General features: G+C 58.9%; 47 protein-coding genes and 1 pseudogene. 33 read left to right on the forward strand and 15 right to left on the reverse strand.

Annotated features, from left to right (window positions below):
* The first annotated feature begins 137 nt into the window (after nucleotides 1-137).
* The 9 genes from M9827_RS20275 to M9827_RS20315 all read left to right on the forward strand — a co-directional run bounded on the left by M9827_RS20275 (nucleotide 138) and on the right by M9827_RS20315 (nucleotide 11,011).
* Complete coding sequence (locus M9827_RS20275; RefSeq protein ID WP_007949952.1) at nucleotides 138-653, forward strand: Hcp family type VI secretion system effector; 516 nt, start codon at nucleotides 138-140, stop codon at nucleotides 651-653.
* A gap of 131 nt (nucleotides 654-784) precedes the next feature.
* Nucleotides 785-2,827 carry a type VI secretion system Vgr family protein gene (locus tag M9827_RS20280; RefSeq protein WP_250606827.1) on the forward strand — a complete coding sequence of 681 codons (2,043 nt, stop codon included), beginning with the start codon at nucleotides 785-787 and terminating at the stop codon, nucleotides 2,825-2,827.
* Entirely contained in the window at nucleotides 2,817-3,554 is a 738-nt protein-coding gene (locus M9827_RS20285; RefSeq protein ID WP_250606828.1) for a DUF4123 domain-containing protein, read from the forward strand. Before M9827_RS20280 ends, M9827_RS20285 begins: the two co-directional genes overlap by 11 nt.
* Nucleotides 3,554-8,239: an RHS repeat-associated core domain-containing protein gene (locus M9827_RS20290; RefSeq protein ID WP_250606829.1), complete on the forward strand. Its 4,686-nt coding sequence runs from the start codon at nucleotides 3,554-3,556 to the stop codon at nucleotides 8,237-8,239. Before M9827_RS20285 ends, M9827_RS20290 begins: the two co-directional genes overlap by 1 nt.
* Nucleotides 8,236-8,580, forward strand: coding sequence for a hypothetical protein (locus tag M9827_RS20295; protein WP_250606830.1), 345 nt, complete (start codon nucleotides 8,236-8,238; stop codon nucleotides 8,578-8,580). Before M9827_RS20290 ends, M9827_RS20295 begins: the two co-directional genes overlap by 4 nt.
* Nucleotides 8,581-8,889: 309 nt before the next feature.
* Complete coding sequence (locus tag M9827_RS20300; RefSeq protein WP_250606831.1) at nucleotides 8,890-9,273, forward strand: SMI1/KNR4 family protein; 384 nt, start codon at nucleotides 8,890-8,892, stop codon at nucleotides 9,271-9,273.
* Between the two features lie 214 nt (nucleotides 9,274-9,487).
* Entirely contained in the window at nucleotides 9,488-9,949 is a 462-nt protein-coding gene (locus M9827_RS20305) for an SMI1/KNR4 family protein (protein WP_250606832.1), read from the forward strand.
* A gap of 135 nt (nucleotides 9,950-10,084) precedes the next feature.
* On the forward strand, nucleotides 10,085-10,381 hold the full coding sequence (locus tag M9827_RS20310; protein ID WP_250606833.1) for a hypothetical protein: 297 nt from the start codon (nucleotides 10,085-10,087) through the stop codon (nucleotides 10,379-10,381).
* A gap of 159 nt (nucleotides 10,382-10,540) precedes the next feature.
* Nucleotides 10,541-11,011 carry a hypothetical protein gene (locus tag M9827_RS20315; RefSeq protein ID WP_250606834.1) on the forward strand — a complete coding sequence of 157 codons (471 nt, stop codon included), beginning with the start codon at nucleotides 10,541-10,543 and terminating at the stop codon, nucleotides 11,009-11,011.
* A gap of 153 nt (nucleotides 11,012-11,164) precedes the next feature.
* On the opposite strand, the gene M9827_RS20320 is transcribed toward M9827_RS20315, so the two are convergent.
* A complete protein-coding gene (locus M9827_RS20320) occupies nucleotides 11,165-12,139 on the reverse strand; it encodes a tetratricopeptide repeat protein (protein WP_250606835.1) in 975 nt (324 codons plus the stop codon).
* A 51-nt stretch (nucleotides 12,140-12,190) separates the two neighbouring features.
* Nucleotides 12,191-13,009 carry a VanW family protein gene (locus M9827_RS20325; protein WP_250606836.1) on the reverse strand — a complete coding sequence of 273 codons (819 nt, stop codon included), beginning with the start codon at nucleotides 13,007-13,009 and terminating at the stop codon, nucleotides 12,191-12,193.
* Nucleotides 13,010-13,233: 224 nt separating this feature from the next.
* Between M9827_RS20325 and M9827_RS20330 the strand changes: the two genes are divergently transcribed.
* The gene (locus M9827_RS20330; RefSeq protein ID WP_250606837.1) at nucleotides 13,234-14,061 is read left to right on the forward strand and encodes a glycosyltransferase family 2 protein; all 828 of its coding nucleotides are present in this window, start codon (nucleotides 13,234-13,236) and stop codon (nucleotides 14,059-14,061) included.
* 329 nt (nucleotides 14,062-14,390) lie between these two features.
* Here the strand turns inward: M9827_RS20330 and M9827_RS20335 are convergent, their stop codons facing one another.
* The 7 genes from M9827_RS20335 to M9827_RS20365 all read right to left on the reverse strand — a co-directional run bounded on the left by M9827_RS20335 (nucleotide 14,391) and on the right by M9827_RS20365 (nucleotide 21,752).
* A complete protein-coding gene (locus M9827_RS20335) occupies nucleotides 14,391-14,975 on the reverse strand; it encodes a hypothetical protein (RefSeq protein ID WP_250606878.1) in 585 nt (194 codons plus the stop codon).
* Between the two features lie 85 nt (nucleotides 14,976-15,060).
* On the reverse strand, nucleotides 15,061-15,258 hold the full coding sequence (locus M9827_RS20340; RefSeq protein WP_250606838.1) for a hypothetical protein: 198 nt from the start codon (nucleotides 15,256-15,258) through the stop codon (nucleotides 15,061-15,063).
* Nucleotides 15,259-15,268: 10 nt separating this feature from the next.
* The gene (locus M9827_RS20345) at nucleotides 15,269-15,511 is read right to left on the reverse strand and encodes a hypothetical protein (protein WP_250606839.1); all 243 of its coding nucleotides are present in this window, start codon (nucleotides 15,509-15,511) and stop codon (nucleotides 15,269-15,271) included.
* A 167-nt stretch (nucleotides 15,512-15,678) separates the two neighbouring features.
* Nucleotides 15,679-16,746 (reverse strand): lipocalin-like domain-containing protein, encoded by a 1,068-nt coding sequence (locus M9827_RS20350; RefSeq protein WP_250606840.1) that lies wholly within the window; start codon nucleotides 16,744-16,746, stop codon nucleotides 15,679-15,681.
* Nucleotides 16,736-19,207, reverse strand: coding sequence for an ABC transporter permease (locus M9827_RS20355; protein WP_250606841.1), 2,472 nt, complete (start codon nucleotides 19,205-19,207; stop codon nucleotides 16,736-16,738). Before M9827_RS20355 ends, M9827_RS20350 begins: the two co-directional genes overlap by 11 nt.
* Complete coding sequence (locus tag M9827_RS20360; RefSeq protein ID WP_250606842.1) at nucleotides 19,204-19,857, reverse strand: ABC transporter ATP-binding protein; 654 nt, start codon at nucleotides 19,855-19,857, stop codon at nucleotides 19,204-19,206. Before M9827_RS20360 ends, M9827_RS20355 begins: the two co-directional genes overlap by 4 nt.
* A gap of 197 nt (nucleotides 19,858-20,054) precedes the next feature.
* Nucleotides 20,055-21,752 (reverse strand): sulfatase-like hydrolase/transferase, encoded by a 1,698-nt coding sequence (locus M9827_RS20365; RefSeq protein ID WP_250606843.1) that lies wholly within the window; start codon nucleotides 21,750-21,752, stop codon nucleotides 20,055-20,057.
* A gap of 389 nt (nucleotides 21,753-22,141) precedes the next feature.
* Here M9827_RS20365 and M9827_RS20370 point away from each other — a divergent pair, with 389 nt between their 5' ends.
* The 17 genes from M9827_RS20370 (at nucleotide 22,142) to M9827_RS20450 (ending at nucleotide 40,900) form a co-directional block, all read left to right on the forward strand.
* Nucleotides 22,142-23,494 carry a UDP-glucose dehydrogenase family protein gene (locus tag M9827_RS20370; RefSeq protein WP_250606844.1) on the forward strand — a complete coding sequence of 451 codons (1,353 nt, stop codon included), beginning with the start codon at nucleotides 22,142-22,144 and terminating at the stop codon, nucleotides 23,492-23,494.
* Nucleotides 23,491-24,528 (forward strand): NAD-dependent epimerase/dehydratase family protein, encoded by a 1,038-nt coding sequence (locus M9827_RS20375; protein WP_250606845.1) that lies wholly within the window; start codon nucleotides 23,491-23,493, stop codon nucleotides 24,526-24,528. Before M9827_RS20370 ends, M9827_RS20375 begins: the two co-directional genes overlap by 4 nt.
* Before the next feature lie 18 nt (nucleotides 24,529-24,546).
* Nucleotides 24,547-25,293: a sugar transferase gene (locus M9827_RS20380; RefSeq protein ID WP_250606846.1), complete on the forward strand. Its 747-nt coding sequence runs from the start codon at nucleotides 24,547-24,549 to the stop codon at nucleotides 25,291-25,293.
* Nucleotides 25,293-25,940, forward strand: coding sequence for a CpsD/CapB family tyrosine-protein kinase (locus M9827_RS20385; protein WP_250606847.1), 648 nt, complete (start codon nucleotides 25,293-25,295; stop codon nucleotides 25,938-25,940). Before M9827_RS20380 ends, M9827_RS20385 begins: the two co-directional genes overlap by 1 nt.
* Nucleotides 25,941-25,961: 21 nt before the next feature.
* Nucleotides 25,962-26,987 (forward strand): polysaccharide biosynthesis/export family protein, encoded by a 1,026-nt coding sequence (locus tag M9827_RS20390; protein ID WP_064120077.1) that lies wholly within the window; start codon nucleotides 25,962-25,964, stop codon nucleotides 26,985-26,987.
* A 16-nt stretch (nucleotides 26,988-27,003) separates the two neighbouring features.
* A complete protein-coding gene (locus M9827_RS20395; protein WP_250606848.1) occupies nucleotides 27,004-28,596 on the forward strand; it encodes a GumC family protein in 1,593 nt (530 codons plus the stop codon).
* A complete protein-coding gene (locus M9827_RS20400) occupies nucleotides 28,593-29,684 on the forward strand; it encodes a glycosyltransferase family 4 protein (RefSeq protein WP_250606849.1) in 1,092 nt (363 codons plus the stop codon). Before M9827_RS20395 ends, M9827_RS20400 begins: the two co-directional genes overlap by 4 nt.
* The gene (locus tag M9827_RS20405; RefSeq protein ID WP_250606850.1) at nucleotides 29,681-31,051 is read left to right on the forward strand and encodes an O-antigen ligase family protein; all 1,371 of its coding nucleotides are present in this window, start codon (nucleotides 29,681-29,683) and stop codon (nucleotides 31,049-31,051) included. The genes M9827_RS20400 and M9827_RS20405 overlap by 4 nt, the downstream gene beginning before the upstream one ends.
* On the forward strand, nucleotides 31,048-32,016 hold the full coding sequence (locus M9827_RS20410) for a glycosyltransferase (RefSeq protein WP_250606851.1): 969 nt from the start codon (nucleotides 31,048-31,050) through the stop codon (nucleotides 32,014-32,016). The genes M9827_RS20405 and M9827_RS20410 overlap by 4 nt, the downstream gene beginning before the upstream one ends.
* Complete coding sequence (locus tag M9827_RS20415; RefSeq protein ID WP_250606852.1) at nucleotides 32,009-33,145, forward strand: glycosyltransferase; 1,137 nt, start codon at nucleotides 32,009-32,011, stop codon at nucleotides 33,143-33,145. Before M9827_RS20410 ends, M9827_RS20415 begins: the two co-directional genes overlap by 8 nt.
* Nucleotides 33,146-33,158: 13 nt before the next feature.
* Complete coding sequence (locus M9827_RS20420) at nucleotides 33,159-34,160, forward strand: polysaccharide deacetylase family protein (RefSeq protein WP_250606853.1); 1,002 nt, start codon at nucleotides 33,159-33,161, stop codon at nucleotides 34,158-34,160.
* Nucleotides 34,157-35,464, forward strand: coding sequence for a lipopolysaccharide biosynthesis protein (locus M9827_RS20425; RefSeq protein WP_250606854.1), 1,308 nt, complete (start codon nucleotides 34,157-34,159; stop codon nucleotides 35,462-35,464). Before M9827_RS20420 ends, M9827_RS20425 begins: the two co-directional genes overlap by 4 nt.
* The gene (locus tag M9827_RS20430) at nucleotides 35,461-37,383 is read left to right on the forward strand and encodes a hypothetical protein (RefSeq protein WP_250606855.1); all 1,923 of its coding nucleotides are present in this window, start codon (nucleotides 35,461-35,463) and stop codon (nucleotides 37,381-37,383) included. The genes M9827_RS20425 and M9827_RS20430 overlap by 4 nt, the downstream gene beginning before the upstream one ends.
* Nucleotides 37,384-37,451: 68 nt before the next feature.
* Complete coding sequence (locus M9827_RS20435; RefSeq protein ID WP_250606879.1) at nucleotides 37,452-38,141, forward strand: GNAT family N-acetyltransferase; 690 nt, start codon at nucleotides 37,452-37,454, stop codon at nucleotides 38,139-38,141.
* 4 nt (nucleotides 38,142-38,145) lie between these two features.
* A complete protein-coding gene (locus M9827_RS20440) occupies nucleotides 38,146-39,330 on the forward strand; it encodes a GNAT family N-acetyltransferase (RefSeq protein WP_250606856.1) in 1,185 nt (394 codons plus the stop codon).
* On the forward strand, nucleotides 39,302-40,093 hold the full coding sequence (locus tag M9827_RS20445; protein ID WP_250606857.1) for a ChbG/HpnK family deacetylase: 792 nt from the start codon (nucleotides 39,302-39,304) through the stop codon (nucleotides 40,091-40,093). Before M9827_RS20440 ends, M9827_RS20445 begins: the two co-directional genes overlap by 29 nt.
* 114 nt (nucleotides 40,094-40,207) lie before the next feature.
* On the forward strand, nucleotides 40,208-40,900 hold the full coding sequence (locus M9827_RS20450; protein WP_250606858.1) for a GNAT family N-acetyltransferase: 693 nt from the start codon (nucleotides 40,208-40,210) through the stop codon (nucleotides 40,898-40,900).
* Nucleotides 40,901-41,053: 153 nt separating this feature from the next.
* On the opposite strand, the gene M9827_RS20455 is transcribed toward M9827_RS20450, so the two are convergent.
* Entirely contained in the window at nucleotides 41,054-41,851 is a 798-nt protein-coding gene (locus M9827_RS20455; protein WP_250606859.1) for a class I SAM-dependent methyltransferase, read from the reverse strand.
* 319 nt (nucleotides 41,852-42,170) lie between these two features.
* Here M9827_RS20455 and M9827_RS20460 point away from each other — a divergent pair.
* Both M9827_RS20460 and M9827_RS20465 read left to right on the forward strand, forming a co-directional pair.
* Nucleotides 42,171-42,347: pseudogene (locus M9827_RS20460) on the forward strand (helix-turn-helix domain-containing transcriptional regulator); the annotation flags it as partial.
* Between the two features lie 63 nt (nucleotides 42,348-42,410).
* The gene (locus M9827_RS20465; protein WP_250606860.1) at nucleotides 42,411-42,758 is read left to right on the forward strand and encodes a hypothetical protein; all 348 of its coding nucleotides are present in this window, start codon (nucleotides 42,411-42,413) and stop codon (nucleotides 42,756-42,758) included.
* A 115-nt stretch (nucleotides 42,759-42,873) separates the two neighbouring features.
* Here M9827_RS20465 and M9827_RS20470 read toward each other — a convergent pair whose 3' ends face one another.
* The 5 genes from M9827_RS20470 to M9827_RS20490 form a co-directional block, all read right to left on the reverse strand.
* On the reverse strand, nucleotides 42,874-44,304 hold the full coding sequence (locus M9827_RS20470; RefSeq protein WP_250606861.1) for a sigma-54-dependent transcriptional regulator: 1,431 nt from the start codon (nucleotides 44,302-44,304) through the stop codon (nucleotides 42,874-42,876).
* Entirely contained in the window at nucleotides 44,273-45,766 is a 1,494-nt protein-coding gene (locus tag M9827_RS20475) for a sensor histidine kinase (RefSeq protein ID WP_250606862.1), read from the reverse strand. Before M9827_RS20475 ends, M9827_RS20470 begins: the two co-directional genes overlap by 32 nt.
* Before the next feature lie 94 nt (nucleotides 45,767-45,860).
* The gene (locus M9827_RS20480; protein WP_250606863.1) at nucleotides 45,861-46,964 is read right to left on the reverse strand and encodes an SCO family protein; all 1,104 of its coding nucleotides are present in this window, start codon (nucleotides 46,962-46,964) and stop codon (nucleotides 45,861-45,863) included.
* A complete protein-coding gene (locus tag M9827_RS20485) occupies nucleotides 46,961-49,768 on the reverse strand; it encodes a multicopper oxidase domain-containing protein (protein WP_250606864.1) in 2,808 nt (935 codons plus the stop codon). The genes M9827_RS20480 and M9827_RS20485 overlap by 4 nt, the downstream gene beginning before the upstream one ends.
* Before the next feature lie 277 nt (nucleotides 49,769-50,045).
* Nucleotides 50,046-51,494, reverse strand: coding sequence for an ATP-binding protein (locus M9827_RS20490; RefSeq protein WP_250606865.1), 1,449 nt, complete (start codon nucleotides 51,492-51,494; stop codon nucleotides 50,046-50,048).
* Between the two features lie 422 nt (nucleotides 51,495-51,916).
* Here M9827_RS20490 and M9827_RS20495 point away from each other — a divergent pair, with 422 nt between their 5' ends.
* From M9827_RS20495 to M9827_RS20510, 4 genes are all read left to right on the forward strand, one after another.
* The gene (locus M9827_RS20495) at nucleotides 51,917-53,263 is read left to right on the forward strand and encodes a hypothetical protein (protein ID WP_250606866.1); all 1,347 of its coding nucleotides are present in this window, start codon (nucleotides 51,917-51,919) and stop codon (nucleotides 53,261-53,263) included.
* A 35-nt stretch (nucleotides 53,264-53,298) separates the two neighbouring features.
* Entirely contained in the window at nucleotides 53,299-55,527 is a 2,229-nt protein-coding gene (locus M9827_RS20500; protein ID WP_250606867.1) for an Ig-like domain-containing protein, read from the forward strand.
* 72 nt (nucleotides 55,528-55,599) lie between these two features.
* On the forward strand, nucleotides 55,600-56,064 hold the full coding sequence (locus M9827_RS20505) for a curlin (RefSeq protein WP_128616044.1): 465 nt from the start codon (nucleotides 55,600-55,602) through the stop codon (nucleotides 56,062-56,064).
* A 27-nt stretch (nucleotides 56,065-56,091) separates the two neighbouring features.
* Complete coding sequence (locus M9827_RS20510; protein WP_250606868.1) at nucleotides 56,092-57,543, forward strand: curlin; 1,452 nt, start codon at nucleotides 56,092-56,094, stop codon at nucleotides 57,541-57,543.
* Nucleotides 57,544-57,671: the final 128 nt, after the last annotated feature.

A 57,671-nucleotide genomic window follows, 5' to 3' on the forward strand; every position in this document is an offset into this window, starting at 1 on the left:
GCAGCTGAAAAATCAGACAAACACCCCGGCCCGCATGGCCGGCATAATTGTTGGCACGCTCCTTGATAACAGTCAGGCACCCACCGGGCGATTTCGCCTCCCGGGCACCTTAAATTATTCCGCAAGGAGAGCACCCCATGGCAACACCAGCGTACATGTCGGTTACCGGCGAAAAACAAGGCCTGATCACTGCAGGCGCTTTCACCGCTGACTCCGTAGGCAACACCTACCAGGAAGGCCACGAAGACCAGGTTATGGTTCAGGCTTTCACCCACGACGTGATCATCCCGCGTGACCCACAATCCGGTCAGCCAACCGGTCAGCGCGTTCACAAGCCAGTTGTGATCACCAAGGTCTACGACAAGGCTTCGCCTCTGCTGCAAGCGGCTCTGACCTCCGGCGAGCGTATGAGCGAAATCGTTATCCAGTGGTACCGCACTTCTGCTCAAGGTACTCAAGAGCACTACTACACCACCAAACTGGAAGACGCGATCATCGTCGCCATCAACAACAAAATGCACAACTGCCAGGATCCAGGCAACGCGCATTTCACCCACCTGGAAGAAGTGCAGTTCACCTACCGCAAAATCACCTGGACCCACGAAGTATCCGGTACTTCGGGTTCCGATGACTGGCGTGCTCCAGTCGTTTAATTACGGCTGATCGTTACAAGCATCGGCCAGCTCTGCTGGTCGATGTTGTTTACGCCCCTCCAGAATTTCGCGTACGTTGAGCCGCTTTGCGGTCGTCGACGAACGCCGCTGTACAGCACGAGGAACAAGGGATGTTCGCGCCGGCCAATGAAACCCACTTTGCCCTGACCATCGAAGGGCTATCCGCCGATTTTCAGGTATTCACCCTGACCGGCCGGGAAGCCATCAGCCAGCCTTTTGTCTTCGAGGTGGAGCTGGTCAGTGAGCAGCCGTCGCTGGACCTCGAAACCCTGCTGCACAAACCGGCCTTCCTGCAACTGTCGCCCGACGGCAGCGGCATCCACGGCCAGATCTATCGCGCCGCGCAAGGTGACTCGGGCAAACGCCTGACCCGTTATTCAGTGACCCTGCGCCCACAACTGGCGTACCTGGCGCATCGCGTCAATCAACGCATCTTCCAGAACCTCACGGTGCCGAAAATCATCGGCATGGTCCTTGAAGAGCACGGCATCCAAAGCAACGCCTACGAATTCAAGACCGGTTCGATCTATCCCGAGCGCATCTACTGCGTGCAATACGATGAATCGGACCTGCATTTCATCCAGCGCCTGTGCGAGGAAGAAGGTATTCACTACCACTTCGAACACACGGCGACGGCGCACAAACTGGTGTTCGGCGATGACCAGACGGTATTCCCGAAACTCAAGCCTGTGGCCTATCAGCAAGACTCCGGCATGGTCGCCAGCGACCCGGTGATCAAGCGCTTCGACCTGCGCCTGGAAACCCGCACCAGCCGCACCACCCGCCGCGATTACGATTTCGAAAAACCGCGCATCACCCTCGAAAGCGAACAGCGCGGCGACGCCCTGCCCGACCTTGAAGACTACGATTATCCGGGTCGTTTCATCGACCGCGAGCGCGGCAAGCACCTGGCCAAACGCGCCCTCGAACGCCATCGCAGCGACTTCCAGCTCGCCGAAGGCAAAAGTGATCAGCCGCTGCTGGTCAGCGGCCACTTCCTCGCACTGACCGCGCACCCTAAAGCCAAGTGGAACGACCTCTGGCTGCTCACCGAAGTTCTGCACGAAGGCAAGCAGCCGCAAGTGCTGGAAGAGTCGGTGACCAGTGACACCACCGCACTGAAAGACGATTTCCACCAGGGCTACCGCAACCGCTTTCAGGCCACCCCGTGGGACGTGCCGAACCGCCCGCCTCTGCGCCACCCGAAACCGCGCATCCTCGGCAGCCAGAGCGCCGTGGTCACCGGCCCCAAAGGCGAAGAGATCCACTGCGACCAGTACGGCCGCGTCAAAGTCCAGTTCCACTGGGACCGCGAAGGCCAGGCCGACGACAAGACCAGCTGCTGGCTACGCGTCTCCAGCGCCTGGGCTGGCGCTCAGTACGGCGGCATCGCCATCCCGCGCATCGGCATGGAAGTGCTGGTCACCTTCCTTGAAGGCGACCCCGATCAACCGCTGATCAGCGGCTGCCTGTACCACAAGGAAAACACCGTTCCCTATCCACTGCCGGCAAACAAGACCCGCAGCACCTTCAAAACCCTCAGCTCCATGGGCGGTGGCGGCTACAACGAACTGCGCATCGAAGACAAAAAGGGTCAGGAGCAGATCTACCTGCACGCCCAGCGCGACTGGGACGAAAACGTCGAGCACGACCAGAAAATCCGCGTCGGCAACGAACGCCACGACACCGTCGAAAAGAACAGCTACAGCGAATTCAAAGCCGAAGAACACCACACCGTCTACGCCGACCGCAAAGTCGAAACCCGCGCCAACGACCACCTCACCGTCGGTGTGAACCAACACATCAAGATCGGCACCGGCCAGTTCATCGACGCCAGCCAGGAAATTCACCTCAGCAGCGGCATGAAAGTGGTGATGGAAGCAGGCGCCGAGCTGACCCTGATCGGCGGCGGCAGCTTCATCAAGATTGATGCTGGTGGCGTGACGATGAGTGGGCCGGTGATCAATATGAACTCGGGGGGTAGTCCGGGGAGTGGCACGGGCGCCGCCCCGCTGATGCCCGGCATACTGAAACAGGCCGACGCCGACAAGGCCGGCCAGGTCCTCACCCCGGCCCAGATCAACACCCTCAAACGTAACGCGCCATTCTGCGAAGAATGCGAAAAATGCAAGGCAGGTGCCTGTGCCATCTGATCGAATTACGCCCAAGGATTGGCTGGCGCAACAGCCGTTGCAGACTGACGAGCGCTTGTATCTGGTCATTAGCGCGGCGAGTGATTCCGACGCGCTGAAAAACCTGTACCTCACCGAACCCACCGCCCAGCTCATCCCGATCTGGGGCGGCACGCCCTACTCCACCTGGCAACCGGTGATGCCCTACGTCACCGAACTCAAAGCCAACTCGGCATTCCTGCCATGGATCGCCGAAACCGACGCACTCGATTGGGGCTGGCTGGCGGTGTCGCGCTCGGAGCCGAACGACGTGTTCGAGCACCTGCGCAGTCTGACGCAGGTGAAGATGCCGGACGGGACCGAGGTGTTTTTCCGGTTCTGGGATGGGCGGCATATCTACCCGATTCTGCATGGGCTTGGGGAGAAGGCTGGGGAAGTGATGCCGATGTTTGAGCGGTATCTGATTAATGGGCAGTCGCTGGAGGTTGGGACGCGGGTTGTGCCGAAGGTGAAGGATTGGCCGTGGTGGGAGGTGCCGAAGCCGTTACTGGATGGCTTAGCCAAGGAAAACCCGACGACGCTGATCAGTAACTTGATGCAGTGGCTGGAAGAAGACCGACCAGACATTTATACCGCTTGGCCCGAGAACAACCTGAAGCTGAAGATCAGCCGTTTCGTGCGCCGTCCGGACGCACCGAAAAACCTTAAAGAAGCACTGTTAAATCACCTGATTCTGGAGCAAGGCTGATGGATCGCGTTGCCTTTGTTGACAACCAACTGAACACCTTCAAGGACAGTCTGAAGCTGTATCGGGAACAAACCAAAACCTGGTATGCAAGGGCTGCCGACAAGGCCAGTCGAGCCGCTGATCTGCCCTCCTTGCTGGGTATGGAGCGAGTGATCAAAGTTGGCGACACCAGCAAAGCGGTGAGCATGACCGACGGTAATTTCACTTCGAACGTGGCTCAGTGCCCGCTCAAGGGACCGTTGCTGATCGAGAGTAAATTCGAGTCGGTGTACGACATTCCGGTAGGCGATATCGAAGTCGAAATCGTCGCTGTGGAAGGTGGTGCCGTCAGCAAGGTCAAACTCGACGCACAAGGCAAAGCCGCCTGGACCGGTGGCGTCCCGGGCAAGTTCTACGAGATCCGCGTTCATAACGAAGTGACGCCGGCGCAGATCGATGCGCTGTTCAGCTCCTACAGCGGCGTGACAGCTGACCTGGAAGGTTTTCTGCGTAAGGAGTGGGCAGGTTTCAAACCGCAATGGTCGAACCTTTCCACCTCGGGCACTGCAATGGCGATTGGCACCGGCATTCTTGAAGGTGGCTGGGAGGCCATCAAGGGTGTGTGGGATGGCATCAATCAGGTGCTCGACATCCTGCAGGATCCGGGCAAATTTGCGAAAGATCTTGGCGCCGGTGCGGATGAACTGATCAAAGTTGCCAAAAGCTCGCCGGACGTCATGAAAAAGGCCATGTTGCTGGCCAGTGACGAAGCTGCTTTGTTCCTGTTGGTACGCAGCGCCGTGATCTGGCTGGCGGGCTTGCCGCCGATGAAGATGGCGGGCGACATAGCGAAAACCACCACGGCAATGGTCGTTGGTATCGCCATCGATATCGTGATTGGTGTGGTATTGACCATCGCGGCTGAAGGTACCGGGGTTATCTACCTCGCCGCCCGTCTGAAGAAGTACGGTGAGCTTGTCCTCAACGCCGTCATCGGCTTTGTAAAGTCGCTGTTCAAGATCATCAATGGCTTTATGGAATACGTCGCGAAATACACCGCTGTTGCGGCGCGTGGTGTGACGGCCAAAGTTAGAAACGGTATTTCCGAGTTGCGTTTTGATGGGAAGAAAAACGCCAAACTCGCTGAAGGCAAAATAGCTGACGACGCTTCCAAACAGGCGAAGACACCTGCCGACAAAAGTGCAGAGCCCGCCGCCGATACTTGCACTAACGGTTGCCCGGTTTCAATGGTGACCGGTGAAGAACTTTTGACGCTGACCGATGGTCAACTCGACGGCCTGTTGCCCTTTGAATGGACACGTCTCTACAGAACCAGCGCGGTGGAAATCGACTGCGGCTTGGGTTATGGCTGGAGCCATGCCTTGGCTCATCGCATCGAAATCAATGGCGATGAAGTCATCTGGACCGACCACGAAAACCGCGCAACGCCTTTCCCTGTGCCAAGTGAGCAACGTCCAGCCATCACCAATAGCCTTTCAAAAGCCGCCATTTTCCTCGGTGACGATCCATCGGAACTGATTCTCGCCCAAGCCGGCAAGCGTCCATCGTTCTACCACTTCCGCTTTAACAGCAAAGGCGCCACCCTGATTGCCATTAGCGACAGCTATGGCAATCGACTGCACGTCACACGCGATATCCATGGTCGTATCAAACGCCTCGACAACGGCGCCGGTCGCGCATTGCTTCTACGTTACGACCGCAAACACATTATCGCGGTCGACTATCAGCAGTTCCTGCCCGCGGACAATCTGGAGGACGCCTGGAATACGGTCCAGACGCTGGTCACCTACACCTACGACGCCCAGCATCGTCTGATCGAAGCAAAGAACGCAGCCGGCGAAGCCGAACATTATCGCTACAACGAACAGCAGGTCATTCTCGAGCGGCAACTGGCGGGCGGCGCTGCGTTCTACTGGGAGTGGGAGAACGAAGGCAAACTGTCTCGTTGCACTCATCACTGGGCCAACTTCTCGCAGATGGAAGCGCACTACGCCTGGGATGACAAAGGCAGCGTGACCGTCACCAATGCCGACGGCAGCGAAGAGGTGTACACCCACGATGATCAGGCACGACTGATCAGCAAGATCGACCCGGACGGTGCCGAGCATCTCAAGGCCTACAACGACAAAGGCCGATTGATTGCGGAAAAAGACCCGTTGGGCGCCGTCACCGAGTACCGCTACGACGACAACGGCTTGATGACTGCCGTCATCCCGCCGGAAGACGAAGCCACCACCTACGAATACGTCAACGGTTTCGTCAGCGATGTTCATCGCGGCAAAGCGAGTTGGAAGTACCAACGCAACCGTCAGGGCGATATCACCCAGCAAATCGATCCGGACGGCAATACCACGCTATACAGCTACGACGGCCAAGGGCGTCTGCTAGAGATTCGCCACCCGGACGGCAGCCGTCATCAACTCGGCTGGAACAACCTCGGCCAGTTGCTGGAAGAGCGCCTGCCCGATGGCGGCCAGCGCAAGTATCGCTACGATGCTTTGGGTCGGCAGATCACCCGCCAGGAAGAGTCCGGCGCCGTTACCCAATACCAGTGGGACGCCGCTAATCGTCTCGCCCAAGTCACACTGCCGGGCGGCGCTACCCGTGCGTTTACCTATAACGCTTACGGTAATGTCACCGCTGAACGCGATGAACTCGGCCGCATCACTCGGTACGAATACGCCGACAACCTGCATCTGGTCAGCCGCCGCATCAATCCGGACGGCAGCCAACTTCGCTATCGCTATGACAACTCTCGTCTGCTGCTGACTGAAATCGAAAACGAGCGCGGCGAGCAATACCACCTCGACTACTACGCAAACGGCCTGATCCAGCAGGAAACAGGCTTCGACGGTCGTCGCACGGCTTACGAGTATGACCTCAACGGGCAACTGCTGAAGAAAACCGAGTTCGGCGACGATGGCAGCGAACTGGTCACTGAGTATCAGCGCGATGCTGCTGGCCGGCTGCTGGTGAAAACCCTGGCCGATGGCGAAGAAATCCACTACAGCTACGACGCCCTCGGTCGCCTCGTAAACGTCGATGACGGCCACTGGCCGCTCGCCTACAAATACGACCTGCAAGACCGCCTCATCGAAGAACACCAAGGTTGGGGCACCCTGCGCTATGAGTACGACAGCGTCGGCCAGCTCAAACACTGCCGCCTCCCTGACGGCAGCAAACTCGATTACCGTCACCAACCCGGCGGGCAACTCAGCAACATCGACCTCAATGGCTCGCGCCTGACCTCTCACCAGTTCAGTGCTGGGCGCGAACAAAAACGTCAGCAAGGTTTGCTGCTCAGCCAATACCAGTACGACGAACAAGGCCGCCTGCAAGCCCACACTGTTGGCCAGCGAGACAAGAACCTGTTCCAGCGTCGTTATAATTACGATGCCAACGGCAACCTCGCAGGCATTGATGACAGCCGCAAAGGCAATCGCAGCTACCACTACGACCCGCTCGATCGACTCATCAGCGTGCGCGGTGCTACTCCGGAAAGCTTCGCCCATGACCCGGCGGGCAACCTGCTGGGCCAAAGCAATGAAGGCACAGCAAACCTCGCCAACGTCAAAGGCAACCGCCTGCTGATGCAGGGTGATCGTCACTACGAGTACGACGCGTACGGCAACCTGAGTCGCGAACGCCGTGGCACAGGACAGAAACTCGTCACCGAGTATCGTTACGACTGCCAGCACCGCTTGATCGGCGTTAGCCTGCCGGGTGGCAGCACTGCAACCTACAAGTACGATGCCTTCGGTCGACGTATAGAAAAAACCGTCGATGGCCACATCACCGAATTCCTGTGGCAAGGCGAACGCCTGATTGCCGAAAGCGCCGAGAACCGTTACCGCAGCTACATCTACGAACCGGGCAGCTTCCGTCCACTGGCGATGCTCGATGGCGAAGGCCCGCGCAAGGCTACGCCGTTTTACTATCAACTCGACCACCTCGGCACACCGCAGGAGCTCACCGACTACAGCGGTGAAATCATGTGGTCGGCGAAGTACCGAGCCTACGGTAATCTCGCCGCGCTGGACGTCAGCGAGATCGATAACCCGTTGCGGTTCCAGGGTCAGTATTTCGATGCCGAAACGGGGTTACATTACAACCGGCACCGCTACTACAATCCTAGCAATGGACGGTTTCTGACACCTGACCCAATCAAGCTTGCGGGTGGATTGAATAGCTACCAGTACGTGCCTAACCCTACGGGGTGGGTGGATCCTCTGGGGCTAAATAGCACTCACTGCCCCAAAAAGGTTGACACAAGCGATTACCAAACACGTAAAGACTTAAGAACAGATGTCTATGATGCAAAACGTCCAGAAGGCAGGCATGCAACAAAGCACACAAATGCACAATCAGCGGAACAAGCGAGATCGCTCAGCCTAGGTCAAGGGAGTCGCGATGGAAAACCAGAAGCCTCCTATTTACCGGATATCGCGAATAACGTCAGCGGATTTGAGAAGCAAGCAGCCTACTCGGCGGTACGCGATGGAAACGTGTTTGATCATGGAGGTTCAAGATATATGTTTTATAGATCAGAGACCCCCGTTGGCTACAACAATGGAGAGCTAACAAATTGGGTTAGGATTGAACTTTCAAAAGCTGGCGAACCTGTCATACACAGTTTTCCAGCCTCACCCGAACAAGTTAAAAAATATATGGGCAATGTAAAATGAGACCCAAACTAAAGTACGAACTTCAACCAATTCGAGTGCCAAGCGGCTGGACAATAACAATCAACAACTTTTTCGAGGTTGAGTTAACCCCGGAAACTAACGACTGGTTCACCTGTTCAGTACTATTAGGGGGCGTAAGGCGTAGTAGTGGGCACTGCTTCGATTCTAGAGTAGAACCAGAGGGAGACCCAGACGGAGAGTTTGTAATTGATTTCCTAAAAATCGAATATGATCAAAAAGGAAAGCCTGTTAAAAACTCCGAAGTTTTTCTTGGCGAATTCAGAACTAAAAGCAAGATTGAATTCATTAAGCAGATTGAATCATTCATGATCGATACATGAAGTACAGATAGAAGCAAAAGGACGAAAAAAGGACCAAAAAAGGGGACAGATTTATTTTCTACACGCTAAAAATAAATTTTCCCCACTTCTTATCCATAAACCGTTTAAGCCCTGGTATTAAGACGCCGTCGGCGCAGCTTGATCAAAGAGTCAGAAACATTAAAGTTAAAGTCGCGCAGCTATAAATGGGGCAGATGTATTGTCCACACATGATCCAAAAGTAATTGAAACAAATCTATCCCCTTTTCGCTATGGAGGCCTGATATAAAATTTGACTGGAGTTCTTTTGGGATTGAACAGGGATCCTCCGTGGATACCAATACGATTTTCCAAGTGGAAAAACTACTTAGCGTAAGTTTTCCAAAGTCATATTTGGACTTGGTCACATATTCCGATGAGGCATCTCCAGAGATATCTTCAGTTCCATATGGCAACGAAGTGACTTGCATAAGCGAATTCTTTTCTTTCTCGCCTGATGTGGCCCCGTATACCATCTCATGGTACTCAGGGGCGGGAACCCCCTCAGGGCTTCCCAAACAAATGATCCCTATAGCAAGGGATGCGGGTGGTTATCTGATTTGCCTAAATTTCAACACACCCTCGGTTGCTGTTGAAATATTTGATCAAAACTCAAGTAAAACCGACTTCGCCGCTAACAATTTTGATGATTTTGTTAATTTGTGGACTGAGTAAAACAACGCGCAAAAATAGTCAGCTTAGGATCGTGTCACCTATCGGAGGTAGTTTATCCTCAATGGAGGATTCTTCAGTCCTCTACTGATCATGATTACAAAGCATGATGGTTAGACAAAAGGGACAGATTTATTTTCTACAAACTAAAAATAAATCCGCCTCCTTTTCTCAAATTTAGGAAAGCATATTGAAAAGAACGAGCCAAAGACTTTGAGTGAGCAGAACCTTGCATAAATACCAAGACTTGATAACGAAACTCGATAACTCCGACGAAGAAACATTTTGGCTCGGCCGCGCCACTGCCGAGCAAGTTAAAAAACTCGAGAATATTCTAGGCATAAAGCTACCTGAAGATTTCGTTGACTTCTTGAGTGTATGCGGTGGTGGTGGTGGTGCAGCAGACTCAGAAATATGCGGAGTTGAAAACAATGATGCAACTCTAGATAATGGCGGAACTGTAAATTACAGCACCATGTACTGCCGTTCGGAGTTTGAGCTACCTAGTCACTTTGCCGTCATTTATTTAAAAGACGACGAAGTTTGCTGGGCAATTGATTGCGGTCCCACGGGAAATGGACAGGTCATTAGCTACGATCTATTTAAGCGCAAACCGTCTAAGAAAATAGCGGAAAACTTCTATTCATTCTTTGAGGAATACGTCAAACTCAGAACTTAACTTTCAACCGTGAAAGAAGGGGGGGAATACAAAAAATGGACTAAAAAGAGACAGATTTATTTTCTACCCACTGAAAATAAATCTGTCTCTTTTCTTCATTCGACGTACTTCCGAAAAAAAATGAGAACTTTTTATGTGATTGCTAATAAAGATATGGAGCCAAACCTCCTGCATAGCTCAAACTGGCCAAAGGTTATAGGCTATTCCTTCGCAGATAACTATTTTTATTTATCCGAAGGCAAAGGCAACGGCTTTGCCGCGAACGACATGCCTGAATCGAAAGCTAAAAGACCAGAATGGCTTGAAATATTCACAGATCTAGATGTGACTTGGTTCCTCAACATGATTGACAACACTAGCTTCACCAGCGAAACGGATTTCCGTGAAAAATTAACAGCACACATTGGCAACGTAGATACAATATTATTTTGACTAACTCGAGTTCGGAAAACGGAAAAAAGGGGACAGATTTATTTTCTACAAACTGAAGAAAATAAATCTGTCCCCTTTTCTTATTGGCTCTGAAAAAATCGACCACGGCGCCGACATGAACAAGCTTCTAAGCCAATTTGACGACTGGGAACAACTTCAATGACAACCAACTTTGAAATAGCTTTGAAAAAGAATGAACTCCCTGACTACTTCAGAGGTAATGGCCAATATTTCACAAGAGACCCCGACTGGGGAACCCAGTTGCATATCATAAATTGGCAAGGACTATGCGGCTATTTAAAATCGCTAGAAAGCTCGATCGAAATATTGAGGAATGCATTTAGCGTATACTTAAACTCGGTTGAGTTTACAAAAAATGACGCCAGCGACCTGCTTGAAAACATTGGCTGCTATTACTACCTAAGAAATAAACATCCTTTCTTGTCAAAAGATGGATTTGATCTTGTACGCGACGCTGCTGATAGTGAGAAACAGAAAATTTCACATATCATGACCTTTCTGAGAAAAACAATCGAAGCCAACAATGATGTTCAAGACCTTGAACTCTATAATCGCCGCATGAGAAAACTCATTGATGACGGCGGCCCAACCAATATAGAGAGCCTCTAATTCTTTCGACGGAACCCACTGTAAAAAGGTGACCAAAAAGGGGACAGATTTATTTTCTACAAACTGAAAATAAATCTGTCCCCTTTTCTAGTATAAAGAGTGGGCGACCCCATAATCGCCCTCTTTCAAATCAATATGTTCTCCCCGTTTAAATCAAAGCTTTTGCAGCTCTTCTTTAGCTCCCGGAGCACCGCGATCAATTGCTTTGAGCATCCAGTACTCGGCCTTGGATTTGCTTTTTGGCAAACCGCCACGTCCTTGCGCGTACATTTTCCCAAGCGCCAACTGCGCGTTGCCAAAATCTGCATCCGCAGACTTGCGGTAAAGCTTGGCCGCTTCACGTTGGTTTTTTACGGTGCCTCGCCCCTGTTCAAGCATTTGCGCCATTTCATACTGCGCGTACTTATTGCCGAGCGCAGCCGACTTGCCAAACCAGGAAAATGCCAGAGCTTCATCCTTGTCCACACCTCGTCCAGCGGCGATCATTTCTGCGAGGTGAAGCTGTCCGTAATCGTCACCGGTTTCAGCCAGTTTGCGATACCACTGAGCGGCAACAACATCGTCCTGTGTAACTCCGTCACCCTTCTCATAGAGGCTTGCCAGCAGCATGTAGGCTGAGGGATATCCGCCTTCGGCGGATTGGTGGTAGTACGCTAATGCTTTGTCCATGTCCTTGAGATTTTTGATCGATCGGCCACCGCGATGGTAAATCTGCGCCAAACTGAACTGGGCCTTGGCGTTCCCCTGCTCCGCAGCTTTCAAATCCCAGTAAACACTTGCGTCTTCACCCTCAACGCTTCGATCCCAACGAAGTTCCTCAGCCAATCCGACTTGCGCTTCAGCATTACCTTGCTCTGCAGCTTTGCGAAACCACACTTCCGGCATGCCCGGTGACCACTGCTCAACCACCCCGCAGAGGTTCTCTTGAATGGCTTTGCCAAACTGCGTCTGTGCGTCAAGATCACCTGCGATCGCTTGTTCATGCAGCCGCTCAGAATTTGGCGCACACTTCCCTGCCTTCATGCCGTCGTAGTAATCACGCGGCGCTTGTGCCCACGTATTACAGGCGATGAACATTGAAAAAAGTGCAGTGCTTGCCGTACCGACAGTTTTGAAACGCTTGATCATTTGTTACTTCCTTGTAGCTTAAAAAATCCAACGAAAACCTTGCGCAAAATACTAGCTCGCTTCGAACATCTGCTCGTCCACGTCATACTTAACCACCACCCGATTCCGATACAACCTCACCCTCTCCACCAACTCCCCAACCTGCCCCTTCTCCCGCACCTCCCGCCAAATCTCATTCTCCCGATACACCCGCGCACCCTCCCGCACAAACCGATGCGCCTCTTGAAACACGTGATAGCGATATTCCCTCACCCGATCACACAACAACTCCCCTTCGAGTTGCGTCTCGCCGACGTTCAACTTCAGTTGAAAGTGCCGATCCGTCGGGTTGTGCAGCACCAGATCAACGTAGTTATAGAAAATCGCTGCCCCTGACCCGAACGGCAGTACCCGCCCCTCATCCGGAAACGGGTCGAAGCTGTGGTTGGAGCGTTCGACCACCACCAGCGGTGAATGAATGGCCATCCAGTGAATCAGGTTGCTCAGTTGGCAAATGCCACCGCCTACCCCGCGTCGTGCCTCGCCGAAGGACAGTTCCATGCCTTCAACGTAGCCGCGCTTCACAGTCGGGCGGCCGACGAGACGGCAGAAGGAGAAGTGTTCGCCGGGGGCGATGATGACGCCGTCGATGGCGGCGACGGCGAGTTTGAGGTTGATGACTTTGTTGTGTTGCAGGGCGAGGTCGGAGTCGCCGAGTTTGCGGATGAGTTTCGAGGTGTGTTTGAGGTAGCGATAAGGCAGGCGCTCGGCCGTGGCGACGGGGCGTGCATAGCGTTTGCTGGAACAGCGCCAGGCGATCTGGCGGAAAAGTCTTTTTTGCCACACGCGCAGCCAGTACAAGGCCGGGTGGTAGAGGGAAAGTGGTTTCATCCGTGACACAACGGCGTCCGCCGTTTCTTCCTTGAATCGTGAGAGGGGCGCGCATTTTATCCGCTTATGACCGGCAGCACCCCATGCATTTCATAAGACCAGCAGCCTCTCTTCGGCACACATTTACCGTCACATACGTAAATTAAGGTTCGACTAAGGTTGCCTCGCTACGATCGCAGCCACGAAACCCTGTCGCCCTTGAATCGCAGATGAGTCCTCCCGACATGAAAGCGTTTGATTTACCAGCCCAGCCAGCGTCGAATTTCAGCCTTGTCTTGGTAAATTACAAAACCCCGGACATCACCCGTATGTGCCTTGAGCTCTTGCGTGAGCATGTCCAGGAACAACGCATTCCGGTGTGGGTGGTGGATAACGATTCGGCGGATGCCAGTCTTGATTACTTGCGCTCGCTCGACTGGATCAACTTGATCGAGCGCCCTTCCCCGGGCAAGGAAGTCGGCCATATTGCGCATGGCAAGGCACTGGATCTGGCGCTGGAAAAAGTCGACACCGATTATCTGTTTCTGTTGCACACCGACACCTTTGTCTATGACAAAGAAGTGTTTGCCATGATGATGCGCGAATGCACGAAAACCGCGAACATGGCCGCAGTCGGTTGTGTCGAGCAACTCAATCGCGGGATTGTGCGTGACACCTGGCGTTTAACTTCGCGGTTCTGCAAGCACTATGTTCGCAAAGCAAAAGTGCGTCTTGGTCTGCGTTCGAAAATGCCAAGGCCGTACAAGGAAACTCATCTTAAAAGTTTTTGCACTTTGTGGAATGCGCGTTTGATGAAGTCACATGGCCTGCACTTCTGTATGGATGACCGCGTGCCCGGTTATACGCTGCAAGATCGAATGAGCGGTTTGGGCTATGGCATCAAGTTCCTGTCGCCACGCAAGATTTTCAGTTATCTGGATCACATCCAGTCAGGAACCGTCGCCGCAGCAGGCACCTACGGGAAAAATCACCGCAGGACAAAAATGTATCAGGCCACGCTGAAGCGCTTTCAAGGGCAGCAAGAGAAAGCTGAAGCGCACGCCTCGGTTTAATTCACGGCAAACAAAAAGGGCGACTATAAAGTCGCCCTTTTTGTTTGCCGAAATTGTATACATCCACTCCGAAGAGGTGTTCGCCCAGTGTAATGGCCTGGCAATCCATGCACCGGTAAAGAGCCCTGACACTGGGCGAACGGGTGGATTTTAATAGAACCTGGCGCTTATGTCCTCATTCTTGAATATGAAATTTATGTACGGAAACGTTAATAGATATTTATCGACGATTCCTTTCATGAAACTTTCAATGAGGTTAAACCACACTAATAGTATGACTACTCTCATACAAAAACTGTACAAGAGCAGTCAGCATGTAGAGTTAAAGCTCAACTTTCGTGTTGACTGGTCACTTTTAAGATATCGGTGTAAGTGACAATAACGCTCTGCCCTTCTTTCAGATCTTTCAGCCTGGCTTGAATTTCAGGCTTTTTCACGTCGAGAACTTTCGACACGCCCGCCGGGTTTTGCAGGGTCACCTGATTTGTTTTCAAATCAATTTTGGTGATTTTCAATTGCACCTGAACCTGACGATACGCCTCGCCGCCGGGGTTATCGCTGCCCGGGGCCTTACGCAACTCACCGGTACGTTCGGTGGTGCCAGGCAGACCTTTATCCACATCGGTATCGAGGTAAGCGGCGACGGAGCGCTGCACTTCGACTTTAACCAGATCGCCGACCTTCAGATTTGCGAGGTTTTTTGCCTTGTCGCTGAGCTGAACGTGGACCTGACGACCTTCGGCGCCTTCAAGCACGACCTGATGGTTGGCGGCATCGACGGAGAGCACTTTTGTGGTGACCTGATCCGCTTCGATGGTGGCGGACAGCGGAATATCAGCGGCAAATGCCCCGAAGCTGGTGGCGGACAATACGGTTGCGAGGGTGATGACTTTGGCCAGTGCGTCGAGCTTCATAATCAATACTTTCCCTGTGATGAATGGCAGCGCCCGACGCCGAAGCGACTTCGGCGACGAGCGTGCCACTGAGCATAGACGCTGTTCAGGGCTTGGCTTTGGTTTGTGACGGCGAGGTTTGTTGCCTGGCGGTGTCCTGCGCGGTGGATTCGCCACTGGGCGTGCCTTTGCCCGTCTGTTCACGCTGTTTCGGGTCGGTGGAGCGCAGGGCGTCGTTATCGCGTTCGGTCTCGCCCGCTGGACGGGGTTCGTCGGGGTGTTCGCTGGAGCTGACGGGTTTCATGGGGTTTTCCTCAGGCTTCGGGGTCGTCGAGTTCACGGGCGACGTTGATCGCGGGTGAACCCTTGTGCAGGTCATCGGCTTTGGCGCGCAGGATCTGCCATTGCTCCAGGTCGATGGCGCCCTGGCCGAGCAGGTCGTCGGCAATACGTTGCAGATCGAAGTAATGCGCATCGGGGGATTGCTGCCAGTAGGTCTGGTCGTCGAACAGGCGCTGCCAGGTGGTCATGTCCGGGGGTTGCAGGTCGTCGCTCATGGCTAATCCTCGGCAGATTTTTCTGTAGAGGACAGCACACCAACCCAAGTTCAAACCGATCCTTTGCAGGAGCTGCCGAAGGCTGCGATCTTTTGATCTTGTTTTTTAAAAGCAAAATCAAAAGATCGCAGCCTTCGGCAGCTCCTACGGGGATTCGTGGGTACTTTTCAGTACCCGGTCATTTCCAGATAACCTTGGCCGGGATGGCTGCCGCTGATGTGCACCGGGCCTTCCCAGTACGGAATGCGCAGGTTCATCCAGGCATTGGGATTGAGCGCGTCGAGGGTGATGTCGAGGTGTTTGTCGGGGATGCTGATCGACCATTTGACCGGCATCGCCCGGCCGGCGACCTTGGCCGTGGTTTGCGGGGTGAGCCGGATCTGCGAGCTGCTCAGGGTTTGCGTCTGACCGTCGGCAGCGATCCACGTGCCAGTGAGATACGGCGCGCCGTCCTTCTGGCGCATGCGGTAGAGCATCACGTGTTCGCCGCTGTCCAGGTGCAGGGAAAACCAGTCCCAACCGGTTTGATTGGCGGTCAGCGGCTGGCTGCTCCATTCGCGGTCGAGCCATGCCGGGCCGCTGACGGTGTAGGTCTGGCCGTCGATCTGCAACGTTCCGCTGGCCTGAAAAAACGGCTGACTGTAGTAGTACGACGCCTGACCTTCTTCGGATTTCTGGCTGAAGCCCTTGTCGCCCTGCAATACCAATGGACGACTGGAGGTGAGGTGCAATTGATAGGCGAAGTCCTTGTCGCGAGCGCTGAGTTGCATATCGCTCAAGGGATCCTGCGCCTGACTGGCAAACCGCCAGTCATCAATCCACGCCTCGAACGGCGCCAGCCGCACGCCCGCCTGCCCCACCCCGCCTCGGGCGTAACGTTCGGCGGCGTGATGCACCGTGCTGGAAGTCACCGCCGCATGCCCCAGCCAGATTGTCTGATCAGCCCACCCGGCCTGCTCCGCCACGGGTTTCAGCGCGCTGCGGAACAGCGTCCACTGCACGCCGAACTCGTTGCCCTGCTGATCCTCAAGATTGGCGGTGACGTACCACCACTCGATGCGAAAACCCGCGTGGGCAGCGTGATCTGCCGGGAAGCTGAACACCCGCCCCGGCACCACCGGCGTAAACGCCAACGCCTGATCGCCCATTCCGGCGAAGCCCTTCTGCTCCGGTGCCGATTGATCGCAACCGCCGAGCAGCAGCAAAACCGTGAGCAAAACGAGGTTAATCCTCATGGGCAAACGTCCTCAACAGGTCCGCCGGTTGCGTGCGGTACAGCGAATACAGCGGCCATGCCGACGCCAGTAACGTCGCCAGCAGTGCCAGCCCCATCAGTTGCAGCAGTTGCCACGGAAACACCCGCAAGGGCAACCGCCAGCCAAACGCCTGAACGTTGATCACCGCGTCCAGACACCACGCCAATGCGATTCCCAGCGGCAACGCCAACACTAATGTCAGCACCGCCAACAGCCAGGTCTGACCGAGATTGAGCAGCATCAATTGCCGCCGCGTGACGCCCAACGCCCACAGCGGTGCGAGTTGGCCGAGGCGACTCTGGCTTTGTGTCAGCAGGCTGATGAACAGCGCCACACCCGCCACCGCCAGGGTCAGACTGTTCAACGCCGCCGTCGCCGCAAAGGTGCGTTCAAAGACCTGCACCGACCAGCCCTTGAGCCGCGCCTGATCGACAATGCGGCTGTCATCCAGTTGAAAGCGCGCCTGCAAGGTGTTCAACAAGGTCGGGATGTTCGCCGGATCGATGCGCAGATTGAAACGGTTCGGCGTCAGTTGCGGCCAGCCGCGCAACAGGTGGTGGATGCTAACCAGCAAGTGCCCCTTGGGATTGCCGTAGTCGGCGTAGATGCCAACGATGCGCGGCGACCAAGTGCCGTTGGGTGTCGGAATCGCCAAGTGGTCACCCACGTGCAATTTCAGGCGCCGGGCGATTTGCTCGCTGAGCATCACCGCATCGTCCGTGGCCAGATGCGCCCACGGGTCGCCGGCAATCGCATCGAGCAGCGGCCAGTGCTGACGATAATGGGCGTGATCGATGATGCCGAACACCTCCGCCGGCCAGCCCTGCAACGTCACCGCGACCTGCCAGTTGGGCAGGATCGCCGCGATGTTCGGCTGCTGCTTCAGCCAGCTGTACATTTCCCGCGACTGTGCCGGATTGCTCGGGTTGATATACAGCTCGGCGCTCAGGCGTTGTTCGAGCCAGTCATCGAAGGTCTGGCGAAAACCGGCGGTCATGCTGCCGGCACCGATGTTGGCGGCGAGCGCCAGAAGCAATGCCATCAGCGCCAGGCTGAGTGCCGGCAATTGCTGACGGCAGTCGGCGAGAAACCATTGCCCCAGCACCGAACGACTGCGCCCGAGCAACTGATTCAACAGCGCGCTGAGCAACACCGGCAGCGCCAATGCGGCGCCGATGAGCAACCCGGCCATCAGGACAAAACCGCTGGCCAGACTGTCACCCCAGATCAACGCCACCAAGGCCAGCAAACCCAGCAGCGCTGCCAGCCAACCCTGCCGGCGCAACCAGCGCGCGTATTGCTGATGCCAGGCTTGCGGATCCGCCACGGCCAACAACGGCAAACGGGCGGCGCGCAGCAGACTGTTGGACCCGGCGAGCAAGGCGCCGAGCAGGCTCAAGCCGATGCCGCTGAACCACCACCAGGGACTGAGGCGCAACTGCCCCGCCACTTCCGCGCCATACAAACCGCGCAGGCTGGCGGCGACATCCGGCAGCAAGACACTCGCCAGCCAATAGCCGCTGAGCACACCGAACAATCCGCCGATCAGCGCCAGCACACCCAGTTCAACGATCAGGCACACGATCAACATCCGCGCGCTGACCCCGCAAGCGCGCAATGTACGCAGCAGTCCGCGCCGTTGCTCAAGAGCCAGGCCAATCGCGGCGTGGACGATGAACAAGCCCACCACGAATGACAAAAAACCCAAGGCATCGAGATTCAGGTGAAAGCTCTCGGTCAGTCGCGCCAGATTGTTTTCCTCGCCACTGCTTTTGAGCTGCAACTGACCTTTGAACGCGGCGGGCAACTCGGCGTGAAAATCCTTGGGCAGCAATAGCCGCGACAATTGTCCGGGTTGTTCCAGCAGGGTTTGCGCGACGCCGATGTCGACCAGCAATACGCCGGGGGCCATGTCCTTTTGCGCGAGCAACGGTGGCAGTTTTAAGCCGTTGAGTGTTTGCGGTGTGTCGCCTTCACGCAGGTTCAGCGCCTGCAGGGTTTCCGGTGAAACCCACGTACTGCCCGGTGGCGTGAAGAACTCGACGACACGCTCAATCGGCAGCGCCTGTCCGGCCACCGCAGAATCGGCCGGTAATGACACCGGCTCGATGCCCATCAGTTGCAAGCGCTGCTCTTCATGGTCCTTGAGCAACAACCGGCCCTGCAGCAACGGTGACACCGGCCAGCCTTGTCGGCGCAGATCAACGAACCATTGCTGCGCGAACGTCGCACCGTTCGGCGTACTGAGACTGGCCTGGGGTTCGCCGCCGATCAACTGACTGGCCCGCGCGTAGCTGTCACGCGCCTGACTGTTCAACGCTTCGACGCCGGTGAGCAGACTGGTGGCCAGCCACAAGCCGGTCAGCACGCTGAAGAACTGCACCGGATGACGCCGCCAATGGCTGAGCAGCGCATGCAGGGTCTGCCGGAAAACGCTCACGTCAGCCGCCCGCTGGACAACACCACTCGCTGCGCCAGGCGCGCCGCGACGCGCGGGCTGTGAGTGACCATCAACAAGGTGGTCGGGGTGTCATCAAGCAATTCCAGCAACAGGCGCAGCACTTCATCACTGGTCGCTTCGTCGAGGCTGCCGGTGGGTTCGTCGGCCAGCAGCAATTTCGGCTGCGAGGCCAATGCCCGGCCCAAGGCGACCCGCTGCTGCTGGCCACCGGAAAGTTGCTCGGGATAACGCTTGAGCAAATCACCCAGGCCCAGACGCTGCACCAGATGCGCCTGCCAACGCGGCTCATGGCGCCCGGCCAGGCGTGCCTGAAACGCCAGGTTGTCCTCGACGCGCAAACTGCCGATCAGGTTGAACTGCTGGAAAACCAGACCGATTTCCGTCCGCCGCCAGTTCGCCAGTTGCGCTTCGTTCATGTTTTCCAGCCGATGCTCGCCGCTGCGAATGCTGCCGCTGTCGACTTTGTCGAGGCCGGCCACCAGGTGCAGCAAAGTGCTTTTGCCGCTGCCGGATTCGCCCATCAGCGCCAGACTGCTGCCGGACTCCAGCGTCAGGTCGACGCCTTGCAGCACCGGCAATGAACCTTGCGGGGTGAGATAGCTTTTGAAGACGTTTTCAACACGAAGCATGCCGCCACCTGATCGGTCAGTGTGGGGCAAGGATAGCGGATGGCGATGACAGACTTGAATCTCGCGTTGAAGTAAACGGCCTCATCGCTGGCAAGCCAGCTCCCACAGGAATTGAGGTTGTTCACGATATTGAATTCACTCTAGAACACTGTGGGAGCTGGCTTGCCAGCGATCAGGCCAGTAAACCAGCCCAACACTTATTGACCGGCCGCCACACGCGTCGGCGCCTGCGCTGGCGTGACAATACTGCCCAGATCAATGTACTTCCACTCAGGCTTGGCCCCCAACCGCGCATTGAAGCGGTAGTTGAAGGTGAACTCATCCGCCGTCGCGACACTCAGTGGCTTGCCATAAACAGCCTCGATCCCCGCCAGGTCATAGCCCATCACCTGCAGCAGTGTCGGGAAGATGTTGTAGTGGCTGGAGCGATCCTTGTTCGCCGCAAGGTACGCAGACCAGTCCAGCGTCTTCAACCCGCTGCCCTGAATCACCACCAGCGGCACCAGCCCTTCCTCCTCCACCGGATCGCCACCGCAATGGGTGTTCAAGCCCGGATTTCCGCGTTCGTGCAGATCCTGGCCATGATCAGACGTGTAGATCAGCAGCGCATTGTTCAGATTGCCTTGGGCGAACACCCGCGCGAAAAACTCGCCGACGTTCCACAACAGCGTGTTCTTGTAGGCATTGCGGTACAGCACCCAGTCATCCGGCTGACCATTGAAGCCGTTGCGCTCGCCGGTATCGGCCACCTCGGTGAACTGCCCGCGCGGCAGGGTCGGGCGGTAGGCCATGAACGCATCCGGGTATTTGTCATGCACCGGAAAGTGCGCGCCGACCTTGTTGATCACCACCAGCTCCGGCTTGTCGTCGTTGAGCAGTTCGATCAGCTTCGCCGCTGCTGCCATGTCGCGATCGCGCACGCTGGTCTGGTCGAATTGCACGAACTGGTCGATGTCCTTCTTCTCGGTGTCAGTCATCAGGTTCTGTAGATTGCCAGCGGTGCGCTGGGCATCGATGTATACCGTGCGCAGCCCGGCCTTTTTCGCGTACTGCCAGATCGACGGCAACGTCGTATTGATGCGCATATAGTCGGCGCGGGTGCCGCCGTAGCGCAGGGTCACGTTGGTGTCGGCGCTGCAATTGGCGATGGACGCGGCGTAGCCGTAATTGAAGATGTCGACACCGGCATGCGCCTGCTTGAGGTTGCTGTGCACACCGAACGGCGCGTTGATATCCAGATAGTTGCCGGAAATGCTTTCGTCGATGATCAGCACGATGTCATGGCCGACCGCTTGCGAAGTGCGCGCCAGTGTCACCGGTTCACGCGGGCCGACGGTGTTGTGCAGCGCTTCGTAGGCAAACAGGTTGAGGTAGGCCAGCGGCGTGTACATGATCGGCAAACCCCGGGCGCCCTCACCCGCACGCAAAAACAACACCGCACTGAGCAGCAACACGCCGCACAGCGGCGCCGCCACACGCAACGCGTTGGGAATCGCCAGGCCATGGCGGGGTTTCAGACCGATGCCGAACAACAACAGTAAACCGCTAAGCACGCCATGCAGGATGGCGTCCCGGTACTGGTACGCCGCTTCCTGGATGAAACCGCCGGAATACACCAGCGAGACGAAGCTGCTGTAGCTCAGGTAATCCGCCGTGACCCGGGTGTAGACATCGAAAAACACCGCAGAGGCGAACATCACCAATGCGAATGCATGCCGGATGAGAGTCTGCCGTATATACGCTGTTAGATATAACGCTAAAGTAAGCGCCAAAAACATCGCGCCAAAAAGAAGTACAGCAAAACCGAGGCCGATAGCATTTAACCGCTCTATGTAATATTGGGCATAAAGCAGTAAATAAATAATTAAAAGCAATTCTTTCGCATATCTGAACATGGCGATACCGGTCGTGCAAAACGGCTGGAAGTCAAAGGTTTGTCAGTCAGAACCTGACACTAGCACCCGGCTATCAAAGCGCAAGAATTGACTGCTTTTTGGATAAAGCGTCAAAAAAACGGTGACTCAAATCTGACACACCTGCGCCGCCAGAAGCCTTTAAATTAGAGGCTTACGACCGCTTATCGCTTATTTTGAATCTGAACAAATCTGCAAAGAAGCAACAATCTCAATGGTAGCAATGACTTGATGGCCAATCGCCAAAAAATGCTCAAGTGTTATACAGATGCAACATGTCATTTTGCTGACACGCTTTGCAAACCCTGCGCTATACCCCATTTACAGTTTTCTTCCGAACTTCTTCTTTTCGCTCTATCGAGGGTGCGCAGATGGACGTGAGCGTATTTGGCACGGGCTATGTTGGATTAATACAAGCCGCCGCACTTGCAGATGTAGGTCATCGCGTTTTATGCGTAGATATTGACCCAAACAAGATTAAACAACTGCAACAAGCGGTGCCGCCAATTAGCGAGCCAGGTTTGTCCAGTACTCTTGAAGAGAACATCAAGGCCGGCCGTCTGCTGTTCAGCACCCAAGCCAGTGATGCGGTCGAGCATGCCGAGCTGATCTTCATCGCCGTCGGCACCCCCGCCGATGAGGACGGCTCTGCCGATCTCAGCCACGTGCTCAACGTCGCCCGGCAAATCGCCTCGCACATGGAGGCCGACCGCACGCTGATCATCAAATCCACGGTGCCGGTGGGCACGGCGGATCAGGTGCTGGCGACCGCCAACAGCGAATTGCAGCGCCGCGACAAGACCGGGCTGACCGTACGGGTGGTCTCCAACCCGGAATTCCTCAAGGAAGGCAGCGCCCTCGCCGACTGCATGCGCCCGGACCGGATCATCGTCGGCACTCGCGACGACGCCGCCCGCGAACAAATGAGCGAGCTGTACGCGCCATTCTGCCGCAACCACGAAAAACTGATGTTCATGGACAACCGCAGCGCCGAACTGACCAAGTACGCCGCCAACGCGATGCTCGCCACGCGCATCAGTTTCATGAACGAACTGGCCAATCTCACCGAGCTGCTGGGTGCCGACATTGAAGCGGTGCGCAAAGGCATCGGTTCTGATCCGCGCATCGGTTACCACTTCATCTATCCGGGCTGCGGCTTCGGTGGCTCTTGCTTTCCCAAGGATCTGCGCGCGCTGCTGCACACCGCCGAACACAACGGCATGCCGTTGAAACTGCTGCGTAGCGTCACCGACGTCAACGACCTGCAGCGGCACATCCTCTTCAGCAAACTCAAAGCACAATTTCCGCAAGGTCTGGCCGGCAAATCCATCGCGATCTGGGGCCTGGCCTTCAAGCCCAATACCGACGACATGCGTGAAGCACCGAGCCGCTATCTGATGGATGCACTGTGGGCCGAAGGCGCCAGCGTGCAGGCCTACGACCCGGAAGCGATGTCCGAATGCCGTCGCCTCTATGGTTACCGCAACGATCTGCACCTGTGCGCCACTCGCGACGACACCCTGGAAGACGCCGATGCGCTGGTGATCTGCACCGAGTGGAAAAACTTCCGCGTGGTCGATTTCGAACTGCTCGCCGATAAGCTGCGCTCCAAGGTGATCATCGACGGTCGCAATCTGTACAACCCGGAACAAGTGGCGGCCGCCGGCTTGCACTACAGCGGCATCGGTCTGCGTCACATCGCTCCCGAAGGACTGCGGCCGTGAAAGTCCTGGTCACCGGTGCGGCCGGTTTCATTGGTGCCCATTGCGTGTTGCGGTTAATGCGTGACGGGCATTCGGTGGTCGGTCTGGACAATTTCAACGCCTACTACGACCCGCAACTCAAGCGCGACCGCGTGCAGTGGGTGCGCGAGCAGGCCGGCGATTTCCAGGTCGCCACGGTTGACCTGGCCGATGCCGCGGCCATCGACGCGCTGTTTGTCCGCGAACGCCCGCAAGTGGTGATCCACCTCGCCGCGCAAGCCGGGGTGCGTTACTCGCTGGACAATCCCAAGGCGTATCTGGACAGCAACCTCAACGGTTTCCTGAATATTCTCGAGAGCTGCCGGCATCACCCGGTCGAGCACCTGATCTACGCGTCATCGAGTTCGGTGTACGGCGCTAATCAGCACACGCCCTACTCCGTGAAAGACGGCGTCAATCACCCGCTGTCGCTGTACGCCGCAACCAAGAAAGCCAACGAGCTGATGGCGCACAGTTACAGCCACCTGTTCGGCATTCCCTGCACCGGCCTGCGTTTTTTCACTGTGTACGGGCCATGGGGGCGGCCGGACATGTCGCCGATCCAGTTTGCCCGGGCGATCAGCGAAGGCGAGCCGCTGAAGCTGTTCAATTATGGCGAGCACCAGCGCGATTTCACCTACATCGACGACATCATCGAAAGCATCGCCCGCCTCACCGAACGCCCACCGCACGCCGACCCGCACTGGGATCGCGAGCAGCCCGACCCGGCCAGCAGCATGGCGCCGTGGCGCCTGTTCAACATCGGCGGGCAGCACCCGGTGGCGCTGAAAACCTATCTGGCGCTGATGGAAAAACACCTTGGCCAGAAAGCCATTGTCGAGCTGCTGCCGCTGCAACCGGGCGACGTGCTCAACACCTGCGCCGAGGCCAGCGATCTGGCCCAGGCCACCGGATTTCAGCCCCGGATCGAGTTGGATGAGGGACTGGGACGTTTCATCGCCTGGTTCCGCGACTACTACCCCACTGCCTATCGCCCACGCGCCGCTCGCGGCTGAATTAATGCGGAGGACTCCATGACTGGACATGAGAAAGGTGTGCCGATCCAGGAAATGCGCCGTGACAAGCGCGTTGACCCCGAGCACCGAATGCGTCTCGACGCGGCGATCCATCGCCAGGGTCGCGGTTGGTTCACCGGCCGCGATGGCGGTCGTCCTTGGCAACTGTCACGCACCAACCGCGTGGTCGCCTGCCTTGGCGCGTTGCTGATCCTCGTGCTGATCTCGCCGCTGTTGCTGGGGCTGGCACTGGCCATCAAGTTCAGCAGCCCCGGGCCGGTGATGTTCGTGCAGAAACGCACCGGCTATCGCGGCCGCAAGTTCGGCATGTACAAATTTCGCACCATGGTGGCCAACGCCGAAGAATTGAAAGAGTCGCTGCGTCACCTGAACAAACACGGTGCCGACGCCATCGACTTCAAGATTGACCGGGACCCGCGCATCACCCGCATTGGCGGTTTCCTGCGGCGCACCAGCCTCGATGAATTGCCCAACCTGATCAACGTAGTGACCGGCGACATGCGCCTGGTCGGCCCGCGTCCGACCTCGTTCAACGCCTACCGCTACAAGGACAACCACCTTGCCCGTCTGGCGATCTACCCCGGCATGACCGGCCTGTGGCAGATCTCCGGACGCAGCAATATCGACTTCGACCAGCGCGTTGAGTTGGACCTCAGCTACATCGCCGAGCAGAGCCTTCTGCTTGATCTGAAGATTCTGTTGAAAACCCCCTTCAAAGTATTCAGCGGCCACGGAGCAAGCTAATGGACGGTTCAACCAACAAAAGCCTGAGCATCGCCAACCCCAGCGAATCGAACCTGACCTCGACCGTGCTGGATCTCGATCTGCGGATCCTGTTCCTGACCGCCGCCAACCCCGGCGCCGGCACCACCACCAGTGCGCTGGCGCTGGCCAGCCAACTGGCGCAAATGAGCAGCGGCCAGGTGCTGCTGGTCGACGCCAGCCAGTCGGCGAGCAACCTCACGCAGCAACTGAACCTGAGCAAGGAACGCGGCCTGCGCGACTTGCTGTTCAACCCGGACAACCCGCCGCTGTTGCAGGACTGCGTGGTGCAGGTGTCGAGCCTGCCCTTCCACGTGCTGCCCAATGGCCGGCCAATCCGCACCATGGAACACCTGACCGCCGAGCGCCTGAGCCCGTTGCTCGATCAATTGGGCAGTCAGTACCGCTTCGTGGTGATCGACGGCGACGCGGTGTATTCCGCCGCCGACACCCTGGTCATCAGCACTCAGGTCGATGGCGTGGTGTTTGTCGTGCGCGCTGAGGACACCCGTTGGGAAGTCGCCCAGGCCGCTGTGCAACGCCTGACCCAGGCCGGGGCAAAAGTGGTTGGCAGCGTGTTCAACCGACGCAAGTACTACATGCCCAAATGGCTTTACCAAAACCTCTAAGCGAACGCGAAGGATGACGCCATGAACGCCAAGATTCTTGTGCTGCTGATGCTGCCGCTTGCAGGCTGCTCGAGCACCTCCGAAACCCAGAACATGCCGGTGAATATCCTCACCGCCACCCCGGCCAACGCCCAGGCGACTGATATGCCGAAGATCGAGCAGACTCTGCGCCCGCAGGATGTGCTCGACGTGATCTTCCATATCAGCACCAGCGGCTCGGACGCCTACCGCGTGCAATCGGGTGACCAGATCGGTCTGAACTTCACCGCCGCCAGCCAGCTCAACGGCAATCAGCTGGTGCTGCCCGACGGCACCATCGAACTGCCGGGCGCCAACACCTCGGTGAAAATCGCCGGGCTGACCAGTGATCAGGCGCGCGAAGAAATCCAGCGTGCCTATCAACGCAAGCAGCTGTTCCAGCCAAACCGCAATCAGTTGACCGTGCAGATCATCAGCCCGCTGACCAACGAGCAGAATCTGAAAAGCGCGCTGAACCACCCGGCCACCGGCATGAGCCGTGAGATCACTGTCGGCACCGACGGCTACGCGAGTTTCCCGGAAATCGGCGCCGTGCCGCTGCAAGGCATGACCGTCAATCAACTGGAAACCTTCCTCAACAAGAAGTACGCGCAACTGCCCGGCCGCATGACCGTGGACGTACTGCTGAAATCCACCGCCGGCAACGAGATCTACGTGCTCGGCGAAGTCGGCCAGCCGGGTTCCTACCCGATCCGCCGGCCGGTATCGGTGCTTGAAGCACTGACCCTGGCCCGTGGTACCAACGTCAAGGCTCGCCTGGATTCGGTGGTGATCATGCGCCGCAACGGCAATCAGGTGCAGGCAGTGCGCTACGACGTCGAGAAGGCCTTGTCCGGCGATGCTTCGCAGATCGCGTATCTGCAACCGGACGACATGCTCTACGTGCCGAAAACCAAACTGGCCAGCGCCGGCGAACTCGCCCGCCAATTGGCTGACGTGGTGCTGTTCCAGGGCGTCGGGTTCAGCTTCGGCTACCGCGTCGACAACAAAGACAGCAACAACAACTGACTCTCAGGTGACCGACATGAATCCAAAGGAAAACTACCTGCATGAGTTCTTCAGGATCTTCTTCGCCAACAAGCAACTGGTGAAACGGGTCTTCCTGATCTTTGCAGTCATCGCCCTGCTCCTGCCGCTGGTGCTCAAACAGAGCTTCGATATCACCGCGCAGGTGATCGTGCAGTCGAAAAAACTCTCCCAGGGTGACGCCACCACGTCGCTCACGGTGGACAACGCCACGTTCATTCCGCCGTCGCTGGCGGATATGGAAACGGAAAGCAACATCCTCCGTTCGCCGGCACTGATCCGCCAGACCATCAGCGAACTGCGCGATAAAGGTGAATACACACCTTCGCCGGGCATCTTCAGCAAACTGGTGGCCGAGCCGTTCAAGCGCTACATCAGCTCGCCGCTGCGTCAGTACGTGATCAACCCGGTGCGCAACGTGCTCGGACTGGAAACCGATCCGGTGCGTGACACCGCGCTCGACGCCTTCACCCAGCAAGCCATCGACAGCCTGAAAATCGAGACGTTGCCCGGTTCCAACGTGATATCGATCGTCTACAGCTTCCCCGATCCGCACCAAGGCACGACGTTTGTCGCAGCCTTGCTGCAGAACTATCTTGTCAGCCGTCAGGCCTTGCAGTCGATCGACCTCCCGCAGTCCTTCTACGAGTCGAAGAAGCACCTCTATCAAGTGCGCCTCGATGGCCTGGAAGGTAACCGTCAGGCATTGCTGGAAAGCGTCGGCTCGTCGGATCCGAAAGAAGAAATCACCTTCCGCCTCAACGCGATCAACACCGAAGAGCAAGCCCTGAACCTGTATCAGGATCGCCTGTTGCAGAGCCAGCGCTGGCTCGAATACCTGAAAACCGCGATGGCGGCGGCCACCAACAGCAAGCTCAACGACTACACCTTCCCATTCACCTTCACCACCACCGTCGACAACGTGGCGTTCGAGGATCGGGAAATCAAACAGATGGGCGAGCAACTGACCACTCAGGTCAGCCGCTACATGAATGACCTGGCGGTGTTCCAGCCCGGCAGCGAACCGATGCTGCTGACCCGCGAGCAGATCGCCCGCACCCGTCAGCAGTTCCTCAAAGTGGTGAGCAACCGCATCCAGGAACGCACCGCCGATCTGGCCGTGGTCAAGCAGGTGATCGAGCAGAAAACCGCGCGCATTGCCGAGTTCAAGAACCGCATCCACGAGTTGCAGCAGACCCAAAGCAAGCTGCGGCAGATGGACACCGAAATCGATGCGCTGCATGCCGCGTTCTCGACCTACGCCCAGCGTTTCGCCGAAAGCAGCACCACCGGCGTGCTCAACGACGATCTGTCCAATGCCCGGGTGCTCAGCCCGCCGTTCGAACCGACCGAAGCGGCGTTCCCGAAACCGGGCCTGATCATTCCGTTCGGTTTGTTCACCGGGTTGCTGCTGGCGATTGCTCTGGTCTACGTACGTGAGTTCTTCGATCATCGCTTCAAACACCCGGCGCAAATCAGCCACGAACTGGGTCTGCCGGTGCTGTTGGTGATCAACGACCAGAACGCGCTGCCGAGCAATCCGCACAAGAACTGGACAGTGCCAAGCTTCCTGCACTGGGTGCGCAATTGAGCAGCGCATCCTCCCCGACTGCCGCGCTGCCGATCATTCATTTGCTCAGCAGCGGCGGCTTCTATGGGGCCGAGCGCATGTTGCTGGATCATTGTCTGGCGACGCCGGGGCAACATCAGGTGCTGTTTCTCGACGCGCCGCCAGAACTGATCCAACGCTTTCGCGCGGCCGGGGTCGACTGTCGCGGTTGTGCCGGGCTTGGGGAGTTGCTGCGCCACTTGCGTCAGCGTCGCGGGGACAAACCGCTGATCAATACGCACAACTTCAAAGGGCTGTTGTTCGGTTGGGTCAGCGCAACCCTGTTGCGCCTACCGCTGGTGATCACCCAGCACGGTTTCACGCCGCGCAGTCGCAAGCAGAAGTTCTACACCTGGCTGAGCCTGCAACTGTGCCGCACGGCGTCGGTGGACCGGGTGGTATGCGTGGCGGAAAGCATCGCCACGCTGCACCGTCAGGCCAGCGTACGGGCAGATAAATTGCAAGTGATCCCTAACGGTTTGCCGGCCGCTGCGTCGCTGGTGCCGGACGCGGATCGGCAACGCTGGCTGGCTGGTTATGTCGGCCGGTTGAGCAGCGAGAAAGGCCCGGATCTGTTTCTCGATGCCTTGATCCCCCTGTGTCATCAGCATCCGCAACTGGATGCGGTGATGCTCGGCGATGGCCCGGAACGCGAGGCGTTGCAGGCGCGGATCGACAACGCCGGTTTGTCGCAACGCATCCGTTTGCCCGGTTACCAGATCGCCATGCAACCGTGGTGGCAGCAACTCGATGCGCTGGTGATCAGCTCGCGCACCGAAGGGACACCAATGATTTTGCTCGAAGCAATGCAGGCCGGGGTGCCGGTGGTGGCGTTCGGCGTTGGCGGCATTCCCGATGTGCTCGAACACCGGCACAACGGCTTACTCGCCACACCGGCCGACTGCGCCGCCCTCGCACGTCAGCTCGACACGTTGCTGAGCGAGCCGAAACTGGCCCGACAACTGCGCGACAACGCAAAACGCACGCAACAGGATCGCTACGACCTCAAGGCTTTGGCCGAACGCTGGTCGCAGCTGTACATCCGCACGGCACGGGAGGCACGCGTATGATTTTCCCGCTCTCGATCGTCAGTCTGCTCGGTCTGGTCTGCATCGGTTTGCTGGCCAGCCCTTATCCGTTTCTGGCGCCGGGGGCGGTGCTGGGCCTGGTGGGTTTTGCGGTGTTGTACCGCAAACCGACCTGGGGCCTGCTCGGCATTGCCGCACTGGTGCCGTTCGAAGGTTTTTTCAAGGACACGTCGTTCTCCGGCAGCAAGCTGATCGGTGCTTCGCTGGCGGTGATCCTGATGCTGCAACTGGCGTTGCACCAGATTCCCTCGGAGCGCCTGCGCAGCAATATCTGGCGCTACCTCGTGTGGTTCATGGTTCTGTACTTTCTGAGCCTGCTCAATACCGATGACCTGGGCATGTCGCTCGGCCATCTGCGCGAACTGAGCGTCGGTTTGATCCTGTTTGTCATCACCTTGCTGATCGGCCGTGAGCTGAACCTTGACCTGTTCGCCCGCCTCGTCACCCTCGCCGTCAGCACCACCTGTGCGATGGCGATGTTCTCGGCCAAATTCCAGGATCAGGGGCGCGCCGCCGGTCTGCTCGAAGACCCCAACGCGTTCGCCATGCTGATAGCCTTTGCCATTCCGATGGGGCTGCTACTGGTGATCCGCAGCCCGAACCTGCTGCACCGGTTGTTCTGGGGCGGTTGCTGTCTGCTGCTGTTGGGCGGCATGACCAAAACCGAATCGCGCTCCGGTCTGGTGGTATTGGCGCTGAGCCTGCTGATCGGCTGCTGGCATTACCGCACGCAACTGACACGGATTCGCCCTCGGCATCTGGGCTTCGCCATGCTCGGCGCGGCGTTCGTGATTCCGCTGGCGATCTACGCAATGCCGGCCGGTTATATGGCGCGCATCCAGTCCCTGAGTATCCTCAGCGCCGGTTCCAAGGCTCAGGACGAATCCCTCGGCCGCCGCGCTTCGTACATCGTGGTTGGCAGCCAGATGATCCGCGAGAACCCGCTGCTCGGCTCCGGTCCCGGCACCTTCCCGCTGCACTACGCAACCACCGGTTACGCCAAGGCGTTTTCGGCCAACCGCAAGATCGGCGACCTCTATCGCCGGGCGCACAACACGTATCTGGAAATATTCAGTGAACTTGGCGTGCCTGCCGGGCTGTTGTTCGTCGGTATGCTCGGCCTCGGCCTGTATAACCTGATCCGCGCACGGGCGGCGTGGATGCTGCGTCGCGAATGGCATCAGGCCGACATGATGACCCATCTCGGTGTGAGCTTTCTGTCGCTGACGCTGTTCCTGATGTTCCTCAGTGCACCGAACCAGAAATGCGTGTGGATCATGCTTGCCATGACCAGCGTCCTGCGCCTGAAAGCCGAGCAGGCGCCACTGACCACGGAGGCCAGGGCATGAGTCGCATCAGTATCGTCATTCCGATGTTCAACGAGGCCCGGCACATTGGCCGCACCTTGCTCGCCGCGCAAAAAGCGGCACACGCGGCCAATGTCGAGTGCGAACTGATTGTGGTCGACAACGGCTCGAGCGATCAGGGTCCGCAGATCGCCCGCCAGTTCGGCGCGCAGGTGTTGGTGCTGCCGGGGTTGTTGATCGGCGCGTTGCGCAATCGCGGCACGGCCGTCGCCACGGGTGAATGGCTGGCGTTTATCGATGCCGACATTGAACTGCCGGAGAGCTGGCTCAAGCCGTTATTCGACATTGAAGGCAGCGGCCAGGCCGATGTCTTCGGCCTTGATCTGCACACTCCTGCCGAAGCGCCGTGGTACGCCACCGCCTGGCAACGCCGCACCTTGCGCGTGTCGTCGCAGACCTCACACGTCGTTGACTGGCTGCCCAGTGCCAACCTGCTGATGCGCCGGCGCTGGTTCGACAAGGTCGGCGGTTTCAACGAAAGCCTGCGCACCGGCGAGGACAAGGAATTCACCCTGCGCCTGCACGAACAGGGTGCGCGGTTGCTGTCGATCAATGACAACGTCGCCCTGCACTGGGGTTACGAAATGAACTGGCGCGAGTGGATGGGTAAGGAACTGTGGCGTCAGGGCAGCCATCTGCAATTGCTGCGCACCCACGGTTTCAGCCTTCGCCTGCTGCGTTTTCCGATGCTGTCGCTGCTGGTGTGGTTGCTGGATTTTCTGGCGATTTCAGCGCTGCTCGACGGCTTTCCGCATCACGCGATCATCATGGTCAGCCTGACATTGCTGCCAGGGCTGGTGCTCAGCCTGCGCCAAAGCTTCAAACATCGGAACATCGGTCTGACCCTGCAACTGTGGGGCCTGCACTGGGTGCGTCTGCACCTGGCCGGTGCCGCGTTCATTTTGAGTCTGTGTCATTGGAACGCCCGGAGGCCTGCCCGTGGCTGAATTCATTTTCTGGATGTGCCTGTTGCTGCCGGTCTACGCCTACGTGGGCTACCCGCTGCTATTAACGATCGTGGCGCCACTGTTTCCAGCCTGGCGGCACACGCCAGCACCGCCGTTGAACGTCAGCATCGTGATTGCCGCGCACAACGAGGCGCGGCACATCGAGCACAAATTGCGCACGCTGCTGGCCCAGGATTATCAGCCGGCCTCTCTGCAGATCATTCTGGCCAGTGACGGTTCGACCGATGACACCGTGGCCTGTGCGCACAAAATCGTTGACCCGCGCATCACCGTGCTCGACCTGCCACGTCAAGGCAAAGCGGCGACGCTGAATGCCGGCGTGGCGCTGAGTACCGGTGACATTCTGGTGTTCACCGATGCCGACAACCAATGGTCCCGCGAAACCCTCGGCTACTTGCTTGCGCCGCTGAATGATCCGCAAGTCGGCGGCTGTGCCGGGCACATGGTGATTCCGGTCACCGGCGGCGGGTTGAGCGTTGGCGACAGCCTCTATCGGCATTACGAAGGCTGGCTGCGCCGCGTGGAAAACCGCACCGGCTGCATGGTTTCCGCCGACGGCGCCCTGCTCGCCCTGCGTCGCGAGTTGTTCCAGAACGTGCCGGCCGAGGTCAATGACGATTTCTTTATCAGCACCTGCGCGCCGGTGGCGCACAAACGCATCGTTTACGTGCCGCAAGCGCAAGTGATCGACCACGGGGTCGATGAGGCGGACAAGCAGTTCCGCCGCCGTCAGCGCGTCACCGTCGGCGGTCTGCAAAGCCTCGCCCAGCGCCGCGAACTGCTCAATCCGCTGAAATATGGCCTGTATTCGATCGCGTTGATCAGCCACAAACTGATCCGCCGTCTCGCGCCGATCCTGTTGCTGCCGTTGTTGCTGAGCAATTTCTGGCTGTGGGACGACCATGGTTTCTATCGCCTGGCCTTGATAGCGCAGTTGTTCGGCTACGCCATCGCGATCGCCGGCCTGCTCGATTCGCAACACCGCTTGCCCAAGCCCTTTCGCCTCGCCGCGTTTCTGCTGGTCACCCTCGCCGGAATGAGTCTCGGCCTGTGGCAGTTCCTGCGCGGTCAGCGGTATGCCCAGTGGAATCCTGAACAGAACCGTTAAGAGGACCGAAGCCATGGCGATCAAACAATTATTCAAACGCACCAGTGGCTGGCTCTATCTCAACTCGTCCATGGGCCGCAACCAGCTGCACGGCGCCGGGGTGATTCTGATGCTGCACCGGGTGCTGTCGAACGACCGCGCCGCCGATCTGCCGCACCGCAACGAACTGTGCGTCGGGCCGAAAGCTTTCGAGCATTTGCTGGTATGGCTGCGCAAACATTTCGATTGCGTACCGCTGATGGAAATCCTCCAGCCCAACTCGCTGCGCACAGAGCGCCCACGGGTGGCGCTGACCTTCGATGACGGTTGGCGCGACAACGCGGTCAACGCCTTCCCGTTGCTGCAGAAACATCAGGTGCCGGCGAGCATTTTCCTCTCAACCGATTTCATCGGCAGCCGTCAGCGCTTCTGGTGGGAAAGCCTCGGCGAAACCCTGTGGGGCAGCCACGGCGACAAGGCGCGGATGCATTTGATCGAATGTCTGCACGCCATGCGTCACCCGTTGCCGGTGCTGCTGGATGACATCGATGTCGAGCGCCGCAGCCTGGCGCTGCTGCATTACCTGCAAGGGCTGAAGTCGATTGACCCGCAGGAGCTGGAGCGCCTGACCGATGAGTGTCCGCAAGACTCGCTACCGCAAGCGCTGGACTGGCATCAGGTGCGCGCACTCGAGGCTTCCGGGCTGGTGCGTTTCGGCCCCCACGGCGCCAGTCACGCGATCCTCACTGGCTTGGACGATATGCGCCTGAGCGAAGAAATCAGCCGCAGTCGCGATGCCCTGCACAACGGCTGCAACCGCCCCCTGCCGGTGTATTGCTACCCCAATGGCGACAACGATGAGCGCGTGCGCGAACAGATTGCCAATCATGATTACCCTTTCGCGCTCGGCACCGGCACCGGTATTTATCGCGGCGAAGGTGATCCGCTGAACCTGCCACGTTTCGGCGTCAGTCAGCGCAGCGCGCGCAATCCAGAACTGCTGTCGTGGCGGATCTATCGCGGGGCACGGCCATGAGCCGAAGCAACTACATCAAGCATCTAGCGCTGAGCATGGGCACCAAGCTGGCGATGATCGCCCTGCGTTTGCTGCGCAATGTGCTGCTGGCGCGGATTCTCGGACCCAGTGAGCGCGGGCTGTTTGCGTTGCTCAGCACCCTGCCGGACTTGATCAGCGCGGCGACCAGCGGCGGCTTGAATTCGGCGGTGGGTTATCAGGCTGCCAAGCAACGGCCGATGGGCTTGCTGCTCAGTCAGGTGTTGGTGTTCGGCTGTTTACTCGCAGCGTTGTTGACCTTGCTGGTGGTGGCGCTGGTGCGTGAGTTTGGCAGTGAACTGGATGTGACGATGCAGCTCGGTTTGCTTGCCTGGTTGTTGCTGCTGGCGGTGCCGCTGACCGTACTGAAAAGTGGCTTGCTAACGCTGCACAACGCCTCCGGTGGCGTGGTCGCGTTCAACGCCTTGCGTCTGGTCGAGTCGTTGGCTCCGCTGTTGCTGTTTCTCGCATTGTTCTGGATGTGGCAAAGCGCCGCCCTCGAAGCGGCGCTGATCAGTTGGCTGGCCGGTATCAGTCTGGTGGTGCTGGTCGGTTGGGTCTGGCTCAAACGTGCGCAACCGTTACAGTTGCAATGGGACCGCGCCAGCCAGAAAGAACTGCTGCGCTACAGTGCGCGCAGTCATCCGGATTTGCTGTTCCAGCAAGTGATTCTGCGCTCGGATTACCTGTTTATCGGCGCCCTGCTCGGCAGTACCGCGCTCGGTCATTACGCGATGGCCAGTGCTGCCGCCGAACTGCTGCTGATCGTCCCGGAAGCGGTCACCACACCGCTGATGAAACGTCTGCTGCAGCAAGACGAAGGCATGGACAAGGTCACACCGCTGGCCCTGCGCCTGACCGCCACGGTGATGCTCGGCGCGTGCCTGACCATGGCGGTGATTGGCGAATGGCTGATCGTCACCTTGTTTGGTGCGGTGTACCAACCGGCGTATCCGGCGCTGCTGGCATTGCTGCCGGGGCTGTTGGGCCTGTGCTACGCGAGTATCTTGCGCCTGGATCTGCTCGGCAAGAATCGTCCCGGCACGGTGTCGTTACTGATGGGCCTGGGTGCGCTGCTCAATCTGGCATTGAACCTGGTGATGATTCCCGCCTACGGCATCGTCGGCGCAGCGGCGGCGTCGTCGATTGCCTATCTGGCAGTGACTGTGGCGATGCTGGTGCTTTACTGCCGTTTGAGCGGCGTGCCGTTCTGGCAAACGCTGATCATCTTGCCCCGCGACTTCACGCCGATGTGGCTGATGTTGCAACGCCGGAAAACCGCATGAAAGGCCTGGCCATGCTGCTCGGTCTCGGCCTGTCGCTGGACGCCTTTGCCGCGTCCATGCGTTGGGGCGAGATCCGCGACGGCAGTCTGTATCTGCAAGCCGATCGCCCGGATACGGTGACTGTGCGCTGGACGCCGGCGTGGCAGGCCGATGCCAACGAAGAACATCTGTACCTGCTCGACGGTAAAGGCAAACTGGCGGGCGATCGGTTCATCACGGCCAGCGAAATTCGCGGCAGTCAGAGCTGGCCATTGCTGCCCGGCGCGAGCAGTTATCGGCTGGAAATTCCCGGCTACAGCTTTCGCAATTATCGCGTCGAACATGACGAGCGCACGGTCGCTTTATTCGCCCCGGCGAAAGTGCATTTCAGCGTCGACACCCGCAATGGCGACGAGTTGTATTTCAAGGTCGCGCCGAGTGAACACGCGGTGCTGGCCGGCAAGTTTCATGGCGGCGTCAGCGGCTTGCAGGCGCAGCGGGTCGGTGATGAGCAGCAACTGACGCTGGCGCTGAAACCCTATCGTGCCTATTGGCAGTTCGATCAGGTCGCCCTGCCGGTCAGCGAGCGCGAGCAAGTCTGGCGCTTGCGTCTGCAAGGCAGCGGCAAAGCGGCGTTCTGGCTGGATGGCACGGCCAACCTGTTCGCACAGAGCCCGCAGCAACTGAAAGCGCTGCGTGAAGACGCCGGTCAGACGCATCTGGTCTTGCACGACAAAGTGCTCGGACGCACGCCGGACCTAGGCATCGCCCTGCCCTACGTGATGCCGCCGCCCGCCAGTCATGCCGCGCTGGATGCGCTGAAACCGACGGCGGCGAGTTACTACAGTTTTGTCGACGTGACGGCGAAGAATCCGCAGTTCGAAGATGCTTTCCGTCAGGTGTATCAGGAGCGTTTCGGCATCAGGCAGGACATCACCCTGCTGGCCGGCAGTCAGCGCCAGGCCGATCTGCGCGCCGATGTGCAAAGCAACGGTGGGCTTGATGCGTGGCTGGCCGGCACCCGCGCGCTCGGTGGCAAAGGCACGCACTACATCGGTTTTGCCGACGAGCCGAACCTCAACTACTCCAGTTACGCGCAGTATCAGGCGATTTTCGCCAGCATGGCCCGCCAGGTGCTCAGTGATCCGGAGAATGCCAAGGCTGGCGTACGCATTGCCATGCCGGCCAGTTCGCGACTGGCCAACGGGCCATTCGCCAATAACGCGGCGGACAAGCGCGGCATCGATTGGGCACGGCGTCTGCTCAGCGAATCGGGCGATCAGGTCGACGCGCTGGCGTGGCACGAATGGATGATCCGCGATTTGCTCGCCACCCGCGTGTATCGCGACAGCGTGCGGCGCGCGGCCGAGCTGGTCGGCTTCGACGATAAGGGTCAGCCACGCAAGGCCTTGCTGCTCGACCAGACCAACCTGTCCAGCGGGTCCAGCCTCAGCCCCTACGATCAGGAAACCCACTACGCTTCGCTGTGGTGGGCGTCGGTGGTGATCAACGCCTCGCAGGACGGTTTGCTGAGCATGCTCAACTGGTTCCAGGCGGCCGATGAACCGCAGTATCCCAAGGGCATGCTGCGCGTCTCGGCGGATGAGCAACGCTTCGAATTGAAACCGGTGGGCCTGGCCCAGCAATTCATCGCCCAGCACTGGCTGCATCAGGTGCTGTGGCTGGAGAACGACGCCTTTGAAGTCGATGTGCTGGCGATGGCCGGCGACGATCAGCGCGGCCTGCTTGGGGTAAACAAAGGCAACCGGCTACAACATGTGGACCTGGCCGGTGCCAAGTGCCCGCTGAACAACGGCGCCCTGCGCTACTTCGGTGCCGACAACCGCAGCCGCGACGCGCCGTTTGCCTGCGAGAACGGGCGCGTGCGTTTCGAGCTGCCAGGGCAGACCCTCTTCTCCCTTAGCTGGAGCGCTTCATGAACCGTCCGTTGATGTTCAGCCGCGCAGGCCTGTGGCCGCACGATGCCTCGTCATCAGGAGTGAACACCATGAATATGCTCAACAAACTGACTGGACACCTGCGGCAGAAAGGACTCACTGCCACCGTCAAGAAGGCATGGAAGCACTACATCTTTTCCCATCAGGAACTGCTGTGGATGGAGCGCGACCTCGTCAGCCCGGTGCCGCCGCACAACCTCAAACCCTACCCGCCGCTGCGGGTGGTGAAGATCACCGCGGACAACGCCAGCGCCTTCGCCCGCTACTTCGGCGACCGCGTCGGCACCATGGCCGAACTCGCCAACGAAGGCCACACCGGGCACATGCACCTGGACGATCAGGGCGACACGGTGGCGTTTATCTGGGGCAGTTCGCGGGACTATTTCGACAGGCACTATTACGGCTGCCTGTTCCCGGTGAAACCCGGCGAGTTCTTCGAGTTCGGCGGCGAATTGACCCGCGCCTATTGGGGCACCGAACTGTCGGTGGATCTGCAACTGGAGCTGTGGAAAGCCATGGCTGCGCAAGGCTGCGACAAGGTTGTCGACGTCTGCGAGTTCCACAATATCCCGGCGCTCAAACTGCACCTGCGCATGGGCTACACCGAGCAAAACCGAATCATGAATGTGTACACCCTGTTCGGTCGCTGGCGTTTCTATCGCGAAAGCCGTTACAGCGGTTCGCGTCTGGAAGCGCTGCGCAAACCTTCCCGTCCACCCGTAACAGCAACGGCGACCTGAGCCTATGGTGACGCGATTTGAATGGCGCACTTCATTGTGCGCCGCCAATTTCCCGGAAGCAGCCTATGAAACGCTGCGCCTGCGGGTGACGGATCACACGCCGTTCAACCACCTTGGTTGGTTGTGCGCGGCCGAGCAGGCCCTTGGCGAGAGTGAGCATTTGCACATCCTGCTGGGGTGGGAGGCGGACGAATTGCGTCTGTGCCTGCCATTGGTGGCGAGTCACGAGCGCTTTGCCGGCGTGCCCTTTCGGGTTTTGCATCACTTGGGTTATCCGCTGGCGGATCGCTTGGCGCTGTTGTCTTTGCTTGGTGGCGAAGACATGCGCAAAGCCTTGCTACTGATTCGTCAACGAGTACCCCATGCGCTGCTGCAACTCAATGAATTGTCCGAACCTGCCGGTGAAGAAAGCACGCTGACCGAATGGATGGCGCGCAGCTCCACCGGTGAGCGACGCTTGAGTTGTCGGGTGCCGGTGCATCTGATCAGCGAGGCGGATCATCAGGAAGTCTCCGGCGATCCGCGTTACAAGCTGCGCCGGGCGCGCAAACGGATTGCCGCGTGCGGTGCCGAAGTGCGGCGGATCATTCCCGATGCGTTGAGCATGGGGCCGCTGCTGCAGGTCATCAGCGAAGTCGAAGCGGTGAGTTGGAAAGGTGATGAAGGTGTGGGGATTTTCGCCGGCGAACGCAGTCGCCAGTTGATCGAACGTGCCTTCACTGCTCTCGCCGGCCAAGGCCTGGTGCGGGTGGTGACGCTGGAACTGAACGGCCGCTGCATCAGCTATCGCCTCGGCCTGCTCGAACAGGGTCGGCTCTACGATTACAACCTCGCGTTCCTGCCGCAATACGCCGATCTGGGCAGCGGCCGGGTGTTGCTGGAGGAATGGATTCGCTGGGGCCTGGACGACAACTGGCGCTGGATCGATGCCTCGCGGGTCAGTCTGGAAAACTCCAGCCATCAACTGCACGAACGCATGACCGGACAACTGGAGCACTGGCGCTGGAGTTTTTATTCCTGGCGCCCGAGTGGCCTCCTCCTCGGTCTGGGTTTGCGTCTGTGGCATCGACTCAAACCGCATGTGCAAGCATGGCGGGCACGACGTGCCGAGCCAGCGAAACCACCACTGAAACCTGTCGCGATCACCACGGAGGGCGAACATGCCTCGCCAAGTCATAGTCAACGCTGACGATTTCGGCCTCAGCCCGAACGAAAATTCGGTGATCTTCGCCGCGTTTCAGGCTGGGGTCATCAGTTCTGCCACGGCGATGGCCAACATGCCGGCGTTTGAAGCGGCGTGTGCCATGGCGCGGCATGCGACCCTGCAAGGCCGGGTGGGCCTGCACTTCAACCTGACTTACGGACGACCGCTGAGCCAGGCAATTCTGGCCCGCCGTACTTTCTGCGATGACTTCGGCGTGTTCGACCTCAGCCTGCCGCGCCACAGTTTCTGGCTGGGCCGCGAGGATCGCGAGGCGGTGCGCGAAGAGTTGCAGGCGCAGTGGCAGCGCTGCGTCGATCACGGCCTGCGTCCCAGCCACATCGATTCGCATCAGCACGTGCACAACATCTGGCCGATCGGCGAGATCGTCGCGCGATTTGCCGCGCATCAAGGGGTGCCGATTCGGTTGGCGCGCAATCTGGGGCAAAACCTCAATCTGCCCAAGCGTGTGTTCAAGGGTTTGCTCAATTGGCGTTTGCAGCGTCTGGCGGGGGTTACCGCTGACTATGTGTGCACGCCGATCGACCTGCGCAACGACAGCGCGCCGACCGACGGCGTGCTGGAAATCGTCGCCCACCCGACGCAACTCGGCGCCGACTTTGGTGACGCCTATCTCAATCCGGATGAGTCCCTGAGCCGCGTACTAGAGCAGCGGCTGATGGGCATCGCTCGGGTTTCATACGCTGATCTGAACAAGGATTTTCTACGCGGTGCCACGGCGCTCGATTGACTTACATACCTTGCAATACTTTCCAAGATGGCACTTTGAAATGAATTGGCAAGGCTGATCTATACCCACAAAAGCACCATCCACAACACCCGGGCTTCGGCCACGGAGGGCAGTATGAGCATCATCGAAAAACTACAAGAACGCATCCGGCAAAAAGGCCTCGGCCGCACCTTCGGCACGTTGTGGAAACGCTACGTGTTCTTCCACTGGGAGCTGCTGTGGATGGAGCGCGACCTGGTCAGCCCGGTGCCGCCGCACAAGCTGCGGCCTTACGACGGATTGCGCAAAGTCGACATCACGCCGGAGAACGCCATTGCCTTCGCCAAGCATTTTGGTGACCGCGTGGGCACCATGGCGGAACTAGCCGCCGAGGGTCACACCGGGCACATGTACCTCGATGCTGACGGGCATGCGGTCGGGTTTATCTGGGGCAGCATTCGTGACTATCACGACCGCCACTATTACGGCTGCACCTTCCCGGTCAATCCCGGTGAGTTCTTTGAGTTTGGCGGTGAGATGACCCGCGCTTATTTCGGCAGCAGCCTGTCCGTGGATGTGCAGGTGGCGCTGTGGGAAGCCATGGCAGCGCAGGGCTGCGACAAGGTGGTGGACGTGTGCGAGACGCACAATATTCCGGCGCTGAAGCTGCATATCCGCATGGGTTATCACGAGCAGGGGCGTGTGATGCACGTGTACTGCCTGTTTGGACGCTGGAAGTTCTTCCGGGAAACACGGTATGAGGGGTCGCGGCTGGAACCGTTGCGCAAACCGGGGCGGCCGGTGGTGAGTGCGGCGGCGCAGGCTTGATCCAGTTCTGAAATGTGTGGCGTGTTTAAGGCCGCCATCGCTGGCAAGCCAGCTCCCACAGGGTTTTGCGGTGTACCGCTTATTTGTGTACTACACAAAATCCTGTGGGAGCTGGCTTGCCAGCGATGAGGCCAGTGGCAGCAACGATAAATATCAGGCCTTGGTGGCGATGAGGGTAAAACACATCGGCATCTGCGCCTCTCGATTCAGATACCGGTCATACACCTCTTCCCGGTTCGAATGCGCATACTCCTTGAAGTGCGCAATATTCAGCCCTGCCCCGATCGCACCACTGAAAATCGCCCCCAGCGTATGCACAAACCAATACGACTTCGCCGCCGGCTGCTCAACCTTGCCGACATAGACAATCGGCTCTTCCTGCACAAACGGCTCAGCGCGGAAGTAGGAACTGGCGAGGCGATACGGATCTTCCGCATCCGGGTCGACCATTTCCAGGAACGGATGGGTTTCGTAGATCACCAGTTTGCCGCCCGGTTTCAGCGTCGAGGCGACGTGGCGGAAAAACTCGCCGATGTCCGGCATCCAGTTCAAAACACCAATGGTGATCAGCGCCACATCGAAGCGGTTCTGCAAGGACGCCGGCAAATGATGGATATCGCTTTCGATGAACTCGGCGTTGTGCGGTGAACGCTGGTTCAGCTCACGCGCCTGATCGAGAAACGCCGTCGATTGATCGACACCGACCACGCTTCTGGCACCGAGCGCAAACAGAGAGAGACTCTCACGGCCGTTGTTGCAGCCCAGTTGAATCACATCCTTACCGTCGACCTCCAGCAACCCGCTCAGGGTCTCATCAAGACAAGAGAAATCCGCCTGCGCGACCTCGCCGAGCAAGGCCTGCCAGTCAGGCGAATCCTGATGATGGCGGGCGGAATCGTTCCACGCCTGTCGATTGCTTTCGATGGCGGTTTTATTGTTGGGCACTTCCATGGCGCACTCCGGACGATGCTCGTGATTGAGCGGATCCGAGTCTAGATCAGCTCTTCAATTGCGGTTGTTGCAAACTTGTAAGCCAATTCGTGTAGGAGCTACCGCAGGCTGCGATCTTTTGATCTTGTTTTTAAAGACCAAGATCAAAAGATCGCAGCCTGCGGTAGCTCCTACATATCTGAGTGTTCATGCCTACAAGTGTCGGCAAATTATCAAAACAGATAGAGGACACGGCTGACTATTCAACTCTGCTCACATGGATATCCTCACAAAGCGCAGACATCCGACGCGCACAAAAAATGGCTAAGGAGGTTTAACCATGAGCCAGACGTTAACGATTTTCGACGTGGCAGCATTGCTGGACAGTGACGAAGCCATCAGCGAATACCTGTCCCAGGTTCTTGCAGACGGGGATAACGAAGAGTTTCTTCGCGCAATCGGCTATGTGCTCAAGGCCTGTGCACAACCGGGGCATGCGTGTGATCAATCATCCGGTTGTTTGAATGTCGGGCAGCTATAGTTAATAGCCTTGGGGAAAACCGCACTCGCAGGTGCCGCCATGCTAATGCTCGATCGGCTGTTGTTGACCGGCTGTCTGCTCGCTGCCACACAGGCGCAAGCGCTGGACAGCAATTTCAATTATTACGGGCCGAACCAGCCCTTCGCCCACCCTGCCCCGTATTCACTGAGTTCCACACCGCCCAAGCCTTACGACGATACGGCGCCGCAGGATTTTGTGGTGCTTCCGGGTGACCATGAATTCTACGATTCGCAGTTGCCGACCGTGGCGGATGCGACGGTGCGGGTGTTTATCCGCACGTACGATGCCGAGCGTGGGATTTATGTGAATGACGAGGTGCTGGATCCGAGTTGTGTGCTGGAGTGTTTGAGCCGGCAACAACACTGAATACCGAACGCCTACTGTAGGAGCTGCCGCAGGCTGCGATCTTTTGATCTTGATCTTAAAACAAGATCAAAAGATCGCAGCCTGCGGCAGCTCCTACATTTATTGTGTACGGCCGCTACCACTGGCGTTTGTCAGGGCGGGCGAGGCCGAGTTTTTCGATGCGGTAGCGCAGCATGTCGCGGCTCAGGCCCAGCAAGCGCGCGGATTTGGTGACGTTCCAGTCAGTCTTGTCGAGCATTTTGCGCACCATGTCGCGTTCGACTTCCGGCAGGTTCATCGACTCCATATTGCTCGCCGGACGCGGTTCGTAGTGCACCGGGGTGTCATGAATATGCAGCGGCGGTTCGTCGACCAGGCTCATGCATACGTTGAGTTGATGCGCGGCAATCGTGTCGCTCGGCGCCAGCAGCACGGTCTGCTCAAGCATATTGCGCAGTTCGCGCACATTGCCCGGCCAGGTGTAACTGAGCAGCAGCTCTTCGGCCTGCTGACTGAAATGCAGATTCGGTTTGCCATAGCGTTTGCCGTGACTGGCGAGGAAGTGCCGGGCCAACAACAAAATATCGTCACCCCGCGCGTACAGGCGCGGCACCTTGATCGAAATGATCCGCAGACGGAAAAACAGATCACGACGGAATTTGCCCTGCTGGACCATTTGTTCAAGGTTGCAATTGGTCGCACTGATCACCCGCAGATTGACCTTGCGCTCCTTCACCGAGCCAACCCGGCGAATGGTGCGGTCTTCCAGAAGCTTCAAAAGCTTGGCCTGCAAAAGCAGATCCATTTCGCCGACCTCATCAAGAAACAGCGTGCCGCCGTCCGCCGCTTCCACCAGCCCGACACGACGATCCTTGGCATCGGTAAACGCGCCCTTCTCATGCCCGAACAGCTCTGACTCGACCAGATTCGACGGGATCGACGCGCAGTTGAATTCAATAAACGGGCCTTTGCTACGCGGCCCATCGAAATGCAGCGCACGCGCCACCAGTTCCTTGCCGGTGCCGGTCTCGCCTTCGACCAAAACCGGCGGCAGATCGGTGTTGGCCATGCGCCGCTCGGCGTCGAGCAACTGGCCGATGGTGTTTTTCAGATACTGCATCGGTGCCGAGTCGCCGATCAGCGCCTGCACCCCGGATTTCTGCGCCTCGCGTTCCTGATAGAACGACAGCGTGCGTTCCATCCGTTCGGTGGCCAGGGCCTTGTCGAGCAGCAGTTTCAGCTCCGGCAGCGCCACCGGTTTGGTGACGTAATGAAAGGCGCCCTCCTTCATCGCCACCACGGCATCTTCGACGTTGCCGTAGCCAGTCATCATGATCACTTTGAGATCCGGCGCGCTGATGCGCAGCTTCTGGATCAGGTCGTGACCACTCATGCCCGGCAGCGAGTTGTCGGTCAGCACGATGTCCGGCATGAAGGTTTCCAGTTGCCCCAACGCGTCTTCGGCCGAATGGCAGACGGTCACCTCGAAGTCCTTGCGCTCCAGGTAGGTCTGAATATTGTCGGCCAGCAGTTCGTCATCCTCGACCAGCAGAATGCTGTGTTCCATATTCCCCTCCCGATGCCACTTTGAAGTTGAGACTGACGCGGGTTCCTTCCTGCTCGCGGCTGGTCAGCACGACCGAACCTTCGAAACGCTCCATGATGCGTTTGACCAACGCCAGGCCAACCCCGAGGCCGCCCTGTTTGGTGGTGAAAAACGGTTTGAACACCAACAACTGCTGCTGCGCGCTCATGCCCTTGCCGGTGTCACTCACGGTCAGGCGCACGCTGTCGGGCTGCGGCGATTCGAATTCGACGCTGAGCACACCGCCCTTGGGCATGGCTTCCAGGGCATTGGCAAACAGGCTATTGAGGATTTGCGTGAGCAACACCTTCTGGCTGACGACCGGCGCGCAATTCTGCGGTGTGAAGCGCACTTCGACGTTGCAGCGCTTGATCAATGCTTCGAAGGCGCCAACGGTGTCTTCGACCGCCATCACCAGATCCACCGCCTCGCCGTCGTCATTCATCGGCCGCAGTGATACCAGCAATTCGCGCACCCAGCGCGACATGCGATCAACCTGGCTGATGATGTCGCCGATGTTGCGTTGCGCACCGGGGCTGGCGATTTCCTGGGCCAGTTCGGCGCTGGATCGAATGGTCGCCAGTGGATTGCGCAGGCTGTGCGCCACCGCCGAGGACATCTCGCCGAGGGCGACAAAGGTTTCATTGCTGATCAACTGTTGCTGCTGGCTCTGCAGCAGTTGCGCCGCGCGGCGGACGATCCAGAACAACGCGAGAAAGATCGCCGCACCGCCGAAACACGTGGCGGCCCAGATCGAGGCGAATCCACGGTCGATGCGGTCGACCAGATCCGCCGGCTCCTTGTAGACCTCAACCATGGCGACGACTTTGCTTTTGTCGGCGTTGAACATCGGGATGTAGTTCTCGATGAACAGGTATTTCGGTTCGCGCAGCAACTGCTGCTCGGGTTTCTCATCGTCGATCTTGTGGTAGCTGGAGGACACTGGCACTTTCATCTCGAACGACTCGTCGAGTTCGTCGTCATCCTTGATGTGCACGCCGATAAGCTCAGCGTTGGTTGACCAGATCACCGTGCGATCCAAGGCGTACACCGTGGCCAGCAGAATGTCCGGCAGGTGTTCGACATGGTCGAGAAATTCGATACGCGCCGAAGCCTGTAACACAGGGTCGACATCAGGAAAGTTGCCGTCCTGACGCGGATCGAGCATTTCGCCCATTGTCCGCGCCGGGGTGATGCCGGCATGGCGTATTTCCGCCGCGCCGATGGCCTGAACAAATTGGGCGGTTAGCAACGCATCGCGCTCGACGCTTTCGGTGACCACGAAGCGCGTTGAGATATAGCCAAGGCCCACCGCCACGGCGGCGATGATGAAAAAACTCGCGAGCGAGAACCAGCGCAGCAAATTGAACTGTTCGCGCCAGCTCTTGCCCATTGCCGCCGGGGTGTCCGGCGCAGGTGTTTGTTGTGCTTCCAGTCGCTGCATGGGAGTGCCCTGGAGGTTTTGTATCGAGCCAGTTACTGCCATCAGTGTAGGTGGCTCTGACCGCGACACACGGTTCAATGATGCTATTTCGCCGCTACCGCATCTGACTCACCGTCGCGGCTGGATCGCCCGGTTTTACTGGCGTCAATGCACCGCCGGCGACGGCATTGGCGGACGGTTGCTGGCGCTCGGTTTCGTCGCTGAGGAAGTCGATGATCGATTGCGCGGATGGCTCGTCGAGGCGCAGGTTGGGCATCGGAATTCGCTCGAATTGTTCGTAGAGTTGCAGGGCAATCGGGTCTTTTTCCGCGAGCAGGCGATCCGGTTCACGGATCCAGCGATTCAGCCACTGCGGATCGCGGTTGCGGGTCACGCCGATCAGGTCCGGGCCGATGCTGCGCATGCCGAGGCCCTGGCCGTCCAGGGGGCCGAGGCTGTGGCACGAGGCGCAGCGCGTGCGGAAGAGTTCTTCGCCATTGCTCGGCGGGCGAATGTCCGGGGCGTTGGCGTAACTCTCTTCGATGCTCGGCTGTTTCCAGTTCTGCAAGGTGTTGGCCAGTTGATCGGCGAGGATCCACGGATTTTCGAACGGCGAGGCTTTCATCCAGCGCCCGGTGGTCTGGTTGCCGACGATCAGGCTGAGGTTGTGATCCTTGTTGCGACCGTTGTCGACGCCTTCGATGAACAGCCCGAGTTTTTTGCGCAAGTCAATGACGTCGGCGAATTCGCCAGTGAGAAACCTCCAGCCCGGGTCGACCTTGAAGCGCTGCGCATAGGCCTTGAGCACTTCGGGGGTGTCGCTGAGTGGGTCGATGCTGATCGAGTAGAAGAAAATGTCCTGGCCGACTCGATCTCCGAGCAGTTTTTGCACTTGGCGCAGGCGCGCGGTTTCCAGTGGGCAAGAGTCGCTGCACGAGGTGAAGATGAAATTGATCACCACCACTTTGTCTTTGATCAGGTCATCGAAAAAATGCACCTGCCGACCGTCCTGATCGGTCAGCAGGGTGTTGGGGAAATAGTCGCTACCCCACGGGGTGGCAGATTCGCTGGCAGCTGCCGCTGCGTCGACGCCCGCCTGGTGTGCCAGCAGCACACGGCTGCCGAGCACGCAGGCCACCAGCACCAGCACCAGGTGCATGCCCAGCGCCCGGGAGCGCGGGGTATACAGCGGTTGGCTGTCACCGTGGCGGCGGTTCATGGCTTGACCACCACTTGTGGGCCCATGCCGTCACCGTTGCGGAAGGTAGGCAGCGCGGCGGAGTTGACGTAGCGCACGCCGTCCCAGCTTGGCAGAGGCGTCGGCATCAACTGCAGTTGCCCGGGTTTCTCAAGGTCCCAACGCAGCAGCATCGAGTTGTCTTCGTGCTGGGTGTTGTGACAATGCTCCATGTACGTCCCGGCGAATTCGCGGAAGTTGATCGCCATCTCGACGCTGTCCAGCCCATCGATTTCCGAACCGATGCGATAGACGTCCTTGCGCGCCCATTTTTCCCATTCCGGCGGCGCCTTGCCGCCGCGACTGAGGATGATCCCCTCTTCGAAGTGCACGTGCACCGGATGGCTCCAGCCCTTGCCGCCGGCCTTGATGTTCCATACCTCCAGCGTACCGAACCCGGTGACACCGGCATCGGTCGGGCCGCTGGACAATTGAGTCGAGGCGTTCAGGCGCCGTGGGTCCATGTGGTAGCCGAAACCGCCATCGGTCTTGACCGTCCACGGCGCCTCATCGGTGCCGTCGGTACGGCCAAAGGTGAAGGTGCGGTGACGGGCCTTGGCCAGCAGTGCCTTGTCGGCAGCATTGTCGCGATGGATCTTCAGCGGGATCATCACCAGCCCTTCAGCCTTGCCCGGTTTGGCCGGTTCGTAAGCCGCCGGGTTCATCGCCAGATCCTGACCGGTGTAGGCCTTGACGTTGAGCTGCAAGACCTTGCCCACCGCCGGGTCCCCTCTGTCCCACTGCGGACCATTGCTGGTCTGCTTGATGACCGGCAGGTATTTCTCCGAGAGCACGTCCGCCAGCGGGATCACTTCTTTCGGGCCTTTGCCGTCGTCCTGCGCCTGCAGGTTGAGGAAAAACAGTTTGTCGCCGGGCTTGATGCCGTTTTTTGCGAAGTTGACGATGATGTCGAAACGCTCAGCGATGCCCTGGGTCGGCAGGATCGCGTTGTGGTTCTGTTTATCGCCGTCGGCGTCGAGGTCCATGCTGCCGTCGAACGGCACGCTGTGTTCCATGATGTTGCCGTCGTTGGCGATCATGTGGAACGGCACGCGGCTGTACGTCACACCGGAGTTTTTCGGCCCCTGGAATTCACCGCCACTGCCTTTGATCTCCCGCACCAGCGCCAGTTTGAAGTAGCGCGACACCGAGCCGTTGAGGATGCGAAAGCGATAGCTGCGTGCGCGCACGTCGAGGGCCGGTTTCCACTGCCAGTTGACCAGCACCTGATCGCCGATGAAGCCGTCGGTATTGAACGGGTTGAACCACAATTGGCCTTGTTGATCCCAGGCCTTGTCGGCAAACACCAGGTTGACGTCATAGTCGCGGTTACCCCACGGCAAGGCGCTGCCGCTGGGGAAGCGCAGGTTGACGCCGTCGTTGACCGACTCGTTGCCGCGATCCAGCGCGCTGTAATAGTTCATCATCGCCGCGTTGCCCTTGTAGACGTTCTGCGCGGTGAAATCGAGCATGTGGTCGTGGAACCAGTGGGTGCTCATGGTTTCGCGCCAGTCGCCCCGGATCTTGATGGTGCCGTTATCACAGGTCTTCTTCGCCGGAGCCATGTCATTGACCCACAGGGTTTCACCCGGCGCGCAGGGGAACGCAGCGCGTGGGTCTTCGGCTTTGGTGTTGATGCTGTCGTAACCGGCGAGCTGGATCGGCCAGCGATAATCGTAGTACTGGCCGGGGAAGAAGAACGCGTTGGCATAACCGTCGCTTTCTGCCGGCGCGTGACCGTTGTGCTCGTGGGTGCTGATGGTGTGCAGACCGAAACCACGGTTGGCCGACGGGTCGATCGGCAAGCCGTTGTAGTGCCGCATCATCACCGGTTGGCCGTAGCGCACCATTAACAGTTTTGGCGGCAGCGTGCCGTCGAAGGTCCACACCGCGTTGTGGTTTTGCACGGGCATGTTCGGGTGGAAGCGCGGGTCGACGCCTTTGGCGGTGCCATCGGTCGCCGGTACGCCGGCGACGTTGTGGTACAGACCGCCGGGGCCGAATTCGCCCATGGCGTAGCCGTGCATTTGTCGGCTGTCACGCAGGCCGCCGTTGAGGCGCGCACCGGTCTGCACGGTTTTGTAGGCGACTTGCGGGTAGAACTCGTTCCAGCGCTGATGCGACCAGCCTTTTCCAGGTGGCCGTCCTTCCGCGGAGGAGCCGATGTGACGGTTGAGGAACACTTCAATCTGCGCCTGCCACGGGTTGCGGTCGACCACGTTGGAAAACTGACTGGGAAACGGCGTCAGCCCCGGTTGGCGCAAGAACGCATCCAGCGCTGTGCCGGGTGGCGCGCTGCGGGCGATGTTGTTCGGGTCCTGCGCAGGTGCCGGGCCAATCGCGGCGGGCGGAAAGGGCAATGGCGCTGCCGGTGTGGTCGGGTCGAGTTTTTCCGGGCCGAATTCCTCGAACAGCAGTAACTGCTGGCTGAACGGCTGTGCGCCATAAAGCGGGCTGGGTTTGCCATTGGTGGGGTAGTTGAAACTGGTCTGCACGGTGGGCGGCAGAACGTTTTCCGTGCGGGTCGAGTCCCGTGTGCCTTTGACCCCGTCGGGCAGGTCGAAGGAATCTTCGTTGGCCTCGGGCATGCTCAGGATGGCGTTGAGTGCGGTCGGTTCATCCGCCGGCTCGTCGTAGTAGGCCGACGGGTCGGAGGTTTCTGGCTGGCGCTCGTCATCGATCGGACTGGCATGAACGCCGGCCATGGTGCCGAGGGTCAACATCAGAAAGACGCTCAGTGGCGTCAACCGGAAGGTATTGCTTGGGTCACGCGTTGCTCTGTCCATCACCAGCCGCCTCATCAAGGAAGGGGTGATGGTGTTTTGCAACTAGTGCGCCAAGAAATTATTTCCAGTTGTAACAGGGGCTTGGAAGGTCTGTGGGTTTCCCCACTCCCCGGTGACCGGGGCTTGACACCCAGTGATGGGGGAAGTTCATAAATTTTTGCGGCGTTTATAAACCTGTGTAGGAGCTGCCGAAGGCTGCGATCTTTTGATCTTGGTTTTTAAGATCAAGATCAAAAGATCGCAGCCTTCGGCAGCTCCTACAGGGGGAAGGTGTGAATCAGGGGACCAGTTGAAAGGCCAGGCGAACGGTAGTGCCCTCGCCTTCGCGGCTGTCGAGGGTTACGCCGCCGCCGAAGCGTTCCATGATGCGTTTGACCAGCACCAGGCCGACGCCCAAGCCACCCGATTTGGTGGTGAAAAACGGCCGGAACGCCATGGTCCGTTGTTCTTCGTTCATGCCTTTGCCGGTGTCGCTGAGCACCACACACACGCCGCCGTCGCCGCTCGGTTCCAGGCTGACGGTCAACGTGCCCCCCTTGTCCATCGCCTCCAGAGCATTGGCCAACAGGCTGTTGAGGATCTGCGCCAACTGCACCGGCTGACTGAGCACCATCGGCGTGTGCTGCGGATGAAACATCACTGTCACCCCGGCCCTGGCGATCTGCTGTTCGAAGGCGACGAGGCTTTCGTGCAGCGCAGCTACCAGATTCACCGGTTCCGGGTCATCGTTGAGTGGACGCAGCGATTGCAACAGTTCGCGCACCCATTTCGACATGCGATCGACCTGGCCGATGATGTCCTTGATGTTCTTTTCGGCCGGGCCGGCATCGAACTCCAGCGCCAGTTCGGCGCTGGAGCGGATGGTCGCCAACGGATTGCGCAAACTGTGCGCCACCGCTGAGGACATCTCGCCCAGCGCGACAAAGGTTTCATTGGCGATCAGTTGTTTTTGCTGGGCGGCGAGCAGAATCGCCGCGCGCCGCACGATCCAGTACAGGCCCAGGTAAATCAGCCCGCCGCCGAGTGCAGTGGCCAGCCAGATCAGGGTCAAACCGCGCTCCATGCGCGCAATCAGGTCTTTGGGTTCCTTGTAGATCTCGACCATCGCCGTGACGTTCTTGCCCTCGGCGTCGAACAGCGGAATGTAGTTTTCGATAAAGATGTAATCCGGCGGGATGACGAACTTCTGTTCCTCCCGGGCCTTGTCGACGTCGTGGTAGCTGGCGGAGACCGGAATCTTTTCGTTGAAGGAGCGATCGAGGTCTTCATCGGCATGAATGCTGGTGCCGATAAGCGCGGGATTGGTCGACCAGATCACTTGGCGATCCGGCGCGTAAATGTTGGCGAGGATTACGTCCGGCAGGTGCTCGATGTGATCGAGAAATTCACCCCGCGCCCCGGCCCGGGCCTGTGGGTCGACATCGGGAAAGTCCTTGTCCTGACGCGGATCGAGCAATTCGCCCATCGTACGGATGTTGGGAATCGACACGTGGCGCACTTCGGCGGACGCGATGGCCTGGATGAACTGCGCGGTGAGCAAGGCATCGCGCTGCACGCTCTCATCGATCACGAAACGCGTTGAAACCGCGCCAAGTGCGATGGCCACGGTGCCGATCACCGCCATGCTGATCAGCGAAAACCAGCGCAGCAGGTTGAACGGTTGCTTGTGCGAGCCCAACCGTAGATGGCCCTCCTCGACCGGTAGCGATTTCGACTGCATGTTCATGGCGGCGACTTCCCGATACGTCCCTATAGGGTTATAGCCCACGGGTGGGGGTTTGCCCGGATGCGGGGATATCGACCCGGTTGCACCTCCCAAACTCACCCCCGATCCCTGTAGGAGCTGTCGAGTGAAACGAGGCTGCGATCTTTTGATCCTGTTTTTGAATCAAGATCAAAAGATCGCAGCCTTGGGCAGCTCCTACAGGGGTTTTGTGTACGGCGGGCCATGAAGGGCATCCCCACCGTCCCCGATTCTGGGGAATGACGCCCTTTCCCCAGCTATCCCATCCAGGGCTTTCCAACCGCAAAAGCCCTCTACCCCGGCCCTCTCCCGCCCATTCACCGCACCTTGGCATGGAAGGTGTACAGGCCCTGTGCAACTGACCCATCCCCAAGGGGCAGGTACTTTGATAGAGGGATTAACTCATGCACCCTTTACTGTCCAAAACCGCGACCGTCCTGGTCGTGAGCGCCTTGGCCCAGGGCATCGCTCAGGCCGCTTTGTTTGCTGTTGATCCGGGCCCGTACACGCCGGCCAACGGCGGCTTCGCCAGTTGGTATCAGGACTCACACGGTCGCACCCTGGATCTGTGCCTGTCCAAAGCGCTCAGCTCCCGAGTACCCAGCGCCCCTGGCGCGCCGTCGTACATGTGCTCGCTGCTGCCGACCCCCGGTGTGTTCGATGACGCGCAACCGATTGTCTTCCCGACAAACTTTCCCGACGAAGCGTTCTGGTTCACCGGCGAAACGGCCCTCGTTGACGCCGCAAGGGGAATTGATCTGGGCTACGTCAGCGCCATCGAAGCCGCATTCGCCGCTGAAGAACCGGTGGAAGGCGATCAGGTCAGCTTCGCGCGGATCCGTATTCGCGTCGATGTGCCCACCGCCGGCACCTATGTCATCACCCACCCGTATGGCGTCGAGGTGTTCAACATCGATACCCCCGGGCGCCGCGCAATCAACATGACCCGCGACATCGGCATCGGCACGCCGCAAACCTATGACGGCGCGCTCAAGGGTGATATCGGCCCGTTCCTGCGCAGCGTCAATGGTCCGTACACCGAAACCAACCCGCTGACCGGGGCCGCCGAACAGTTCGTCGGCGACCCCAACCTCAGCGAGGCGGTCACCGGCAGCCCGTTCAACACCAACTTCGTACGCATCGAAGGCCCGAACGGGCTGGACTTGCGCACCACCACTTTCGCCGTCTCCGGCAAGTTGTCGACCGTCGTGCGGCCAACACCGATGATCCCGCAGCGCAGCACCTACTCACGCAAGGCCGGCGACAGCGCACCGGTGGCGCAGCAAGACGTGTTTGTCCTTGCCCCGCCTGCTCCGGGCACGGCGGCCGTCACCAGCAGCACACCGGTGCTGAACATGACCGAAGCCAACAGCACCGGCAGCTGGTACGCGCAGTCCTCGGTCAACCCCACCTTGCCAACCACCTTGCAGGTGACCGCCGACAACCACCTGGCCATCGCCAGCAGCACGCCGACCACCCTGCCCATGACCCTGACCGACCTGGTGGTGATCCAGAGCGCGCAATACAGCCTCAGCTCCGGACAACTGACCGTAGTGGCCTCGACCAGTGACGAAACCTCGCCGCCGGTACTCACCGCCACCTCCGGCAGCGGCGCCGCCATCGGTGCGCTGGGCGGCGACGGCGCAGTGAAAACCCTGGCCACCGGGATCTCACCGATCCCTCCGGCCAAGGTCCGCGTGACGTCGTCCAACGGCGGCAGCGATACCGAAGAAGTGGTCATCGTGCAATGAACGCTCACATGCCCAGATCCGCATCAGGAGGCATCATGAACAAGTGGCCACGCTTCGCGCTCAACGCGCTCGGGCTCGCTCTCTCGCTGACCGGCAGTGCGTACGCGCAACTCGCCGCCGTCGACCCCGGCCCCTACACCTTCGCCACCGGGAAATTCCCGATGTGGTATCAGGACGAAAATCAGCTATCGATGGAACTGTGCCAGTCGCGTGCTGCCAGTTCACGCGTTGCGGCGACCACGCCGCCGGCCTACATGTGCATTCTCCTGGCCGAGCCGGGTATCTACGACGACGCCCAGCCGATGATCTTCCCGGACAACTGGCCGCCGGAGGCCTTCTGGTTTCTGGCCGAAAACACGATCGCCGACAACGCTGCCGGTTATGGCGTGGACGCCTATGTCGCCGGGATCGAAGCGGCGTTCGCCTCGGAAAATCCGGCCGATGGCGATCAACAAAGCTTTGCGCGGATTCGCATCCGGGTGAACGTGCCCCTTGCCGGCACCTATACGATCACTCACCCCTACGGCGTGGAAACGGTCAACGTCACCGCGCCCGGTCGGCGCGCGATCAATATCACCCGCGACATCGGCATCGGCGCACCGGGCAATTTCACCGGTGCCGTCGGTGGCGCAATCGGGCCGTTCCTGCGCAGCGTCAATGGCCCCTACACCGAAGTGAACCCGGACACCGGCGCCACGGAAACCTTCGTCGGCGACCCTAACCTCACCGAAGCAGTAACCGGCAGCCCGTTCAACACCAACTTCCTGCGCATCACCGGGCCGGCCGGGACGATCCAGTCGAACGTGTTCAGCCTGTCCGGCAAAGTGCTCGACAGCCGTCAGCAGACCCAGGTTGAAATCGACCGCGCCACCTATCGCCGCACATCGGCCGGAGTGCGTGCCGAGGTGTTCGCCAAGGCTGACAGCAGCTCGACCCTGTGCATGCGCGAAACCGTGGCGCTGCTCCCCGGCCCACCACCAACGCCGTGCCAGACCAGTCTGTTGGGTGACAACAACGGTCTGTTCTTCGGTCATCGCCTGGGTACCGGTGCAGTCCCACCGGTGGTGGTAGTGACCGCCACCAACCCGACCGGCACTACCCGGCCGACGGCGGTATCGGCCAAGCTCACCGACGTGGTGAAAGTGCAGACGGCGCGCTACAACTGGGCCAACCACAGCCTGCTGATCGAGGCCACTTCGAGCGATGAAGTGGCGATCCCGGACATGGTCGCCCAAGGTTATGGACGTCTGTCGAAGTCCGGCACCCTGCAACGCATCACAGTCGCCGACCTGACTCAGCCACCGGCCACCGTGACGGTGAAATCCGCCGCTGGCGGTGGTGACACCGAAGCGGTCGTCGTGGTCGGCACCGCGCCAGACACTGGTGAAAACCAGGCGCCGATCACTAACGCCGACAGCGGCAGCACAAGCTTCGGCGTGCCAATCACCCTCAGCGTGTTGACCAACGACAGCGATCCTGATGGTGACAATCCGCTGGGCATCACCGCGTTGACTCAACCAGCTGCCGGTCAAGGCACCGTCGCCCTCAACGGCACCACATCGGTGGTCTACACCCCGCCAGCGGTAGTCAACGCGCCACTGACCACGACCTTCACCTACAAGGCACAGGACGCCAAAGGTCTGGCCTCGGCCAACCCGGCGACGGTGACGATCACCGTCGCACCGAATCAGGCACCGACCGCCGTCGCCGACAGCGTCGCCACCCTGGGCGTAGCGATCCCGATCAACGTGCTGGCCAACGACACCGATCCGGAAGGCAACGTGCCGCTGGCCGTCGCCAGCCTGACCCAACCCGCCGCTGGACGCGGCACGGTCAGCAGCAACGGTACGGTGATCACCTACACCCCACCGGCCACCGTGACCACCGCATTCACCACGACCTTCACCTACATCGCCCGGGACAGCTTCGGCGCCCTGTCGACCCCGGCTACGGTCACCGTGCAAGTGTCGCCACGGCCAGCAGCGGAAACGTTCACCGTCACTGCCTCCACGGTGCAGGCACGCTCCGGCGGACGGTTCAACTGGGACTTCACCGGCACCTCGTCAGTGACCACCGGCAACACCATCACCGTGCAGGTCACCACCCCGTCCGGGCTGGTCACCCTTGGCACCACCACGGTGCCGTTGACCGGACGCTGGCGGCTGACGCTGAACAACACGCTGGTCGTGCCATCGGCCAACCCGACTGCGACGATCCGTTCGTCCCAGGGCACCGTGCGCACGGTCTCGGTGACCACGCTGTAGGCCTGATCCCCAGACACTTCCGGGTGGCTGGGGCTGACTTCGAACCGGTTAACGCCTGACAGGATGTAAGCCATGAACACGCCGACCGCCGCCCTGCTTTGCCTGCTTGTGTTGTGCAGCAGTGCAGGCGTGCGCGCCGACGACCTGATGGAAAACGACGACCTGGCCCCGACCAGCAGCGACCTCGGCGAACTGCCCCCACCCGTGGGTCAGCAAGCCCTGATCGACCAGCTCGGCCAGGCCAACGTCGCCCTGCTGCAACAGAACGGTCAGTCGCTGCTCGGGCAGATCGTGCAGTCGGGCAGCAATCAGGAAGCGTACATCCTGCAACAGGGCAGCGACCTGATGGCGCTGATCAACCAGAACGGTTCCGGCAACGCCGCTTCCATTACCCAAAACGGCAGCCACAACCGCGCGCAGATTTCGCAAAACGGCAACAACAACGACGCCAGCATCGAGCAGGCCGGCGCGGGGCTGCAAAGCGCCGTGACCCAGTCGGGCAACGGCATGAGCGTTTCGGTCAAGCAATACCGCTAAGCACTGCAAATCATCGGAGAGATCATCATGTTCAAACTGACGCCCCTCACCGCCGCCCTCCTGGTCATGATCAGTGCCCAGGCCATGGCCGACGACAGCCTGTCCAACCAAAGCCAGGTCGGTACCGCCAACATCGCGGATGTGAAACAGACCCAGGCACCGTTCAGCACCGCCACCCAGACCCAACTGGGCCAAGGCAACGACGCCGCCGCCGTGCAAGACCACGCCAGCAGCGTGATCACCCAGGACGCGGTCGGCGACTACAACGCCGGTTACGCCGAACAACTTTACGAAGACAACGCCACCATCACCCAGCAACAGACCGGCGCCTTCAACACTGCCCACGCCAGCCAGTCCCTCGGTTTCGGCTCACCCAACAATGCGCTGCAACAACAGCAAGGCACCGGCAACTTCTCGTTCGTCTACCAGGACTCGCAGAACGGCAGCGAAGGCAAAACCTTCCAGTTCGGTGACAGCAACGAAGCCAACATCGAGCAACTTTATGAAGGCAGCGGCAACAGTTCAGTCATTACTCAATATGGCACTGCCAACTACGGCACCGCCGAACAAGTGCTGCACAACGGCGGCCAGATCGGCATCAACCAGGCCGGCGAAGGCAACTACGCCTACGGCGACCAGCGCAACGGCACGGGTGGCAACATCACGATCAACCAGTTCGGCAACCTCAACGGCACGGAAATCTGGCAAGACGCGCAACTGGCCAGCCAAGCCACCGTCAACCAGTACGGCGACAGCAACGAAACCGTGGTCGACCAAAGCTTCGGCGAAAACAACACCGCCGCCGTCACCCAGGTCGGGAATACAAACGCCATCTACGCCGACCAATTCGAATCGGTCAACTCGACACTGGCGCTGTATCAGGTCGGTAACGGCAACGTGCACTTCACCTATCAGAACGGCGACAGCCATGTACTCAGCGCCACCTCCGTCGGCAACGACAACAAGGTCTACGCCAGCAACTGGAAAGGCCCGCAGTCAGGTGGGCAGTTCGGCAGCAACCAACGTGCGACCGTCACCCAGGCTGGCAGTGGCAACATCGCCAACTTCACTCAGGATGGCGTCGGGCATGTGATGACCACGCATCAGACCGGGACTGGCAACAAGACCACGGTCAGTCAGGCGGAGTCGTATAACGAGCTGTATTTTGATCAGAATGGTAGCGACAACATTCTGATTTCGGATCAACGCGGGACGGGCAACCTGGTGCAAGGTTCTTCGAATGGCACGGGGAACAGTGCTGATTTCGATCAGTCGGGGACTGGCAACCAGGCGTATACCGCGCAGTTGTATGGCAGCGACAACATGATCACGGTGAAGCAGGCGGACACGATGAACGTGGCATATGTGACCCAGGGCGGCACGGGGAACATTGCCAATGTAGATCAGAGTGGCGTGACGCAGACGGCGAACATTCAGCAGTTTGGGTCGGCTAACCAGGCGACGGTTTTGCAGCAGTAGGGGTTGGGTGTTGATGAGCCGCGATTCTCTGGTGAGGGGGGTCGCGGTTTTTTTTGGCCCTATGTAGGAGTTGCCAAAGGCTGCGATCTTTTGATTTTGCTATTGAAGATCAAAAGATCGCAGCCTTC

The sequence above is a fragment of the Pseudomonas sp. AKS31 genome, assembly GCF_023634765.1.
Classification (GTDB): Bacteria; Pseudomonadota; Gammaproteobacteria; order Pseudomonadales; family Pseudomonadaceae; genus Aquipseudomonas.

What these genes read in the sequence shown, in the direction of transcription:
- M9827_RS20360 (WP_250606842.1), bottom strand. Translation starts at nt 19,857, where the DNA reads ATGCTTCGTGTTGAAAACGTCTTCAAAAGCTATCTCACCCCGCAAGGT.
- M9827_RS20280 (WP_250606827.1), top strand. Translation starts at nt 785, where the DNA reads ATGTTCGCGCCGGCCAATGAAACCCACTTTGCCCTGACCATCGAAGGG.
- M9827_RS20450 (WP_250606858.1), top strand. Translation starts at nt 40,208, where the DNA reads ATGAGCATCATCGAAAAACTACAAGAACGCATCCGGCAAAAAGGCCTC.
- M9827_RS20500 (WP_250606867.1), top strand. Translation starts at nt 53,299, where the DNA reads ATGAACAAGTGGCCACGCTTCGCGCTCAACGCGCTCGGGCTCGCTCTC.
- M9827_RS20430 (WP_250606855.1), top strand. Translation starts at nt 35,461, where the DNA reads ATGAAAGGCCTGGCCATGCTGCTCGGTCTCGGCCTGTCGCTGGACGCC.
- M9827_RS20395 (WP_250606848.1), top strand. Translation starts at nt 27,004, where the DNA reads ATGAATCCAAAGGAAAACTACCTGCATGAGTTCTTCAGGATCTTCTTC.
- M9827_RS20295 (WP_250606830.1), top strand. Translation starts at nt 8,236, where the DNA reads ATGAGACCCAAACTAAAGTACGAACTTCAACCAATTCGAGTGCCAAGC.
- M9827_RS20495 (WP_250606866.1), top strand. Translation starts at nt 51,917, where the DNA reads ATGCACCCTTTACTGTCCAAAACCGCGACCGTCCTGGTCGTGAGCGCC.
- M9827_RS20405 (WP_250606850.1), top strand. Translation starts at nt 29,681, where the DNA reads ATGATTTTCCCGCTCTCGATCGTCAGTCTGCTCGGTCTGGTCTGCATC.
- M9827_RS20505 (WP_128616044.1), top strand. Translation starts at nt 55,600, where the DNA reads ATGAACACGCCGACCGCCGCCCTGCTTTGCCTGCTTGTGTTGTGCAGC.
- M9827_RS20490 (WP_250606865.1), bottom strand. Translation starts at nt 51,494, where the DNA reads ATGAACATGCAGTCGAAATCGCTACCGGTCGAGGAGGGCCATCTACGG.
- M9827_RS20370 (WP_250606844.1), top strand. Translation starts at nt 22,142, where the DNA reads ATGGACGTGAGCGTATTTGGCACGGGCTATGTTGGATTAATACAAGCC.
- M9827_RS20315 (WP_250606834.1), top strand. Translation starts at nt 10,541, where the DNA reads ATGACAACCAACTTTGAAATAGCTTTGAAAAAGAATGAACTCCCTGAC.
- M9827_RS20345 (WP_250606839.1), bottom strand. Translation starts at nt 15,511, where the DNA reads ATGAGCGACGACCTGCAACCCCCGGACATGACCACCTGGCAGCGCCTG.
- M9827_RS20340 (WP_250606838.1), bottom strand. Translation starts at nt 15,258, where the DNA reads ATGAAACCCGTCAGCTCCAGCGAACACCCCGACGAACCCCGTCCAGCG.
- M9827_RS20290 (WP_250606829.1), top strand. Translation starts at nt 3,554, where the DNA reads ATGGATCGCGTTGCCTTTGTTGACAACCAACTGAACACCTTCAAGGAC.
- M9827_RS20485 (WP_250606864.1), bottom strand. Translation starts at nt 49,768, where the DNA reads ATGGACAGAGCAACGCGTGACCCAAGCAATACCTTCCGGTTGACGCCA.
- M9827_RS20420 (WP_250606853.1), top strand. Translation starts at nt 33,159, where the DNA reads ATGGCGATCAAACAATTATTCAAACGCACCAGTGGCTGGCTCTATCTC.
- M9827_RS20330 (WP_250606837.1), top strand. Translation starts at nt 13,234, where the DNA reads ATGAAAGCGTTTGATTTACCAGCCCAGCCAGCGTCGAATTTCAGCCTT.
- M9827_RS20385 (WP_250606847.1), top strand. Translation starts at nt 25,293, where the DNA reads ATGGACGGTTCAACCAACAAAAGCCTGAGCATCGCCAACCCCAGCGAA.
- M9827_RS20380 (WP_250606846.1), top strand. Translation starts at nt 24,547, where the DNA reads ATGACTGGACATGAGAAAGGTGTGCCGATCCAGGAAATGCGCCGTGAC.
- M9827_RS20325 (WP_250606836.1), bottom strand. Translation starts at nt 13,009, where the DNA reads ATGAAACCACTTTCCCTCTACCACCCGGCCTTGTACTGGCTGCGCGTG.
- M9827_RS20275 (WP_007949952.1), top strand. Translation starts at nt 138, where the DNA reads ATGGCAACACCAGCGTACATGTCGGTTACCGGCGAAAAACAAGGCCTG.
- M9827_RS20470 (WP_250606861.1), bottom strand. Translation starts at nt 44,304, where the DNA reads ATGGAACACAGCATTCTGCTGGTCGAGGATGACGAACTGCTGGCCGAC.
- M9827_RS20335 (WP_250606878.1), bottom strand. Translation starts at nt 14,975, where the DNA reads ATGAAGCTCGACGCACTGGCCAAAGTCATCACCCTCGCAACCGTATTG.
- M9827_RS20350 (WP_250606840.1), bottom strand. Translation starts at nt 16,746, where the DNA reads ATGAGGATTAACCTCGTTTTGCTCACGGTTTTGCTGCTGCTCGGCGGT.
- M9827_RS20475 (WP_250606862.1), bottom strand. Translation starts at nt 45,766, where the DNA reads ATGCAGCGACTGGAAGCACAACAAACACCTGCGCCGGACACCCCGGCG.
- M9827_RS20425 (WP_250606854.1), top strand. Translation starts at nt 34,157, where the DNA reads ATGAGCCGAAGCAACTACATCAAGCATCTAGCGCTGAGCATGGGCACC.
- M9827_RS20480 (WP_250606863.1), bottom strand. Translation starts at nt 46,964, where the DNA reads ATGAACCGCCGCCACGGTGACAGCCAACCGCTGTATACCCCGCGCTCC.
- M9827_RS20390 (WP_064120077.1), top strand. Translation starts at nt 25,962, where the DNA reads ATGAACGCCAAGATTCTTGTGCTGCTGATGCTGCCGCTTGCAGGCTGC.
- M9827_RS20440 (WP_250606856.1), top strand. Translation starts at nt 38,146, where the DNA reads ATGGTGACGCGATTTGAATGGCGCACTTCATTGTGCGCCGCCAATTTC.
- M9827_RS20465 (WP_250606860.1), top strand. Translation starts at nt 42,411, where the DNA reads ATGCTAATGCTCGATCGGCTGTTGTTGACCGGCTGTCTGCTCGCTGCC.
- M9827_RS20320 (WP_250606835.1), bottom strand. Translation starts at nt 12,139, where the DNA reads ATGATCAAGCGTTTCAAAACTGTCGGTACGGCAAGCACTGCACTTTTT.
- M9827_RS20410 (WP_250606851.1), top strand. Translation starts at nt 31,048, where the DNA reads ATGAGTCGCATCAGTATCGTCATTCCGATGTTCAACGAGGCCCGGCAC.
- M9827_RS20510 (WP_250606868.1), top strand. Translation starts at nt 56,092, where the DNA reads ATGTTCAAACTGACGCCCCTCACCGCCGCCCTCCTGGTCATGATCAGT.
- M9827_RS20455 (WP_250606859.1), bottom strand. Translation starts at nt 41,851, where the DNA reads ATGGAAGTGCCCAACAATAAAACCGCCATCGAAAGCAATCGACAGGCG.
- M9827_RS20365 (WP_250606843.1), bottom strand. Translation starts at nt 21,752, where the DNA reads ATGTTCAGATATGCGAAAGAATTGCTTTTAATTATTTATTTACTGCTT.
- M9827_RS20445 (WP_250606857.1), top strand. Translation starts at nt 39,302, where the DNA reads ATGCCTCGCCAAGTCATAGTCAACGCTGACGATTTCGGCCTCAGCCCG.
- M9827_RS20435 (WP_250606879.1), top strand. Translation starts at nt 37,452, where the DNA reads ATGAATATGCTCAACAAACTGACTGGACACCTGCGGCAGAAAGGACTC.